This is a genomic window from Pseudomonas sp. IT-P100 (genome assembly GCF_949767185.1).
Taxonomy (GTDB): domain Bacteria; phylum Pseudomonadota; class Gammaproteobacteria; order Pseudomonadales; family Pseudomonadaceae; genus Aquipseudomonas; species Aquipseudomonas fluorescens_B.
In genome coordinates this window covers 1-57,671 of the sequence record NZ_CATKQK010000014.1, presented here as the reverse complement: position 1 = coordinate 57,671, position 57,671 = coordinate 1, and the positions used below count along the sequence as shown (strand labels likewise).

General features: G+C 57.1%; 45 protein-coding genes and 1 pseudogene (1 of these 46 running past the window's edge). 18 read left to right on the top strand and 28 right to left on the bottom strand.

Annotation, left to right across the window (positions count from 1 at the left end):
• Positions 1-573, top strand: the 3' portion of a protein-coding gene (locus ACM6IQ_RS14360; protein ID WP_414879125.1) for an undecaprenyl-diphosphate phosphatase. Its footprint begins 258 nt before the window's first position; the window shows 573 of its 831 coding nt (coding positions 259-831); the start codon falls outside the window, past its left edge; it ends in the stop codon at positions 571-573.
• Entirely contained in the window at positions 570-998 is a 429-nt protein-coding gene (locus ACM6IQ_RS14355; protein WP_017338694.1) for a DUF1294 domain-containing protein, read from the top strand. The genes ACM6IQ_RS14360 and ACM6IQ_RS14355 overlap by 4 nt, the downstream gene beginning before the upstream one ends.
• On the opposite strand, the gene ACM6IQ_RS14350 is transcribed toward ACM6IQ_RS14355, so the two are convergent.
• Complete coding sequence (locus tag ACM6IQ_RS14350) at positions 995-1,354, bottom strand: MmcQ/YjbR family DNA-binding protein (RefSeq protein WP_414879124.1); 360 nt, start codon at positions 1,352-1,354, stop codon at positions 995-997. The two genes, ACM6IQ_RS14355 and ACM6IQ_RS14350, sit on opposite strands and share 4 nt — an antisense overlap.
• Positions 1,351-2,259: a LysR substrate-binding domain-containing protein gene (locus ACM6IQ_RS14345; RefSeq protein WP_414879123.1), complete on the bottom strand. Its 909-nt coding sequence runs from the start codon at positions 2,257-2,259 to the stop codon at positions 1,351-1,353. The genes ACM6IQ_RS14350 and ACM6IQ_RS14345 overlap by 4 nt, the downstream gene beginning before the upstream one ends.
• Before the next feature lie 129 nt (positions 2,260-2,388).
• On the opposite strand from ACM6IQ_RS14345, the gene ACM6IQ_RS14340 reads away from it, so the two are divergent.
• Positions 2,389-3,000 (top strand): FMN-dependent NADH-azoreductase, encoded by a 612-nt coding sequence (locus tag ACM6IQ_RS14340; RefSeq protein WP_017338697.1) that lies wholly within the window; start codon positions 2,389-2,391, stop codon positions 2,998-3,000.
• Between the two features lie 280 nt (positions 3,001-3,280).
• On the top strand, positions 3,281-4,318 hold the full coding sequence (locus ACM6IQ_RS14335; RefSeq protein ID WP_017338698.1) for an alpha/beta hydrolase family protein: 1,038 nt from the start codon (positions 3,281-3,283) through the stop codon (positions 4,316-4,318).
• Positions 4,319-4,463: 145 nt separating this feature from the next.
• Here ACM6IQ_RS14335 and ACM6IQ_RS14330 read toward each other — a convergent pair whose 3' ends face one another.
• Together ACM6IQ_RS14330 and ACM6IQ_RS14325 are read right to left on the bottom strand one after the other, a co-directional pair.
• Complete coding sequence (locus ACM6IQ_RS14330) at positions 4,464-5,651, bottom strand: MFS transporter (RefSeq protein WP_414879122.1); 1,188 nt, start codon at positions 5,649-5,651, stop codon at positions 4,464-4,466.
• A 217-nt stretch (positions 5,652-5,868) separates the two neighbouring features.
• A complete protein-coding gene (locus ACM6IQ_RS14325; protein WP_007949368.1) occupies positions 5,869-7,458 on the bottom strand; it encodes an ABC-F family ATPase in 1,590 nt (529 codons plus the stop codon).
• A gap of 414 nt (positions 7,459-7,872) precedes the next feature.
• Between ACM6IQ_RS14325 and lpxO the strand changes: the two genes are divergently transcribed.
• A complete protein-coding gene (lpxO, locus tag ACM6IQ_RS14320; RefSeq protein ID WP_031318886.1) occupies positions 7,873-8,772 on the top strand; it encodes a lipid A hydroxylase LpxO in 900 nt (299 codons plus the stop codon).
• Between the two features lie 136 nt (positions 8,773-8,908).
• Here the strand turns inward: lpxO and ACM6IQ_RS14315 are convergent, their stop codons facing one another.
• Entirely contained in the window at positions 8,909-9,781 is an 873-nt protein-coding gene (locus tag ACM6IQ_RS14315; RefSeq protein ID WP_017338703.1) for a Ku protein, read from the bottom strand.
• 186 nt (positions 9,782-9,967) lie between these two features.
• Here ACM6IQ_RS14315 and ACM6IQ_RS14310 point away from each other — a divergent pair, with 186 nt between their 5' ends.
• Positions 9,968-10,324: a hypothetical protein gene (locus ACM6IQ_RS14310; protein ID WP_414879121.1), complete on the top strand. Its 357-nt coding sequence runs from the start codon at positions 9,968-9,970 to the stop codon at positions 10,322-10,324.
• Between the two features lie 51 nt (positions 10,325-10,375).
• On the top strand, positions 10,376-11,527 hold the full coding sequence (locus tag ACM6IQ_RS14305) for a PQQ-dependent sugar dehydrogenase (RefSeq protein WP_414879120.1): 1,152 nt from the start codon (positions 10,376-10,378) through the stop codon (positions 11,525-11,527).
• Between the two features lie 113 nt (positions 11,528-11,640).
• On the opposite strand, the gene rimI is transcribed toward ACM6IQ_RS14305, so the two are convergent.
• Positions 11,641-12,738 carry a ribosomal protein S18-alanine N-acetyltransferase gene (gene rimI / locus ACM6IQ_RS14300; protein WP_414879119.1) on the bottom strand — a complete coding sequence of 366 codons (1,098 nt, stop codon included), beginning with the start codon at positions 12,736-12,738 and terminating at the stop codon, positions 11,641-11,643.
• Positions 12,739-12,830: 92 nt separating this feature from the next.
• On the opposite strand from rimI, the gene ACM6IQ_RS14295 reads away from it, so the two are divergent.
• Both ACM6IQ_RS14295 and ACM6IQ_RS14290 read left to right on the top strand, forming a co-directional pair.
• Complete coding sequence (locus tag ACM6IQ_RS14295) at positions 12,831-14,405, top strand: RimK family protein (protein ID WP_017338707.1); 1,575 nt, start codon at positions 12,831-12,833, stop codon at positions 14,403-14,405.
• A gap of 7 nt (positions 14,406-14,412) precedes the next feature.
• Positions 14,413-15,336 (top strand): magnesium transporter CorA family protein, encoded by a 924-nt coding sequence (locus ACM6IQ_RS14290; RefSeq protein ID WP_017338708.1) that lies wholly within the window; start codon positions 14,413-14,415, stop codon positions 15,334-15,336.
• Between the two features lie 129 nt (positions 15,337-15,465).
• Here ACM6IQ_RS14290 and ACM6IQ_RS14285 read toward each other — a convergent pair whose 3' ends face one another.
• Entirely contained in the window at positions 15,466-15,801 is a 336-nt protein-coding gene (locus ACM6IQ_RS14285; RefSeq protein ID WP_017338709.1) for a DUF2834 domain-containing protein, read from the bottom strand.
• Between the two features lie 273 nt (positions 15,802-16,074).
• Here ACM6IQ_RS14285 and ilvA point away from each other — a divergent pair.
• Positions 16,075-17,070 (top strand): annotated as a pseudogene (ilvA, locus tag ACM6IQ_RS14280) (threonine ammonia-lyase, biosynthetic); the annotation flags it as partial.
• A 74-nt stretch (positions 17,071-17,144) separates the two neighbouring features.
• On the opposite strand, the gene eco reads toward ilvA, so the two are convergent.
• Complete coding sequence (gene eco, locus ACM6IQ_RS14275) at positions 17,145-17,627, bottom strand: serine protease inhibitor ecotin (protein WP_017338711.1); 483 nt, start codon at positions 17,625-17,627, stop codon at positions 17,145-17,147.
• 309 nt (positions 17,628-17,936) lie between these two features.
• Here eco and ACM6IQ_RS14270 point away from each other — a divergent pair, with 309 nt between their 5' ends.
• Positions 17,937-18,206 (top strand): DUF1652 domain-containing protein, encoded by a 270-nt coding sequence (locus tag ACM6IQ_RS14270; RefSeq protein WP_414879118.1) that lies wholly within the window; start codon positions 17,937-17,939, stop codon positions 18,204-18,206.
• A gap of 60 nt (positions 18,207-18,266) precedes the next feature.
• Here ACM6IQ_RS14270 and ACM6IQ_RS14265 read toward each other — a convergent pair whose 3' ends face one another.
• The gene (locus ACM6IQ_RS14265; protein WP_414879117.1) at positions 18,267-18,533 is read right to left on the bottom strand and encodes a DUF2790 domain-containing protein; all 267 of its coding nucleotides are present in this window, start codon (positions 18,531-18,533) and stop codon (positions 18,267-18,269) included.
• A gap of 756 nt (positions 18,534-19,289) precedes the next feature.
• On the opposite strand from ACM6IQ_RS14265, the gene ACM6IQ_RS14260 reads away from it, so the two are divergent.
• Positions 19,290-19,586, top strand: coding sequence for a hypothetical protein (locus ACM6IQ_RS14260; protein ID WP_414879116.1), 297 nt, complete (start codon positions 19,290-19,292; stop codon positions 19,584-19,586).
• A gap of 60 nt (positions 19,587-19,646) precedes the next feature.
• Here ACM6IQ_RS14260 and ACM6IQ_RS14255 read toward each other — a convergent pair whose 3' ends face one another.
• The 19 genes from ACM6IQ_RS14255 to ACM6IQ_RS14165 all read right to left on the bottom strand — a co-directional run bounded on the left by ACM6IQ_RS14255 (position 19,647) and on the right by ACM6IQ_RS14165 (position 48,669).
• Positions 19,647-20,156 (bottom strand): YcxB family protein, encoded by a 510-nt coding sequence (locus ACM6IQ_RS14255; RefSeq protein ID WP_414879115.1) that lies wholly within the window; start codon positions 20,154-20,156, stop codon positions 19,647-19,649.
• Between the two features lie 282 nt (positions 20,157-20,438).
• Positions 20,439-21,380 (bottom strand): PoNe immunity protein domain-containing protein, encoded by a 942-nt coding sequence (locus tag ACM6IQ_RS14250; RefSeq protein WP_414879114.1) that lies wholly within the window; start codon positions 21,378-21,380, stop codon positions 20,439-20,441.
• A gap of 203 nt (positions 21,381-21,583) precedes the next feature.
• On the bottom strand, positions 21,584-22,237 hold the full coding sequence (locus tag ACM6IQ_RS14245) for a DUF2931 family protein (protein ID WP_017338719.1): 654 nt from the start codon (positions 22,235-22,237) through the stop codon (positions 21,584-21,586).
• Between the two features lie 427 nt (positions 22,238-22,664).
• The gene (locus ACM6IQ_RS14240; RefSeq protein WP_414879113.1) at positions 22,665-23,606 is read right to left on the bottom strand and encodes a PoNe immunity protein domain-containing protein; all 942 of its coding nucleotides are present in this window, start codon (positions 23,604-23,606) and stop codon (positions 22,665-22,667) included.
• Positions 23,607-23,608: 2 nt separating this feature from the next.
• On the bottom strand, positions 23,609-25,177 hold the full coding sequence (locus tag ACM6IQ_RS14235) for a hypothetical protein (RefSeq protein ID WP_414879112.1): 1,569 nt from the start codon (positions 25,175-25,177) through the stop codon (positions 23,609-23,611).
• Complete coding sequence (gene tssI, locus ACM6IQ_RS14230) at positions 25,174-27,465, bottom strand: type VI secretion system tip protein TssI/VgrG (protein WP_414879111.1); 2,292 nt, start codon at positions 27,463-27,465, stop codon at positions 25,174-25,176. Before tssI ends, ACM6IQ_RS14235 begins: the two co-directional genes overlap by 4 nt.
• A gap of 326 nt (positions 27,466-27,791) precedes the next feature.
• Complete coding sequence (locus ACM6IQ_RS14225; RefSeq protein WP_414879110.1) at positions 27,792-28,736, bottom strand: carbohydrate kinase family protein; 945 nt, start codon at positions 28,734-28,736, stop codon at positions 27,792-27,794.
• Positions 28,737-28,749: 13 nt separating this feature from the next.
• Positions 28,750-30,246: a xylulokinase gene (gene xylB / locus ACM6IQ_RS14220; RefSeq protein ID WP_414879109.1), complete on the bottom strand. Its 1,497-nt coding sequence runs from the start codon at positions 30,244-30,246 to the stop codon at positions 28,750-28,752.
• 88 nt (positions 30,247-30,334) lie between these two features.
• Entirely contained in the window at positions 30,335-31,807 is a 1,473-nt protein-coding gene (locus ACM6IQ_RS14215; RefSeq protein ID WP_414879108.1) for a mannitol dehydrogenase family protein, read from the bottom strand.
• A 16-nt stretch (positions 31,808-31,823) separates the two neighbouring features.
• Complete coding sequence (locus ACM6IQ_RS14210; RefSeq protein WP_414879107.1) at positions 31,824-32,927, bottom strand: ABC transporter ATP-binding protein; 1,104 nt, start codon at positions 32,925-32,927, stop codon at positions 31,824-31,826.
• A gap of 132 nt (positions 32,928-33,059) precedes the next feature.
• Positions 33,060-33,890, bottom strand: a complete 831-nt coding sequence (locus ACM6IQ_RS14205; protein ID WP_007936731.1) for a carbohydrate ABC transporter permease — start codon at positions 33,888-33,890, stop codon at positions 33,060-33,062.
• A gap of 10 nt (positions 33,891-33,900) precedes the next feature.
• On the bottom strand, positions 33,901-34,827 hold the full coding sequence (locus ACM6IQ_RS14200) for a carbohydrate ABC transporter permease (RefSeq protein WP_414879106.1): 927 nt from the start codon (positions 34,825-34,827) through the stop codon (positions 33,901-33,903).
• Positions 34,828-34,970: 143 nt separating this feature from the next.
• Entirely contained in the window at positions 34,971-36,281 is a 1,311-nt protein-coding gene (locus ACM6IQ_RS14195; RefSeq protein ID WP_017338728.1) for an ABC transporter substrate-binding protein, read from the bottom strand.
• 252 nt (positions 36,282-36,533) lie between these two features.
• On the bottom strand, positions 36,534-37,439 hold the full coding sequence (locus tag ACM6IQ_RS14190; protein WP_017338729.1) for an AraC family transcriptional regulator: 906 nt from the start codon (positions 37,437-37,439) through the stop codon (positions 36,534-36,536).
• 83 nt (positions 37,440-37,522) lie between these two features.
• Positions 37,523-38,410 carry a phospholipase gene (locus ACM6IQ_RS14185; protein WP_414879105.1) on the bottom strand — a complete coding sequence of 296 codons (888 nt, stop codon included), beginning with the start codon at positions 38,408-38,410 and terminating at the stop codon, positions 37,523-37,525.
• 110 nt (positions 38,411-38,520) lie between these two features.
• The gene (locus tag ACM6IQ_RS14180) at positions 38,521-39,423 is read right to left on the bottom strand and encodes a phospholipase (RefSeq protein ID WP_017338731.1); all 903 of its coding nucleotides are present in this window, start codon (positions 39,421-39,423) and stop codon (positions 38,521-38,523) included.
• Positions 39,424-39,473: 50 nt separating this feature from the next.
• Positions 39,474-40,775: a glycosyltransferase gene (locus tag ACM6IQ_RS14175; RefSeq protein ID WP_414879104.1), complete on the bottom strand. Its 1,302-nt coding sequence runs from the start codon at positions 40,773-40,775 to the stop codon at positions 39,474-39,476.
• 167 nt (positions 40,776-40,942) lie between these two features.
• On the bottom strand, positions 40,943-48,121 hold the full coding sequence (locus ACM6IQ_RS14170; protein ID WP_414879103.1) for a hypothetical protein: 7,179 nt from the start codon (positions 48,119-48,121) through the stop codon (positions 40,943-40,945).
• Between the two features lie 185 nt (positions 48,122-48,306).
• Complete coding sequence (locus ACM6IQ_RS14165) at positions 48,307-48,669, bottom strand: response regulator (RefSeq protein WP_017338734.1); 363 nt, start codon at positions 48,667-48,669, stop codon at positions 48,307-48,309.
• Between the two features lie 261 nt (positions 48,670-48,930).
• Between ACM6IQ_RS14165 and ACM6IQ_RS14160 the strand changes: the two genes are divergently transcribed.
• From ACM6IQ_RS14160 to ACM6IQ_RS14135, 6 genes are all read left to right on the top strand, one after another.
• Positions 48,931-52,422, top strand: coding sequence for a response regulator (locus ACM6IQ_RS14160; RefSeq protein WP_414879102.1), 3,492 nt, complete (start codon positions 48,931-48,933; stop codon positions 52,420-52,422).
• Positions 52,422-53,255, top strand: a complete 834-nt coding sequence (locus ACM6IQ_RS14155; protein ID WP_017338736.1) for a CheR family methyltransferase — start codon at positions 52,422-52,424, stop codon at positions 53,253-53,255. The genes ACM6IQ_RS14160 and ACM6IQ_RS14155 overlap by 1 nt, the downstream gene beginning before the upstream one ends.
• A complete protein-coding gene (locus tag ACM6IQ_RS14150; protein WP_017338737.1) occupies positions 53,252-53,845 on the top strand; it encodes a chemotaxis protein CheB in 594 nt (197 codons plus the stop codon). Before ACM6IQ_RS14155 ends, ACM6IQ_RS14150 begins: the two co-directional genes overlap by 4 nt.
• A complete protein-coding gene (locus ACM6IQ_RS14145) occupies positions 53,839-55,020 on the top strand; it encodes an ATP-binding protein (RefSeq protein ID WP_414879101.1) in 1,182 nt (393 codons plus the stop codon). Before ACM6IQ_RS14150 ends, ACM6IQ_RS14145 begins: the two co-directional genes overlap by 7 nt.
• Positions 55,021-55,097: 77 nt before the next feature.
• Positions 55,098-55,475, top strand: a complete 378-nt coding sequence (locus ACM6IQ_RS14140; RefSeq protein ID WP_017338739.1) for a response regulator — start codon at positions 55,098-55,100, stop codon at positions 55,473-55,475.
• Positions 55,476-55,592: 117 nt separating this feature from the next.
• Positions 55,593-57,671: RHS repeat-associated core domain-containing protein (locus ACM6IQ_RS14135; protein WP_414879100.1), on the top strand; the 2,079-nt coding region annotated here is incomplete at its 3' end.

The following is a 57,671-nucleotide window of genomic DNA, read 5'->3' as shown; positions in this document are numbered from 1 at the left end:
CTGCTGATTGCCTTCCTGCCGGCGGTGGTATTGGGGGTGATCTTTGCCGACCTGATCCACCATTACCTGTTCAACCCGATCACCGTGGCCACGGCATTGGTCGTGGGCGGCATCGTGATGTTGTGGGCCGAGCAGCGTCAGCACGAAGTACACGCCGAAACCGTCGATGAGATCACCTGGAAAGATGCTTTGAAAGTTGGCTTCGCCCAGTGCCTGGCGATGATTCCGGGCACCTCGCGTTCAGGCTCGACGATCATTGGTGGTTTGCTGTTCGGGCTGTCGCGCAAGACCGCCACCGAGTTTTCGTTTTTCCTCGCGATGCCGACCATGGTCGGCGCGGCGGTCTACTCGGGCTACAAGTATCGCGACCTGTTCGTGCCGGCTGATTTTCCGGTGTTCGCCATCGGTTTCATCACCGCGTTCATCTTCGCGATGATTGCCGTCAGAGGCTTGCTCAAGTTCATCGCCAGCCACAGCTACGCGGCGTTCGCCTGGTATCGCATTGCGTTTGGTCTGGTGATCCTGGCCACCTGGCAGTTCGGCTGGGTCGACTGGACTGCGGTCAAGCCATGAATGATGCCGGCAGGAGCAGCAGCCCCGGACGCAATTCCGGAGGGCAGATCCAGAACCCCAGGCTGAAACTGCTGGTGTTCGCGGCCGTGTGCGCGCTGCCGTTGGTGGGCTCGTTGTCGTTCTGGCTGCGCGGGATTTCGCTGATTCCCCTGGCGGCCTACGGCATCGTCAGCGTGTTGGCGTTCTTCCTTTATTGGAGCGACAAGCGCAAGGCCCGCACCGACACCTGGCGTACGCCGGAGAACGTGCTGCATGCAGTTGAACTCGCCGGCGGCTGGCCGGGCGCCTTGGTCGCCCAGCAGGTGTTCCGGCACAAGACGCGCAAAGTGTCGTTTCAACTGCTGTTCTGGATGATCGTGTTGCTGCATCAAGTGTTCTGGATTGATCAGCTGTTCCTGGGGGCAAACCTGTTGGCGCTGTTCTAAAGCAGCAGTCCGACCTGCGTGCGCTTGGGCAGCTTGCTTACCACCAGTTGATGGGAACGTTGCAACAGGCTTTGCAGTTCTTCGGCGCCCAGCGGGTAGGGCGTTTGCATGATGATCCATTGGGCCCGCGCCAGGTACGGCGCCGGGTGAACGCCCGGGCGGTCGCAATGCCCCAGAAACAGGTCCTTGTCGACCTTGAAGGCGAGGGATTCGCCCCGCAGGTTCTGCAGGGCGAACATCTTGTTCCCGGCAATCGAAAACACCCGCACGCCACCCCACTTGTAGTCTTCCCGCGCCCCCGGCAGCGCCAGGCAGAACTGCGCGACATCGTCTTCGCTCATGCGTCCAGCCTTCATATCAATCGGTCCCCACAGGCATTGAATGATTCGATCAAATGGTCGAGCCAGGCGCGCACCGCCGGCATGACCCCGCGTCGGTGAGGGTAGACCGCTTGCAGCCAGCCGCCAGGCAACGACCAGTCAGGGAGCAATTGCACCAGCGCGCCGCTTTCCAGTTCCTGCTCGCAATACATCATCGGCAGCATGGTAAAGCCCTGGCCGGCGAGTGTGCAGGCCTTGCGCACGATGAAGTCGTCGATGCCCAGTCGGGCTTCGAGCGCAAGTTCATGGCTTTTACCCTGTTGATCGAGCATGCGGATATGCACCATGCGGTCGGCTTCGAGGGCGCCGAGCACGGGCAGGCCCTTGAGCTCCTCGGGATGATTGATCGCTCGCCCATGGAGAAAGTCCGGACTGGCCACCATCAGCATCTGCGCCTGACGCAGGCGTCGGGTGACCAGCAACGGGTCTTCATCTCCCAATTCACGCACCCGTAGCGCGACGTCGACGCCCTCGGTCACCAGGTCGACCCGGCGGTTGAGCAGCATCACTTCCAGTTGAACCTGCGGGAATTTTTCGAGAAACCGACTGATCACCGTCGGCAGCATTTCGTGAGCCAGCCCGACGGGGCAGGACACCCGCAAGCGTCCGCGGGGTTCGCTGGACATGCTGGCCACGGCTTCATCGGCCATCTCGGCTTCCAGCAGCATGGCCTGGCAGTGCCGCAAATAACGTTCGCCCACGGCGGTCAACTTCAGTTGCCGGGTGGTGCGTTGCAACAGGCGCGCGCCAAGGCGCTCTTCCAGCTGGGCGATCCGCCGCGACAAGCGCGACTTGGGAATCCCCAGCACACGCCCGGCTGCAGCGAAACCGCCGGCTTCGACCACCTTGGCGAAGTAGTAGAGGTCATTGAGGTCTTGCATGGTGTTAACCCGATTGTTCTATCAGTGAGACGAACTATCGCATTGTTGCAGTCTAATCAGCTATTGGTTTCGTCTGTAGGATTGTCTCCATCAGATCGCCCCGTGGCGATCCTCACCTGGAGATCCCACATGAAACTGCTGCATATCGATTCGAGCATTCTTGGTGACAACTCGGCTTCCCGTCAGCTGAGCAGTGAAGTCGTCAAAGCCTGGCAAGCCGCCGAGCCGAGCGCCGTGGTGACTTACCGCGACCTGGCCAGCGATGCCATCAGCCATTTCTCCGCCACGACCCTGGTCGCCGCCGGCACCGCCGCCGAACTGCGCAATGCCGCCCAGCAGCACGAAGCCGAACTGAGCGCCTCGACGCTGGCCGAATTCCTCGCCGCCGATGCCGTAGTCATTGCCGCGCCGATGTACAACTTCACCATCCCGACCCAACTCAAGGCCTGGATCGACCGCATCGCCGTTGCCGGTCAGACCTTCCGCTACACCGAAGCCGGCCCTGAAGGCCTGTGCGGTGGCAAGAAAGTCGTGATCGTGTCGACTTCCGGCGGCTTGCATGCCGGTCAGGCGACTGGCGTGGCTCACGAAGAGTATTTGAAAGTGCTGTTCGGCTTCATCGGCATCACCGACATCGAATTCGTCCGTGCTCACGGCCTGGCTTACGGTGACGAAGTGCGCACCAAAGCCATGAACGACGCTCACACGCAAATCAGCGAGCAACTGTTCGCTGCCGCGTAAGGCTTGCGTAAAGGTGTAAATCAGCTCGAGCAACACCCCAAAAAACTCTGTATTCTGAACACGCAAGTGCCAGATGCGGAGTTTTTTGTTTCTGACTATTTCTACTGGCTTTTTCTAGTTGTGTCTTCAATCGTTCAAGTTGTGGCCCAGGTTATGCAGTCGAGGGTTGATGTCCCCGTTCTGTCACGACCAGGGTGGCCGCCATGCTGGTACAAGGCCGCTTCCTCGGTAGTCGATGGAGAACGGGCTTTCCGGTCAAGTAACAAAGGTGGGGCATCCCATGGTGCGTCTTTGTGCAACGTTACTGATTTGCCTGCTCAGCAGCCTGAATTCAGTGCACGCCGCGCCTGCGCCACATCCTCACTGGAGCGTCGGCTTCCATGAGATGAGTTTTCTCGACCCGCTGGACCTGCAACCGATGCGCGCCATCGCGTTCTACCCCTCCAGCGACCGGGAACACACCAGCCAACTCGAGGGCTACACGGTCGAAGCGGGCGAAGACACCCGCGTCGCCATCGGCCGTTTCCCGATGCTGATGCTGTCCCACGGCAACACCGGCACGCCGCTGGCCCTGCATGACCTCGCCACGTCGCTGGCGCGCAAGGGTTTCGTGGTGGTGGCGGTGATTCATCCCGGCGACAACTCCAAAGACCACAGCCGCCTCGGCACCTTGAGCAACCTGTACGGTCGGCCGATCCAGATTTCCGAAGCCATAACCGCCACCCTGGGCGACCGCATGCTCGCGCCGTTCGTCAATGCCGACCAGGTCGGGGTGATCGGTTACTCGGCGGGCGGGGAGACGGCGCTGATTCTGTCCGGAGCGACGCCTGATCTGGACCGGTTACGGCGCTACTGCCAGGAACGCCCGGACGACCGCGATGCCTGCAACACCCAAGGCGAGTTGATCGTCGACCGCGATGACCTGCAACCGGTGGCGGACCCTCGGGTTCACGCGCTGCTGCTGATGGCGCCGCTGAGCCTGAAGTTCGGCCGTCACACCCTGGCCGACGTGCATGTGCCGGTGCTGCTTTACAGCGGCGACGGCGACAAACTGGTGGCCTTCGACAAAAACGCCGCGGCGCTGGCGCGCAAACTGCCGATCGCGCCTGACTTCAAGTTATTGGCCGGGGCAGGGCACTTCGTGTTCATGGCGCCGTGCAACGAAGAACAGATCGCCGCCATGCCGGCGCTGTGCACCGATGCCGACGGCGTTGACCGCGAAGACATTCACCGAAACATGATTTCCGAAGCGGGACGGTTCTTCTCCCATGCGCTGGGCGTGCCGACCCGTGCGGGGATGCAAACCGCTGATCAATGATCTACCCAGTGGGAACCAGTCCTTGTGGCGAGGAAGCTTGCTCCCGCTGGGTCGCGAAGCGGCCCCAAAAGCGTTGCGACTGCTTCGCAGCCGAGCGGGAGCAAGCTCCCTCGCCACAGGGGCTGTTCCACACTGATTACGGGTGTCAGGCCATTGCCCGACGTTTCAGCAACAGGGTCAAACCCAGGCCAGTGATCGACAGCAACGCCGCACTGAAGAAAATCCACGAATACCCCAGATTCAACGCCACCGCGCCCATCACCGGTCCGGCAATCGCCAACGCCAGGTCGAAAAACACCGCGTAAGCACTCAACCCCGCACCGCGACTGGAATTGGGCACCTGTTTGATCGCCTCTACCCCGAGCGCCGGATACACCAGCGACAAACCGAACCCGGCCAGGCCGGCACCGACCAGGGCAAAACCGGTCGAAGGCGCGAGCCACAGCAGCACCAGCCCTGCCGTTTCAATGCTCATGCAGGCAATCGCCGAGGTGAATCCACCGAAGCGGCTGATGGCCGAAATAAACAGCAACCGCGCCAGGATGAAGCAGATCCCAAACACCGTCAGGCAGTACGCGGCGCCAGTCCAGCCACGGCTGAGGTAGTACAGGGTAATGAAGGTGGTCAAGGTGCCGTAACCGATAGACGCCAGGCTCAGGCTCGCGCCGAAGGGCGCAATGCGCCCGAACACCGCCCAGAACGGCAGGCGTTCACCGCGTACCACCGGCACCGACGGTTTGTTGCGGATGAGCACCAGCGCCAACGCTGCCAGCAAGGACAACGCGATCCCCAGGCTGGCAAAACCATATTCCGCAACCATCACCACGCCCAGCGGCGCGCCAATGGCGATGGCGCCGTAGGACGCGATGCCGTTCCAGGAAATCGAGCGTGCGGTGTGTTCAGCGCCCACTTGGCCCATGCACCAACTGATGGTGCCGACGCCGATCAAGCCCTGTGCGATACCCAACAACAAGCGGCCGGCGATCAGGATCAACAGACTCGTCAGCGGAAAGCTTTGCAACAGCGTCGACACCAACGTCAACACGCCGCTCAACACAATCCCCGACAACCCGTAAACAATCGCTCGCTTGGTGCCGATGTTGTCCGACATGCGCCCGGCCATCGGGCGGCTGAGCAGGGTGGCGAGGTATTGGGAGCCGATGGTCAGCCCGGCCACGACCGCACTGAAACCGAGCTGCTCATGGACATAACCCGGCAACACCGCAATCGGCAGGCCGATGCAGAGGAAGGCAATAAAGGTATAGAAAACGATGGAGACGATCTGCAGGGTGATCGCCATGGAGCTTTGCGGTGGCAGTGGCTGCGCAGACATGAGGGCTCGTTCGCGGGCGGCGGTGGGAGTACAGCATCATGGCGCGGGCTGCGAATAAAAGGAAGCAGGCTAACGATAACATCAAAAGATCGCAGCCTTCGGCAGCTCCTGCATTGGAATACGTCCCCTGCAGGAGCTGCCGAAGGCTGCGATCTTTGATCTTCAGGCAATAAAAAGCCCCGTCACCAGGACAGGGCTTTCCATTGTCAGCCGGTGTTTAGAACACTACACCTTGGCTGCGCAGGTAATCATCATAAGTACCGCTGAAGTCGATCACGCCGCTGGCGCTCAACTCGATGATGCGGGTCGCCAGCGACGACACGAACTCACGGTCGTGGCTGACGAAGATCAATGTGCCCGGATAGTTTTCCAGCGCCAGGTTCAGCGCCTCGATGGATTCCATGTCCAGGTGGTTGGTCGGTTCGTCCATGATCAGCACGTTCGGCTTTTGCAGGATCAGCTTGCCGAACAGCATGCGACCTTGCTCACCACCGGAGATGACCTTGACCGACTTGAGGATCTCGTCGTTGGAGAACAGCATCCGGCCGAGGGTGCCGCGAACGATTTGCTCGCCGCCCTGAGTCCATTGGCCCATCCAGTCGAACAGGTTGCAGTCGTCTTCGAAGTCGTGCGCGTGGTCCTGGGCGTAGTAGCCCAGTTCCGCGGCGTCGGTCCACTTCACGGTGCCGGCGTCCGGGGTCAGTTCGTTGACCAGGGTGCGCAGCAGGGTGGTTTTACCGATACCGTTCGGGCCGATGATCGCCACGCGTTCGCCCGCTTCAACCTGGAAACTGAAGTCCTTGAACAGTGTCTTGCCGTCGAAGCCTTTGGCCATGCGCTCGACGATGACCGCCTGGCGGTGCAGCTTCTTGGTCTGTTCGAAACGGATGAACGGGCTCACGCGGCTGGAAGGCTTGACCTCGGCCAGCTGGATCTTGTCGATCGCCTTGGCGCGGGAAGTGGCCTGCTTGGCTTTCGAGGCGTTGGCCGAGAAGCGGCTGACGAACGATTGCAGTTCCGAAATCTGTGCCTTCTTCTTGGCGTTGTCCGACAGCAGTTGCTCGCGGGACTGGGTCGCCACGGTCATGTACTCGTCGTAGTTGCCCGGGAACAGGCGCAGCTCGCCGTAATCCAGGTCAGCCATGTGGGTGCACACGCTGTTCAGGAAGTGACGGTCGTGGGAGATGATGATCATCAGGCTGGAGCGCTGGGTCAGAATGTTTTCCAGCCAGCGGATGGTGTTGATGTCCAGGTGGTTGGTCGGTTCGTCGAGCAACAGCACTTCAGGATCGGAGAACAGTGCCTGAGCCAGCAAGACACGCAGCTTCCAGCCTGGGGAAACCTCGCTCATCGGGCCAAAGTGTTGCTCGATGCCGATACCCAGGCCCAGCAACAGCTCGCCAGCGCGGGATTCGGCGGTGTAGCCGTCCATTTCGGCGAACTCGGTTTCCAGCTCGGCCACGGCCATGCCGTCTTCTTCGGTCATTTCCGGCAGCGAGTAGATACGGTCGCGCTCGGCCTTGACCTTCCACAGCTCTTCGTGACCCATGATCACGGTATCGATCACGGTGAATTCTTCGTAGGCGAACTGGTCCTGGCGCAATTTACCCAGGCGCACGTTCGGCTCGAGCATGACCTGGCCGCCGGACGGCTCGAGGTCGCCACCGAGGATTTTCATGAAGGTCGATTTGCCGCAGCCGTTGGCGCCGATCAGGCCATAGCGGTTGCCCGCACCGAATTTGACCGAAACGTTTTCGAATAGCGGCTTGGCGCCGAACTGCATCGTGATGTTAGCTGTAGAGATCAAAGGTTTTTCCTGCGAAGCATTCAGAGTAGCTAGGGTTGCGGCAGTACCGATTCAGTACCCGTTTCCGGTTTTCGAACCACAGGAAATGCATCCCGGTCAGAAGCGGAAGGTCCATCTGGCAATAAGTGGACAGCAGCATGTGGAGCGCTTGGCCCGAGTCGAAGTGCGCTGAGACGGGGTTCATTCCCGTCATCAACCAAGGGGGGCGCGTAATGTTTGGCGGCGATTGTACTGGTCTGGCTCTTTAAACGATAGGGCATTGAGGCCGCACGGGTGCTTTGGCGGTACCAGCGGACAGATTTTCACATCTGAACGTTAACTATTGGTTACAAATCGTGGCTAAAATGCCATCTTTCGAACTGATGCCGACAGGCACGGACGCAGTTTGTTCACTTCTGACGTGTGACGATTTCCGTGAAACTCATCATTGCCGCTGTTTATGCTGTATCGATTGCGTACGTGCACCTGCGCGGTCGGGTGCGCCACAAGTTGGGCCGCCAACTGAGCGATCACTCGACGTTTCTGGCGCCGATCAATTGCTTCCTTTATCTGTTCTCGAAAATTCCCAACAAGCCTTACCTCGATCCAGCCGACTTCCCTGACCTGAGCCCGTTGCAGACGCATTGGGAAGAAATCCGCGCCGAAGGCCAGAACCTGCTCCGGGCGGGTGAAATCAAGCGTTCGAACCAGTACGACGACGTCGGCTTCAACTCGTTCTTCAAGACCGGCTGGAAACGCTTTTACCTCAAATGGTATGGCGACAGTCATCCTTCGGCGATGAAACTCTGCCCGCGCACCACAGAGCTGGTGCAGAGCATCGGCTCGATCAAGGCCGCGATGTTCGCCGAGTTGCCACCGGGTTCGAAACTGGTGCGTCACCGCGATCCGTATGCCGGTTCCTACCGTTATCACCTGGGCCTGGAAACGCCGAACGACGCGGGCTGCTACATCAACGTCGATGGCGAGAATTATCACTGGCGCGATGGTGAAGCGGTGATATTCGATGAAACCTTCATCCATTACGCTGAAAACACCACGCAGCAGAACCGCATCATTCTGTTCTGCGACATCGAGCGACCGATGAAGTACCGCTGGGCGGCGGCGTTCAACGGCTGGTTCAGCCGTCACGTGATGTCGGCGGCGGGCGCACCGAACGATGTGGGTGACAAGACCGGCGGGATCAATCGCCTGTTCGCCAGAATCTACAAGATTCGCCTGCGCGGCAAAGCGTTGAAGAAGCGTAACCGCAAGCTGTATTACCTGGAGAAGTGGGCGATTTTTGCCGGGTTGCTGGCGGTTTTTGTCTGGATTTGAATTCAGCGTTGCCGCTCATTACGCCATCGCCGGCAGGCTGGCTCCCACAATGAAATGCGTTCCAACTGTGGGAGCCAGCCTGCTGGCGATGAGGCCGGTAGATTCTCCGAAAAACGCTCAGGCACCCTGTCATCGATCAACCACTTGACCGTTTCGTAGCTTTTTTCGCCGCCGCCGGTTTTTCCGCTGACTTCGATTTGGCAGCCGCTTTTCCACCAGCCTTGCCCCCCAAACTGCGCTTGAGCAACTCGGTCAAATCGATAACATCCGCCGTCTTGCGCTCTTCCTCGCCGGTCGCCGTCTCGACATCCTCGATCTTTCCTTCATTCGCCTTCTTCTCGACCAGCGCCATGATCTTGTCTTCGAAACTGTCGCGATAATCGTCCGGGCTCCAGTCGCCGCTCATGTCCTGCACCAACCGTTTGGCCATGTCCAGCTCACCCTTGGCCAATTCCGGTTTGGTCACCTCACTGCCCAGTTCAAGCGTATCGAGGCTGCGTACTTCCGCTGGCCAGCGCAGCATCACCAACACCATCGCCGAGTCCAGCGGCATCAGCGCGGCCAGGTGCTGACGGGTATGCAGAACGACATGGGCGAGGGCGACCTTGTTGGTTTTGCTCAGGGTTTCGCGCAGCAACGCATAGACTTTGCCACCGCGTTTGTCCGGCGCAAGGTAGTAGGGCGTGTCGATGTTTTGCAGGGGAATCTGGTCGGCGTCGACAAAGGAAAAGATATCAATGGTTTGCGTGGATAGCGGATGCGCCGACTTGATCTCTTCCTCACTGAGCACCACATAGCGACCCTTTTCGTACTGCACACCCTTTACGATGTTTTCCTTGGTCACTTCCTTGCCGGTGACCTTGTTCACCCGTTTGTAGCCCACCGGCTCCATGCTGCGGCTGTCGAGCCAGTCGAAATCCACCCCTTGCGAAGACGTCGCCGAGACCAGCGCTACAGGGATATGCACCAGCCCGAAACTGATTGCGCCTTTCCAGATTGCACGTGCCATGGTCGTCTACTCGCAAGTGATGATCAGGTGACCCGTGGCCCGGCTCAAAAGTTTCAGCGGCGAGTGGCCCAGCCCCGCCGGGGAATCAACTTCGTGTTACATCTTGTCGGGGAGGTTTTGGTTAACAAATCCGAACCCTGGGCGTAGCGTGCTATCGAAAGCGCTATCCACGTAGAGAGGCTGCCCATGAACCGATTAGTGCCTGGCATCATCGCGATGGCTTTGAGTGCCGTACTGAGCAACGTGGCCCTGGCTGAGGGTCCGTCGCCTGCATTCCCTTTGCTGTTGGCCGAGAGCCCGACGGGCGCCGCCAGCAATCCTTACAACAGCCCGATCCGCCGGGCCAACCCCAACAGCATGCAAGGCACGCAACCCAGCGCTCCGGTCATTCGCGGGCCCAACACCGTGCCGGTTCCGCGGCCGCCGACTTTGGACAACGGTGGCATCGGCAACCGCTATCCCCAGGATCGCTCGGCGCCTGTCAGCCCACCGAAGTTCATCCCCAATCCGCCGCACCGAGACGCAGACACCAGCAACCGTTGAGCGGCAGGACGTTAATCCTGCCAGCCATCCAGACGACAAAAGGAATCGTGCATGTTGCGAACATCCCTCCTGGCCACAATCTGTGCCAGCGCATTGATCACCGTCGCGGCGCCTGTTTTTGCCGCGTCCGTACAGGAGCTGAAAAGCGAGCAGGGCACCCTTGAGGTGACGACGATCGTCAAGGGGCTGGACCATCCGTGGGCCTTGGCTTTTCTGCCTGACAGACAAGGGATGCTGGTCACCGAACGGCCCGGCAACCTGCGCGTGGTCAGTGCCGATGGCAAACTCTCCGGGCCGCTCAGCGGCGTACCGACCGTCTGGGCCAAGGGCCAGGGCGGTCTGCTGGATGTGGTGCTGTCGCCGGACTTCAAGCAGGACCGCACCGTTTACCTGTCCTATGCCGAAGGCGGGGGTGAGGGCGGCAAGGCCGGTACGGCGGTCGGTCGCGGGCAATTGTCGGAAGACCTGACCGCCCTGAGGAATTTCAAAGTGATCTTCCGTCAGGAGCCGAAACTTTCGGTCGGCAATCACTTCGGCTCGCGCCTAGTGTTCGACCGCGATGGCTATCTGTTCATCACCCTCGGCGAGAACAACGACCGGCCTACGGCCCAGGATCTGGACAAGCTGCAGGGCAAGGTGGTGCGGATCTACCCGGACGGCAAGGTACCCGACGACAACCCCTTTGTCGGGCAATCCGGCGTACGCCCGGAAATCTGGTCCTACGGCCAGCGCAATCCGCAAGGTGCGGCGCTCAATCCCTGGACCGGCGTGCTCTGGGAAAACGAGCACGGGCCGCGAGGGGGCGACGAGGTGAATGTCATCGAGCGCGGCAAGAACTATGGCTGGCCGCTGGCGACCCATGGCATCAACTACTCCGGCCAACCGATTCCGGAAGCCGAGGGCAAGACTGCCGAAGGCACTGTCGCGCCACGGCACGTCTGGGAAAAATCCCCTGGCCTGAGCGGTATGGCGTTTTATGACGCTGACCGCTTCAAACCCTGGCAGCACAACGTGTTTATCGGTGCACTGGTGACACAGGAGCTGATTCGCCTGCAGTTCGACGGCGACAGAGTGGTTCACGAAGAGCGCTTGATGGGCGAGCTCAACAAACGCATTCGTGATGTGCGGCAGGGGCCGGACGGGTATTTGTACGTGCTCACCGATGAGGACGACGGCGTGTTGTACAAAGTCGGATTGAAATAACACACACAACCCCTGTGGCGAGGGAGCTTGCTCCCGCTCGGCTGCGCAGCAGACGCCTGCAAAAGAAAGGGGCGCTTCGCACCCCGGCGGGAGCAAGCTCCCTCACCACAAGGTTACTCTCGGCGATACAGAATCACCGCCGCCCGAAGTTTTCCCCGCCCGAAACTGCTCATCTTCTCGAACTCCCCATGGCTGACCGGCAGATGCTGGCAGTCCATGGGCTGACGATGCTGGCTATGGTCGACATCCGGGTCATGCAGGTAGACAAACTCTTCATCACAATCGGTGACGACCACCCAGTGCGGCGATTTGGAGCGGGTCAGCCGATAACTGCTGATCAGCACCAGCGGCTGCCCGCCATCGGCCAATAATCGCGGCAGGTCCAGCGTCCCGCCGAGCACCTGTTCGACGTCAGTGGCGTCCAACTGTGCCGCGAACTCATCGTGCACCAGGCGCATGACGTCTTTTTTATGCTCATCGCGCACGCCATCGAGAAACAGCGGCCCCGCCATACTCACTTGCAAACGCACGCGAAACCCGCGCCGCGCTGCCGCCAGTGCCAGACCTTGAGGGCTGCAACCGCCGTGGCCCGAGGTCATGAACACGGTGGTCGCCTCGCGCCAGATCTGCAGTTCTTCACGGCGCTCCAGCCCGCGATCGGCGTGCAGGGCGCCCATGGCCATCAGCAGGCACGCCGGGCCGCAGGTGAAGTCGGTGGTCTGCGCATACCACGGCACCTTGATGCTGCGGGCATCGCGATGCTGAAGAATGCGTTTCTCCAGGCGCAACGCATCGGCGTGGTCCTGATAATAGTCGTGGATCAGTGCGAAACGTCGATAACCGTTGCGCTCATACAGGGTAATCGCCGAGGGGTTGTCGATGCGCACTTCCAGTCGCAAGTAAGCGCAATCATGCTCAAGGGCGCACGCCTCGATGCGCTCAAGCAATTGCTTGCCCAGCCCGTTACCGCGAGCCTGTTCAGCAATGGCAATCGAGTAGAGCCGCGCCAGTGACGTGCCTCGGTGAAACAGCACCACCGCGTAACCCAACAGTTGCCCGTCGCGTTCAGCCACCAGCAGCTGTCCGTGAGCCCGCGTGATCATCCACTGAAAACTGCGGCTGGTGAGCTGGTCCGTGGTGAAGCATTGCTGTTCGAGTGCCAGCAATGCAGGTAAGTCTTCAACTACCGCCAAGCGAAAGACAGGGTTCATATGACCGCCGTAAAAGTTGCGTAACGAAACGGGACTTTCGAAAAAGTTCGTGCTTAATAGGAAAGGTCTTGTTCTCCAACGGATCAATCACTATGTCAGCGGTACAGGGTCATTGGCGCGAAGTATCCGAGCAAACTTTGCCGGCGGCAACTTATTTAAATGACACGGTTAGAACTTCCAGCCAGTTGATTATCATCGTCGAACGCAAGGAAGACTGGGCGTCCTACTTTCCCAGCGAAGACATCGTCACGGCTCAGGAATACCTCGAACAGACCCGCGACAGCGAGCAGGGAAAACGGGTCCAGGTGATCAACCTGTGCCGCAGCTACAAGTACCTGGGGCACGGCTATTACTGCTCGCTGCTGGCCGAGGCGCGGGGGCACAAGGTCATTCCGTCGGTGCGGACCATCAGCGAACTGACCAAGAAATCCCTCTACGGCCTGGCCCTCGATGATCTGGACAAACCGCTGGAAAAAGCCCTGAGCAATCATCTTTACAGCGATACCGAAGGCTTCACGCTGACACTTTACTTTGGCCGAACCAATATCGAACCGTTACAGGATCTGGCGCGGCAGTTATTTGAAGTATTTCCGTGCCCGATATTATTGGTGGAGTTCCGTCGAACTAATGGCTGGCACATTGAAGGCGTCAAATCAGGTGCACTGCACAAGTTGCGCGAAGATCAGGAAGATCAGTTTGCCAACTCGCTGGACAGTTTCAGTCGCAAGATCTGGCGCATGCCCCGTTCGCGACGCTTGGCCCGCTATGACCTGGCAATTTTGCACGATCCGCAGGAAGCTCTGCCGCCGTCCAACCCCAAGGCGCTGGACAATTTCGTACGCGTCGGCAAGACATTGGGCATCGACGTTGAGCTGATCGAGCGCAAGGACTACGCGCGCATTGCCGAATACGACGGCCTGCTGATCCGCGAGACGACCAGCGTCGACAACCACACCTACCGCTTCGCCAAGAAAGCCGAGAGCGAAGGGCTGGTGGTCATGGATGATCCCGCGTCGATCCTGCGCTGCACCAACAAGGTCTACCTGACTGACCTGCTCAAAAGCCATCAGCTGGGCATGCCCGCCACCGAAATCCTCTACAAGGAGCGACCGGAAGACTTCGAACGGGTCGGTGAGCGGCTGGGGTTTCCGCTGGTGTTGAAGATTCCCGACGGTTGTTTCTCTCGCGGCGTGATCAAGGTTGAAAGCCAGCAAGCCTTGCTCGAGGCGACAGCCGAGCTGTTCGAACATTCGGTGTTGTTGCTGGCTCAGGAATTTTTCTACACCGAGTACGACTGGCGCATCGGCGTACTCAACCGCAAACCGATCTTTGCCTGCCAGTACTTCATGTCCAAGGGGCATTGGCAGATTTACAACCACAAGGCCAAGGGGCAGGACATCAACGGCGAATGCCGCACCCTGGCAGTCCATGAAGCGCCGCGCGCCGTTGTGGAGCTGGCGGTGAAAACCGCCAACCTCATCGGCGACGGCCTCTACGGCGTCGACCTCAAGCAGTCCGGCGACAAGGTGGTGGTGATCGAGGTCAACGACAACCCGAACATGGACGCCGGCATCGAAGACGCCTACTTGCAGGACGATTTGTACTCGCTGGTACTGGAAGAGTTCGTCCGACGCCTGGAACTGAAACGTCGCGGTCAGGCCTGGTGACCGGCCGATGATCAAGAGCTTTCAACTGACCCACGGTGCGCTGCAGGCGGTCGAACGCCTGGACGCCGAAGTGATGCTGTTCAGCAACCCCGACGCGGCCGAGCGCGACTTGCTGCACAGCCATTTCAAGCTCGATGAACACGCGCTGGCCTCGGCGCTGGACCCGGACGAGGTGTCGCGGATCGAGTTTCACCCCGACAATTTGTTCCTGATCTGGAAGCGTCCGGAAAACTATTCCGGCGCAGGCAGCCTGGCGTTCGAAGTGTCGTCCTGCGGTTTGCTGTTTTGTGACCAGCGTTTGCTGGTGATCGCCACCGACGATTCGCCGCTGCACGGGCTCGGCACCCGGCAGAAGTTGAACACGCCACTGGATGTATTGCTCGACCTGCTGTTCAACAACATCCATCACTACCTGGGCCACCTCAAGGTGATCAAACTGGTCGCGCGGGAGTTGCAGCAAAAATTCAACGCGTCGATGCAAAACCAGCACCTGATCCAGATGTTCAACCTCAGCGAAAGCCTGATCTATTACATCAACGCGATCCACAGCAACGGCGCGGTCCTGACCCGGCTACGCAACCACGCGGAAAAACAGCGTTTCAGCGCCGAAGCCATCGGCCTGATCGACGACCTGATCATCGAAAACAACCAGTGCTACAAACAGGCGGAAATCTACTCCACGGTGTTCTCCGGGCTGATCGATGCCCGGGGCAACCTGATGAACAACAGCATGAACAACCTGCTGCGCAAACTGACACTGATCAACGTGGTGTTCCTGCCGCTGAACCTGATTGCGAGCATCGGCGGCATGTCCGAGTTCAGCATGATGACGGCGGGCACGCCGTGGTGGGTGTCGTACCCGTTGTTTCTGACGGCGATGATGCTGGGGGCGGGGGTGATGGTGTTGGGGCTCCGGCGGTTGGCGAAATGAACTTGGCGTCAGGGATGCCGCCTTCGCCGGCAAGCCGGTCTCCCACAGTCGTCGGGGTGATAAACACAGATCCCCTGTGGGAGCGAGCCTGCTCGCGATAGCTATTTCATTAACCCCACGAATCCCGAATCAGGCCACTTGTTCGGCGTCGACAGACTTTTTTCTGTCCTGCAACCCACGAACCACGAGATACAACAACGGCCCAACCGACACAAAAACCGCAGTAAGCAAAAGATAGGGAATGACGGACAATGCCGACCGCCCGCGTTTACGCGCATCCGTGTACATCCAAACCCCGGCCAGCGTCGCCAGCAGGTACAGATCAACCACCACCTGCGCCGTATCAGGCCGCGACATCAGGCTGATGCCAAACTCGATCAACGACTGTTCGGCCTGGAGCATCACCGAAACGGTGTAGCCGGCGAAAGCGAGCAGGGCAATCAGGGGCAGGGCGACAGCCTTCATGGTTTCCTTCCTTGGACAATGAGCAGAATCACGAGCCTACAGAAGCCGCAGGAAATTGACCATTGACTTGCCCTCGGCGCCCGGCTAATTTCCAGACATGACTTCCACCGTATTGCGCTGCCAGCCAAGCATTATTACCGCCATTCCTCATTTGGCGGGCTAGCTCACGACTGCAGCACCCAACCCGCCCTAGAGGCGGGTTTTTACTTTCTGTCTCCAGGGTTTTAAACCAACACACGGCGTAGGAGCTGCCGTGTCCAACAGGAGACGACCATGGATAGCACACCCGCCCAGCAAACCCTGCTGGAGCACTACGTCAAAAAGATCCTTGCTGCGCCCGTGTACGAACTGGCGGTGCGCACGCCATTGCAAGCGGCGCCGGCATTGTCGGAAGCCTTGGGCAACCAGATCCTGTTGAAACGCGAGGATCTGCAGCCAACCTTTTCCTTCAAGATCCGTGGCGCCTACAACAAACTGGTGCAACTGAGCGACGCGCAAAAGGCCCGTGGCGTGATCACCGCGTCTGCCGGCAATCATGCACAAGGCGTGGCGCTGGCAGCGCGTGAGTTAGGGATTGCCGCGACCATCGTCATGCCCGCCACAACGCCGGAATTGAAGGTGGTCGGGGTCCGCAGCCGGGGCGCCGATGCCGTGCTGCACGGGGAGAGTTTTCCGTTTGCCTTGGCTTACGCCTTGAACCTGGCAGAGCAGACGGGCCGCACCTTCGTCTCGCCCTTCGACGACCCGGACGTGATCGCGGGGCAGGGCACCGTCGCCATGGAAATCCTTCGTCAGCACCAAGGGCCGCTTGACGCGATCTTCGTGCCGGTGGGCGGTGGCGGTCTGATCGCGGGCATCGCCGCGTATGTCAAATACCTGCGCCCAGAAGTCCGCATCATCGGCGTCGAGTCGGAACATTCCGCGAGTCTGTTGGCCGCCCTAAAGGCCGGCGAGCGTATCGTCCTGCCGAACGTAGGCACATTCGCCGATGGCGTCGCCGTGGCGCAGATCGGCGCTCATGGTTTCGAAGTCTGCCGGTTTTGCGTCGACGAGGTGCTGACCGTCAGCAACGACGAACTCTGTGCCGCGATCAAGAACATCTACGACGATACCCGCTCGATCACCGAACCTTCCGGCGCGTTGGCCGTGGCGGGCATTAAAAAGTACGTGGCGCAGACGGGCGTGCGTGGTCAAACGTTGGTGGCCATTGATTCCGGCGCCAACATCAACTTCGACAGCTTGCGCCATGTCGCCGAACGCGCCGCATTGAGCGGCGCCCCGGCGTGAGCGGGCGCAGGAGGCCAAGCAATCACCCAATCTCCCACAGGTTTTGCATTTGATGGTTATTCCTGAACAGCCTTTTCGACCTTGCTGGACGCCGACCAGACCCGATAACGGACCTCAACGTCCTTGGGCACGTAAAGCACGATCGGCAGCTTACTGTTGTAGCGCAACATGAAGCCGTCGCCGACCACCGGGACGAAGTCCTGTTTGCTTTTGCCATCGGGACAGGCCATCAGCGTACTCATCGGGCCGATCACTTTTTCCAGGCGGTAGAACGGGTAGCCCCATCCCTCGAGGTTCTTCTCATCGAGCATGCCGCCCAGGCGCTGACGATTGCAGTCCACGGTCAAGGTCTTGCCGGCAAGAATCTCGACCTGGTAGTTGCCTTCCTGCTCCTGTGGCGCCAGGTGAATGACTTGCCGTGTAAAGCCGCTTTCGGGCTTGGGGAAGGGGGCAACGTCTTCAAGTTTCGCCGCGTGAGCGACGGTCGAGAGTCCGGCAACTATCAGCCCAACGGTAGTGATGCAGGTCAATGAACCCATGATGCCTCCTTGCGTGTGAGTAGGGTCAGCGGATACTGGATAAAACGGCCGCATTTTTACTGTCGTGCGTCGTCAATGCAAACCGGTCCTCGCCAAAATTGCAATTTGCATCGCCCGAAACCGGCTTTCTTGCATATTGCATGAGGCTGTTTGCAGGCGAGTTGGCTAAACCATTGATTTGCCGATGAGCTGCAGGGCGAAATACCAGGCATGTTTTATGCTGTAGCTGTTCCTTAAAGCTGACCGGTTTTTTTACAGAGTCAGTGTTCGCTGTTTGATGGGCTGTCTCACACTCAGGAGAGGGTCGCCATGTTTCTTTCTGCCTTGGAACTCCGCAACATCGTAGAATGCAGTTTTCTGCCGAAACGTTGTCAATGCACGCTCTCGCCGGACCTGAAAATGACCGTCAAGGTGTATTCGGACGGTGAAACCGATCAATTGGAACTACTGAAAACAGGCATCGATGCCAATTCGCTCAATGGATGTCGGGAAATAAAAGACCTGATCAATGAATTGCGCTCCGACATGGAGCATCAGGCCAACACCCAGACGCTGCACCCCGACAGGCAAGCGCTTTAACTCGCCGTCGTCACATTCCGGGTCTGGCAATAACGCCAGACCCGCGCTCGTTGTTTCTGATCAATTCTGATAACTGCACGCATCGGACAGTTTGCGATACGTGATCTCTGCGGGTTTGCCTGCCGCATCGATGTACTTCATGTCCGCCGTGATGACTTTGCATTCCAGGGTAGAAGGTTCGGTCAGCGCAACCACCTTGGTGACGTGCAGCGGCATGCCGTATTCATAGGGCACCGCTTGCGAAGAAGCGGTGGTGTTGGCCTGGGCCAGCCCGGCAAACCCGGTGCAGGCGAGGGCGGCGGTAACCAGCAAAGTGCGCATGTTCATGAGCGATCTCCAGTGCAGACGGAAAGTCAGCTCGACGTAACGGGCGTCGAGCCTGCCGCACTGGGCGTCAGAAGAACCTGAGGGCGTGCGGTCCAGTAAAGTTTTGGACCGCAGCGTTAAGCGATGGTTAACCGGGCTGAAGGCCGTCTGTCGTGTGTAATGCTTTCACTTAAGAAAATTTTCAGGCAGACAAGAAACAGAAAATCTTCAGGCAGGCAAGAAACCTGTGGCGAGGGGATTCAGCGAAACGTCGCACCGCCCCGTTGGGTCGCGAAGCGGCCCCAGCATTCCGGCCAAAAGACTGGATTGTTCGGATTGGCGACTGCTTCGCAGCCGAACGGGGATGAATCCCCTCGCCACAAATGTGGGTACCCGCGCTTGAGTGAACATCTTTACCCGTTCTGTGGGGATACCCTGTCAGGCGATTCGTTGGGGTAAGAATCGTTGATAGCTTCGGCTTCGTCCTACAAGGATGGATGCTTTGTCGACTTCCGGCAGATGGGGCGTTGCGATTACTGTTTGGGCTCGCTGCAAAATCAGCGAACAGGTTTGGTCACCTGATAACACTTGTGCATAGATGTGCGATCATTCGCGCCGCGGACTTTTGAGTCTTGCAGTGCGTTGCAATGGTGGCTGTGTGCAGGACGCCTTCGGGCGAGCCGTTTGAGTGTTACCGGTTGACCAAGCCTGTACACAGCCGCCTCCATCGTTTGGTCACGGTGCTGGCGATTACTAACTAATACTCGAGTAATTACTATGCCAACGATAAATCCTTTCCCCGATCGCTACCGTCCAATCAAAAGCAGCGTCACCGCCTCATCCCCCTTGATCATCGACACAGAAGCCAACCCCCAAGACATCCTCGAAGCCGCCCTCCAGCGCATCCGCGCCTCCAGTGATTTACTGGAAACGCTCCATATCCAGTGTTTCAAAGACGGTGACGTGCAAGACATTCCGCACATCACCCACGCGCTTTATCTGCTGACGCAGGACGGTTGCGATTTGCTGAAGGTTGCTCAGCAACGGATGTTGAGTTGGAAGGCGCCAATCTGAAGCTGTAGCTGCAAACATTAGCCTGCCTCCTGTGGGCAGGCTTTGAAGCCTCGCCAACCTTCATTCGGCGGGGGCGGGCACTCTGCTTAAAAACAGTTTCAAGCCTTGTTGATACTGTTCCGCGTCCATCGCATCGCTGTGTTTGGGGATGAGGTATGCCTTCCCCGTACGATCCAGTTCGGCACAAGCAACCAGATAGAAATCGTGCTTCTCCCTCACTCGCACAATTTGTCCCCACGCTAAACCGCTCTTGATGCCCTTGGGCCTGATCACGGTGAAACCTTGGTCATCGAGTTGAAGGCGATAAGCTCCTTCAGCAGCTTTAAGGTTTGTGCGCAACCTGGCTTCGATAAGGTGCTGGTTCAGTCCGCGAAAAGTTGTACGCGACTTGGTACGGTTGACGGCAATTCGATCACGCAAATAGCGCAGAAGACGACTAGCGCCGAACCACCAGAGTGGGACCAAAATCACCCCGAACAGAGCTACGGAAATGACCTTCTCGGTTGTGAGCCGGCGATCAGGCAAATAGATTGTAAGCGCGCCGGCAAGAAGGCACAGGACAAACAGCAAAGGCGAGAGCAGGCGGTCCTGCCAACGTTCGTTTGCCTATCTGCTGATCATGCTTGAGCATTTCGCGCTCCAGCAGTTCAGCCAATCGGGACTGGGTAAGTGCGGGGGGTATGGTGAAATGAAGTTCCATGAGTTGAGTTCGACGTCCGTTTCTGAAAAAGGCACTGGCTTAAATATTTGTGATTTTATGGATGACCGTTTCCGACGGGCCATAGTCGCAATCTGCCGCAACGCTTCTTCGCTCAGGGTCACGAATGAACACTGAGCGGAGTTATACAGGGTCTATTCTTCGCCCGACCAATACCAAAGTGTATCTCCCCACTTCGAGTCACTGATGCTCGGCATAGTTTCACCTTGCTGGAAGTGGCGTCTTGAGTTTGCTTGAGCCGGTGTGAACCAATAGCCCGTTTTACTGCAGGGGTCACCGGCAACAACTCGATTAGTCTGTGAGCCCAATGCACCCTTATAGTTTCTAGCATATTCGACCAAAGCTTTCGGATAAACCATATGGTCTATTTTGCTGTCGTCTATGCCGTACAGAAATGCAATAGCTCCCGCCTCTATTGCCCAGTATCCGACGTAATTTCCATTTTCTCCTTGTAGATGCAAGTCGTGCCATGGTGCTTGTTTAAATGCGGGATACCATTGGCTGCAATATTTTTTAAGAAACTTGGCTGCCTCCTCTTTGCTGTCTGCATAGATTGCCTGAACTAAAGGCGAGTAGAGATCGTGAAACCACTGATCAACATCGTGCCTGTTGGGCAGCAACTTGGTAAGTAGATCTTCATATAGAGTGTCATCACCAGCATATCCCGCGTTGTCTATTAACGTTACAAAGCGTTTAAGTAGGTCTGTGCGGTGTAGTAATATACAAAAACCTATGACCTGCACGCATTCTTCATATTGGTAAGGCCAGTCGTCAATTGCTAGTGGGGATATATCAGGAAGGTTTTCGTGCTCCTGTAACTTGGTCTGTCTTATTTCGTATTTTTCAATAAGATCGTCAAGCAGAGGTATTAAATAAACTATTTCTTCCCCTGCCGTGTAAGCAGCAAAAAGTCTGTCCAGTGCAAGCCTTTGCAAATGCCTTGAACGAAGTGCTGCTTCTTCCTCGGGAGAGTCGGATTCAAAAGTGTTTGTCTTCAAAAATTCGAGTACTTCGCCATGCTCTTTTTGGAAGTTTTTGTAGTGGGTTTCACTAAAAAATTTTTGTCGTTTTTTCATTTTCGGTCACGCGTCAATTTTCAGAGAACCTAATACGCCGTATTTTTTGGCTAAGGATTTTTTCCGCTTTTTTCGGGTGGCTTGATCCGGAGGAGGCTGCAGAACTATTACGCTGCATCCCTTTCCATTTAACCAACCGCTTCTCAACAATTCGGACGAGGTTCCCCCTTCGCATACAGGGTACTTAAAGGGCCAGCTCTGACCTACTTCCAAGAGTCGTACGGCACACCAAACTTCTCGACATAGGCTTTGGAAGCCGCTGAAAGGGGCCGGTGGTGACCACCAGACTTACCTTCATACGGGCCACGCGGATCAATCACGGCTTTTACCGTAGTCACCTCGATCGGTGTCATGCAAGGGCCGCCTACCCAGACTCTGGCGATACCTCCTGGGACCAGCCTTATGCCGATTGAATCACGATAACCTGTGATCCATTTCCCATCGGCCGCGCAGAACACTTTCTCCCCCTTGCGCATGATCTCTCGAGTGGCTTCGGGGATTTTTATCACCATCAGGTAGGTTTGCGGTTCGACCAGCGATTGCCAGCGGACATAGATCTGTTGGGGCAAGTCCGCCCCTGTCACACGTTTTCCGCCTCCGGCAGGCCCTCTTTTCGGCCAACCACGTGGATTGCCGGCGTTATTGGGAGGTGCTTGCATTGACGCGATGCCACTCGCCGCACGTTGAAACACATGGTCCTGAATGTCGACGACATCGGCTGTTTCGATCCAGACCTCCATGTAATCAGGAGCCGAGAACCCCAGAGTCCATGCTTTGTAAGGCATTGAGCTACTGCTAGCAAATGTGCAGCCACTGAGCAGAAAAACGACAAGAGCGATACGGATAGAATTACTCATTAGGATGCACCGTGCGCACAGAGTTTTCGTCTGGTCGATTAATGAAGACGATATTCAGATCGCTATTATTTCGACTTTTAGCGGCGTTCCAGTTATCGGAGATATGAACATAACGCTGGAACAGCACTTCCTCCTCTTGCGAGGTTAGCCCAGCTGTTTTGCTTTTCCCCTGAGCGTAGGCGTAGATCTTCCAGATCTGGCGCGGATGCGATGGAAGCGGCACCAGCCAATCGGGACTGGGTAAGTGCGGGGGTTATGGTGGAATGAAGTTCCATGAGTTGAGTTCGACGTCCGTTTCTGAAAAATGCACTGGCTTAAATATTTGTGATTTTATGGATGACCGTTTCCGACGGGCCATAGTCGCGATCTGCCGCAACGCTTCTTCGCTCAGGGTCACGAATGAACACTGAGCGGAGTTATACAGGGTCTATTCTTCTCCCGACCAATACCAAATAGTATCGCCCCATTTCGAGTCGCGGATGGTCGGCATGATTTCGCTCTGCTCGAAGTAGCGACGAGAGTTGGCCTGTGCTGGTGTAAACCAGTAACCCGCTTTAGGGCAAACCTTGCCCGCGTCTACGCGCGCAACTTGGGATGGATCTGTGGCTCGGTAGTTCCTCGCATATTCGACTAGGTCCTTTGGGTAGACCATGTGATCGATTTTGCTGTCGTCTATGCCATATAGGAACGCAATGGCTCCTGCTTCGATAGCCCAATAACCTACATAGTTTCCTTCCTCACCCTGATGGTGAGTGTCATGCCAAGGAGCTTGTTTGAAAGCTGGGTACCATTGGCTGCAATACTTTTTTAGATACTTGGTCGCCTCTTCTTTCGTTTTAGCATAAATCGCTTGGACTAAAGGCGAATAAACATCGTGATACCACTGATCTATATCATGCCTGCCAGGCAGGACTTTGCAGAGTAAGTCTTCGTATAGCGTATCGTCGCCTGCATATCCCGCGCCGTCTATTAATTTCACGAACCGCTTAAGCAGATCTGTGCGATGTAGCAGGATACAAAAGCCGATTACTTGTACGCACTCTTCATATTCGTGTGGCCAGTCGTCTATCGAGAGTGGCGATATATCCGTAGAATGTTCCGATTGCGCTAGTTTTGCCTGTCTGATTTCGTACTTGTCAACGAGATCTTCCAGCAGGGGCACGAGAGAGGCTATTTCCTCTCCTGCAGTGTATGCAGCGGTCAGCTTACGGAGTGCTAAGCGCTGGAAAAATCTTGAGCGCAGTGTTGCTTCGCCTTCGGGCGCGTCTGATTTAAATGTATTTGTTTTGAAGAATTCTGTTACTTCGTCATGTTCTCTCAAGAAATTTTTGTAATGGTTTTCGCTATAAAATTTCTGTCTTCTGATCATTTTTATGCCTCCAGCTTAAGCGAATCTAACGCACCATGTTTTTTGATTAGCGATTTTTTACGCTTGTTAACGAAGGCTTTAACTTCCTGTTCAGCATAGTGAAAGGCTTTGTGGTTTTGATGAGCGGATTCTTCGGTGTTATTAAGTCGGGCGCTGGCATGTTCTTTCGGGCTTAGGCTTTCATGATATAGAGGTGTGTAAAATAAATGGCGACTGTAGGAGTTAATTACTTGGCCATACAAAAAAATACCAGAAACGGCTTTCTCCAAATTATCTTCAATCCATTGGTCGCTCATTTGTACCACTACTCTTTTGTCTTTCTTAGGCGCGTGAGTTTCACCTTTAGTTGTCTTGGGGTTATTTTTCCCAGTGCTTATTTTGTTTTTCTTTCCCTTGGTAGTATCAGCTCCATCACTGTCAATAGGTTCTAATAGTTCGCTCGGGTCAGTCAAGCCAGACACCCCTAGTCTCGAACCAATTCCAGGTTTACGCGTATTGTTCGGCTTACGCATAAATTTCGGCGCATCTTCATCTTTACTCGCCTTCGCCTCAACAATGGCAAATTTTTCGCCGCCATTATTGGCCGGGTTCGCTCGCCAAACCGCATCTATCCCCGTTCCGTTAGCGCCATCAGACAGTTTGTAGAGAACGTGCTTCGCCTTAGGACTCCCACCCGCAGAAAGCTTCCCCGATTTACTCGCACTCGGCACACCCTCAAGCCACTTCCCATCCGCCCCCTTATCATGCCCATCCCAATCCTTGCCCCAGCCAAACTCCACCGCGCAGATGTAGTCGGCGATGTGCTCCCCACTAACCCCCAGCCCTTCATTCAAAATACTGGCAGGCGCCTGAAGGCCAACTTTGGAGGCTTCAACCTGGTTGGAATGGGTGCCGCTCGCACCCTCGGTGCCATTTGCCGCAACAGCCGAGTCTTTGCTGGCAGGCTTTTCCGCTTTTTTCGGGTGGCTTGATCCGGAGGAGGCTGCAGAACTATTACGCTGCATCCCTTTCCATTTAACCAACCGCTTCTCAACAATCCCCACCATGGCCGGCATGTTGTCGCGGGAGGCGGCGAGGACGGTGACGACGGATGTTTTCGCCCAGTTAGGAAGGCTCTGGAATGTAGAGGAGCCTTTCACGCCGGTAATGATCTCGTCGAGTTCAGCACGCAGTTTTCCTGCATCGAATATCTGTTTGAGCAGTTCTTCCGGGCTGGTTTTAACTCCGCACTCTTGCAGTACGAAGCGAAGCAGGTCGAACAACACCGGGGCGTAGCGTTGCGGGTCTTTGTTGACGATTCGCAAGCTCTTCTTCAGGCCGTCACCCGGGCCGGGCACCCAGCCGATGACGGCCATCAACAGGTCAAATTGTGCGTCTTCCTTGCCATCCGTCGACTCTGCGTTGTAGAGGACGATGGAGGATTCGATCGTGTCGTAGGCGTCGATGGCTTGACCTAGAAATGGCACGGCGCCGAGCGCGATGCCTTTGGCCAGTTCAACCGCGGCCTCTTGATAGGCGGCGCTACGGTCTTCGCCTCCGTCGTTTGCGCTCTCAGCTACTGCCTCGCTCATGTCAGCCTCCCTGCGGCTTTCTCCACCAATGCTTGTAAATCAACCAGGTCCGGGTCCAGACCGAGCTTGCGTAAATCTTCGTTAACCTTTTCGTCCGAGTTCTGCACCACCGTTACGCTTTCACGGTTGAACGGCCTTGGATCCTCGCCGTAGTAAACCTTGGCCGGTCCTTTCGGGACGTCCTCCAACCGGGCGAAGCCGTCGTCATCCAGCACGCCTTCACGCGTGGACCCGTCTGCAAAGTCAACGCGATACGACGCACCCGGCACCGGCTCAAGGTTGTCGTAATGCAGGTTCAATTCCAGCCAGGTCGGATTGGCCTTGGCTTGTTTCATCAGCTGCCCGGCGATATCGGCAGCGGCGAGGCCCGGAATAAGCGGAGCAAGGATTCCAATCCCTGTTCCCACACCCGGCGCACCCCCCGAGTTGGCTTTCACCTCAGCACCACTAATGGTCACGCCACCCGCATCGACCTTGACGAAACTCCCCCCAGCCTTGGCCGTCAGTTCCATTCCGCCTTCAACCACGACCTTGTTGCCGGCGTTATAGTGAATCTCCTGCCCAGCTTCTACGAACTGCGCCGTCCCCACCTTCACATGCTGAGTCACGCCCACAGTCAGGTGATCGTCCGCCCGCGCTTCAGTCTTGCGATCCAGATGCGTGATCCGGTGCTCTTCAACCTTGAACTCACTGAAAACCTTGGCCTCAACCGTGTCATGCCGCTCGTTGCCGATGCGGATTTTCTGGTCGTGCTCGATGTTCTCATCCCAGTCGCGCTGGGCGTGCAGGTAGATCTGTTCCGCGCCTTTTTTGTCTTCGATGCGAAATTCGTTGTAGCCCTTGCCGCCCGGGGAGCTGAGGGTCTTGAAGGTGCTGCGGGTTTTGTTCGCCGGCAGGTCGTAGGGGACGACGTTTTCCTTGTGGTACAGGCAGCCGGTGATCAGCGGTTGGTCGGGGTCGCCTTCGAGGAAGGTGACGAGCACTTCCATGCCTACGCGGGGGATGGCAATGCCGCCGTAGGCGCTGCCGGCCCAGCCGGTGGCGACGCGCAGCCAGCAGCTGGTCTTGTCGTTGGCCTGGCCGTCGCGGTCCCAGTGGAATTGCACTTTGACGCGGCCGTACTCGTCGCAGTGAATCTCTTCGCCGGGCGGGCCGGTAACGATGGCGGTCTGGCTGCCGAGGACTTGCGGTTTCGGGTGTTCGAGGGCAGGGCGGTAGTGCGCGTCCCACGGCGTGGCGAGGAAGCGGTTGCGGTAGCCCTGATGGAAATCGTCTTTGTTCTGGGTGACGTCGCTGGTGACGTTTTCGCCCAGCACTTGCGGTTGTTTGCCTTCGTGGACCACTTCCAGCAGCAGCCAGAGGTCGTTCCATTCGGCGCGCGGGTGTTCGCTCAGGGCCATGAAGTGGCCGCTGACCAGTGTCGGTTGATCGCCTTTGCCTTCCGCGAGTTTGTAGTCGCTACGGTGGCGCTCAAGGGCGCGGGTTGCCAATTGCTTGCCGCGGGCACGGTCGGTGAAACGGCCGGGGTAGTCGTAGTCTTCCAGGTCCGGGGAGAATGCGCTGGAAGCTGCGCCTTCCGGGAGGATGCGGGGTTTTTCGAAATCGTAATCGCGACGACTGACGCGGGTGGTGCGGGTTTCCAGGCGCAGGTTGAAGCGCTTGATCACCGGTTTCTCGGCGGCCATGCCCGAGTCTTGCTGATAGGCCACGGGCGCCAGTTTGCGGAACACCGTCTGGTCGTCGCCGAATACCAGTTTGTGGCCGCTGCTGCTGTGCTGGAAATGGAAGTGGATGCCTTCTTCTTCGCACAGGCGCTGGATGAAATGCAGGTCGGATTCGTCGTACTGCACGCAGTAGACGCGCTCCGGGTAGATCGCGCCGAGCTGGAAGCTGTAGGCGTCGGCGAGGATGCCACGGGCTTCGAGCACCTGGGCGATGATCTTCGGCACCGTCAAGTGCTGGAAGATCTGCTGGTCATGGTTATGCCGCAGGTACGCCAGTTGCGGCACCAGGCTGATGCTGTAGCGGGTCAGGCTTTTGCCGGAGTCGCCTTGCTCGATGCGATAGACCAGCCCGTGAATGATGCCTTTGCCGGTGGCGCCGAAGGTCAGGCAGCCGCGCTTGTGCAGCAACTCTTCGAGCTTCAGGTCGGGGCTTGCGCTGACCAGTTCGATGTCAAAACAGAAGGGCTGATTGAGGGCTTCGCGACCGACGAAACTGAGTACCTGAAGGTCAACGGAAACGCCTTCCAGCGTGAGGGAAATATGGGTTGCGTTTGCGTCCAGCATGCCTTGAATTCCGTCCTTTGGATAAGCAGATGCGGATGGTGCAGGATTAAACCTGCTGGTTCAAGGCGCAAATGCCGTAGGCGGTGAGGCAGGGCAGCATCGGGGAAACCCTTAATGGCGCAGTTCAGGCCAATGGAAACGGGCGTTTTCGTTGGCCGGGCGGGCGAACGCTTCTTTGCCGGTGCACGCATTCGTTTTCAGCGCCTGACAGAAAGCCATCGCTAGCAGGCTAGCGCCCACAGTAGATCTTCGGTGAACACAGATTTTGTATTCGGTATCGATTCAATGTGGGAGCAGCTAACCTGCTAGCGATGAGGCCCTCACATTCAGCGCAAATTCAACTGCTGCCGATATGGCAAATCCGGCCCGGTCTTGCTGCACGTCAGCGCCGCCGCCTGCACCGCGAACTTCAACATCTCGTCGATCTGCTCGCGCGCAAGCGATTGCACACCTTCCACCGAATCCAGATGATGCTCGGTCAACCACGTAATCAACGCCGCCTGGAACGTATCGCCAGCCCCCACGGTGTCGGCAATCTTCACCGAACAGGCCGGCACCGACCACGAGCCATGGTGGCGGCTGAACACCGTCGCACCCTCGCCACCACGGGTCAGGAATACCAACTGACAGCGATGCTGCAACCAGCCTTCAATCACTCGCTGCGGATCCTGCTCGGGATATAACAGGCTCAAGTCCTCATCGCTGACTTTGATCAGGTCGGCCAGCACGACCAGCGTGGCCACGCGCGTACGCCAGAGATCGATGTTCGGTTCAGGATTGAGTCGCACGTTGGGATCGAGACTGATCAGACGCTTGCCACTCTCGCGCTGGACCAAGGCCAGCAACGTGTCGGCAATCGGCTGCACCACCAGCGAGAACGAGCCGATGTGCAAGCCGCGCACTTCCGCGCCCAGTTGCGGCAGATGTTCCGGTTTCAACTGTCGGTCCGCGCAGCCTTCGCCACGAAAACTATAATGCGGCGAGCCATTGGCGCCGACCGCGACCATCGCAAGGGTGGTCGGTGCCGCGAAATCCACCAGGTAATCCGCACGCACACCTTCATTTCGCAACACTTGCTGCAAACGCCGGCCAAGGTAGTCGGTCGATAACCCGGCAAACAGCGCCGCATCCACACCGAGCCGGCGCAAACCGACCGCGACGTTGAACGGCGAGCCACCGGCAATCGCCTTGAAATTCACTGTTGAAGCCAGGCCGCTGGCGTCGTCTTCACTGAAGAAATCGAACAGCGCTTCGCCACACACCAGGTACATAGTTGTTCACTCTCTAAAGGGTTGCGACATGCTGTTGATAGCGTTCATAGGCCTGCTGACAGGCTGCCACGTTTGCTGCGATCGGCAAGGTTTCGCTGGCGAGGTCGAGCTTCACGCAACGCTCGCACAGGTCCGCCAGGCTGTCTTCGTGGCCGTTTGCCCAGGATTTGCACCACGCGGCCTGAATCGCCGCGCCGAGGGCGGCGGCTTCGCTTTGTTCGGTGCAGATCACCGGAGTGTTCATGATGTCGGCGACGATCTGCCGCCATACCGGACTTTTCGAGCCGCCGCCGATCAGGCAGATGCGCAGGCTTTGTAAGCCATTCTGGCGCAGCAGGTCCAGCCCGTAACGCAAACCGAACGTCGTGCCTTCGACCACGGCGCGACACAGGTTGGCTTGCGTCAGGTTCGTCATGGTCAAGCCGAGCAAACTGCCGGTGGCATGGGGCAGGGCGGGGACGCGTTCGCCGTTGAGAAACGGCAGCATGCACACGCCTTCGGCGCCGATCGGCGCTTGCGCAACGAGGTGGTTGAATTGCTCGATATCCAGCGCGAACAAATCTCGAATCATCCCGGTGGCGTTGGTCAGGTTCATGGTGCAGATCAGCGGCAACCAGCCACCGCTGGAGGCACAGAACGTCGCGACCGAGGCGTCCGGGCTGACTTTGGGTTGATCAGCATAGGCATACACCGTGCCTGAGGAACCGAGGCTCATGGTGATCGCGCCGGGTCGGATGTTACCGGTGCCGATGGCGCCCATCATGTTGTCGCCACCGCCGCTGGACACCAGCGCCTCGGGGTTGATGCCCAAGTGTTCGGCGATGTCCGGCAGGAGCGTGCCGACCGCTTGATGGGCGTCGATCAGCTCCGGCAGCGCGGCTTGCAAACGCCCGCTGGGGTCGATGTCGCGCAACAGTTGCAAGTCCCACTGGCGAGTGCGCACGTTGAAATAACCGGTGCCCGAGGCGTCGCCGTACTCGCTGCAACTGCGGCCCGTGAGCCAATGGTTGAGGTAGTCGTGGGGTAACAGGATGCGGGCGATCCGGGAAAAAACCTCCGGGTACTGTTCTTTGGTCCAAAGCAGTTTTGACACCGTGTAACCTGGTGCGATGAGCACGCCGAGGCGTTCCAGCGAGCCTTTTTCGCCGCCGAGATGAGCGAGCAGGCGGTCGTTTTCCGCGGTAGTTTCTGTGTCGCACCAGAGTTTGGCGGGGCGTAGCACTTGGCCTTGATCGTCGAGCAGGACCAGACCGTGTTGCTGGCCGGAGACGCCAATGCCGAGGATCTGCTGGCCGTCGACGTTGGCAGCAAGCAAGGCTCGGCGAGTCGCTGAAGTGAACGCTTCAAGCCATTGCGATGTGTCCTGCTCGCGGCGGCCATTGGTGCCGCTGATCAACGTATGCGCGGCGGCGCCCTGGCCGAGGACCCGACCGCTGACCGCATCGAGGACGATGGCTTTGGTGCCTTGGGTGCCGCAGTCGATGCCGAGGAATAATTGTTGGTTTGCCATGGGCGGTCCTTGCTGTGTCAGTTCGATATCAGCGTATTCAACCTGTCGGGAGGCTGTCAGGCAGCCATCGAGGGCAGTAGTTTCACCATTAAGCCAGCACCCGCTCCAGCGTCCGCGTCACACCCACCTCTCGCAAGCTATTGCAGCACCATTCAAACGCCGCCACAAACTCGGCTGAATGCGGAATCGCCGAGCCAAAAATTTCCTCCACCGCCAGTAACCGCTGGGTAATCAACGCATTATCCGCCACCAGCGCCTGGCAAAACGCGGCGCGTGGATCGGGAATCGAGTAGGTATCACCATTCTCATCCACCCCCTTCAAATACAACGCCCAGGCCGCCACGACCAACGCCGCACGTTTGGTCTCCCGGCCATCGGCAATCAGTCGGTTGATCGTCGGAATGGTGAACTTCGGAAACTTCGACGAACCGTCCGAACACACTCGCTCCAGCTGATCGGCAATCGCCTGATTGGAGAAACGCTCGACCAGTGTGTTCTTGTACTCGGTCAGGTCGATCCCGGGAACGGACGACAGCTGCGGTGTCACGTCCAGGTCCATGTAGGCGCGCATGTAGCGCACAAACAGGGGGTCGTTCATGGTCTCGTGAACAAAGCGATATCCCTTCAGGAACCCGAGATACGTCAGTGCCAGGTGACTGCCGTTGAGCAGTTTGATTTTCATCTCTTCGTACGGCGTCACATCATCGGTGAATTGCACGCCGACCTTCTCCCAGGCCGGACGCCCGTTGACGAACCTGTCTTCCAGCACCCACTGCACAAACGGCTCGCAGACCACCGGCCAGGCATCGTCGACGGCATGCTTGTCGTGCAATTGCAGCTTGTGTTCGGTGCTGGTCATTGGCGTGATGCGGTCCACCATGGCATTCGGAAAGCTCACGTGCCCGGCGATCCAGTCGCGCAAGTCCGTATCGCGTAAAGCGGCGAAGGCCAGCAGGGCTTTGCGAGTGACTGCGCCGTTGTGCGGCAGGTTATCGCAGGACATCAAGGTGAACGCCGGGATGCTGGCTGCGCGGCGTTTGGCCAACGCGGCACAGAGGAAACCGAACACCGTTTTCGGCGAGTCCGGGTGCGCCAGATCGTGCTGGATCTGCGGCAGGTGGGCCATGAATTCGCCGTTGCTGTCGTCGATGCAGTAACCGCCTTCGGTGATGGTCAGCGAGACGATACGGATCTCGGGACTGGCGAGTTTGTCGATCAGCGCTTGCGCGCCGTCCTCGGCCAGCAGCATGTCGCGGATCGCGCCGATGACCCGGACTTCGGTGTCGTCGGTGTCACCGAGTTCAAACAGGGTGAACAGGTAATCCTGCTCCTTCAGATCATCCCGGGCGCGGCGATCTTCAGCGCGCAGGCCGACGCCGCAAATCGCCCAGTCCAGGCCTTCGCCCGTGTTCATCAAGGCGTCGGTGTAATACGCCTGATGGGCGCGGTGAAAACCGCCGACGCCGATGTGCGCGATGCCTTGGCGGGTGTCGCTCAGGGCGTAGGCGGGCAGGACCACTTCGGGTGCGAGGTGCTGCAGGTTCTGTTTATTGAGTTTCATCACAGGCTCTCTGAAGTCAGGCCGCAGCGCGCAACGGACGGGTCAACGCCACGCCGTCGGCATCGAATAAATGGCAGTGCTCGGCGTCCAGGTGCAGGCTCAGGGTTTCGCCGTAGCGGCTGGCGAGGTCGCCGCGAACGCGCATGGTTAGCGCTTCACCGGACGCGGTCAGCACGTGGCAGAAGGTGTCGCTGCCCAGGCGCTCGCTGACGTCGGCGGTGACTTGCAAGGTACAGTCGCCGGTTTGCGCCAGTTCCAGATGTTCCGGGCGAATGCCCAGGGTCACCGCGCCGCCGACGCTCAGGTTGGCGCCGCTCAATGGCAAGGTGATGCGGGTGCCGGCATCGAGCGCCACTTCGCAGCTTTGGCTGTCGACACGGGTGACTTTGGCCTTGAGGAAGCCCATTTTCGGCGTGCCGAGAAAGCCTGCGACAAAAAGGTTGGCCGGCTGGTGATACAGATCCAGTGGCGAACCGACCTGTTCGATCTTGCCGCCATTCAACACCACCACTTTGTCGGCCATGGTCATGGCTTCCACCTGGTCGTGAGTCACGTAGATCATCGTGGCTTGCAGCTCCTTGTGCAGGCGCAGCAGTTCCAGACGCATCTGCACGCGCAGGGCAGCATCAAGGTTGGACAGCGGTTCGTCGAACAGGAAGATTTTCGGGTTGCGCACGATGGCGCGGCCGATGGCCACGCGTTGACGCTGGCCGCCCGACAGCTGTTTCGGTTTGCGCTCCAGCATCGGCCCGAGCTCGAGGATACGCGCCGCTTCGCCGACTTTTTTCTCGACTTCGGCTTTGGGTACGCCCGCCAGATCGAGGGCGAACGACATGTTTTTGCGCACGCTCATGTGCGGGTACAGGGCGTAGGTCTGGAACACCATCGCCAGGTCTCGCTTGGCCGGGCTGACTTCGGTGATGTCGCGGCCATCGAGTTCGATGGTGCCGCCGCTGACTTCTTCCAGGCCGGCGATCAACCGCAGCAGCGTGGATTTACCGCAGCCTGACGGGCCGACGAAGACCACGAATTCCTTGTCGTTCACTTCCAGGTCGATGCCTTTGATGATGGAAAAGCCTTCAAAGCCTTTTTGCAGATTCTTGATTTTCAGGTTAGCCATGGTGGTGGGCCTCCGCTTGTTATTTTTAAGATCAAAAGATCGCAGCCTGCGGCAGCTCCTACAGGAGATTTATGCCGATACGACGTCCCGCGCAGGAGCTGCCGAAGGCTGCGATCTTTTGCTTTTCAATGTTCATTTCACTGCACCAAACGACAGGCCGCGGACCAGTTGTTTCTGGCTGATCCAGCCGAAGATCAGGATCGGCGCGCAGGCCAGCGTGGACACCGCCGACAACTTGGCCCAGAACAGGCCTTCGGGACTTGAGTACGAAGCGATCAGCGCGGTCAGTGGCGCGGCTTTCGACGAGGTCAGGTTCAACGACCAGAACGCCTCGTTCCAGCACAGGATCAACGACAGCAGCACTGTGGAAGCCAGACCGCCCTTGGCGATCGGCAACAGCACCCGGACCATTTCCTGCCACAGCGTGGCGCCGTCGAGGCGTGCGGCTTCGAGGATGTCTTTGGGGATGTCCTTGAAGTAGGTGTAAATCATCCAGACCACGATCGGCAGGTTGATCAGCGTGTAGATCACGATCAGCGCGATCCGCGTGTCGAGCAGGCCAAAGCTCTTGGCCAGCAAGTAGATCGGCATCAGCACGCCCACCGGCGGCAGCATCTTGGTGGAGAGCATCCACAGCAGTGTGCCTTTGGTGCGCTGGGTTTCGTAGAACGCCATCGAGTAGGCTGCAGGCACCGCGATCAGCAGGCACAGGGCCGTGGCGCTGAAGGAGATCACCACCGAGTTCCAGGCAAAACTGAAGTAATCGCTGCGCTCGTTGATGTGCAGGTAGTTCTCCAGCGTCGGCGTGAAGATGAACTGCGGCGGCGTGGCGAACGCGTCGATCTCGGTTTTGAAGCTGGTCAGCACCATCCAGAAAATCGGGAAGAAGATCAGGATCGCGATGGCCCAGGCCAGGGTGCCAAGCAGCAGGCTTTGCAGGCGACGGGATTGTTGAAGGGTCATGGCGCAGGCCTCAGGCTTTGTCTGTCAGGTTTTTGCCGATCATCCGCACCAGCACGATGGCCGCGATGTTGGCGATCACCACCGCAATCAAACCGCCGGCGGACGCCATGCCGACGTCGAACTGCACCAGCGCCTGGTTGTAGATCAGGTAGGCGAGGTTGGTCGAGGCATAGCCGGGGCCTCCGTTGGTGGTGGTGAAGATTTCGGCGAACACCGAGAGCAGGAAGATGGTTTCGATCATCACCACCACGGCGATGGGACGCGCCAGGTGTGGCAGGGTCAGGTGCCAGAAGATCGCGATGGGCCCGGCGCCATCGAGGCGCGCGGCTTCTTTCTGTTCCTGGTCGAGAGACTGCATGGCGGTCATCAGAATCAGGATCGCGAAGGGCAGCCATTGCCACGAGACAATGATGATGATCGACAGCAGCGGGTAATGCGCCAGCCAGTCCACCGGTTGTGCACCGAAGAGTTTCCAGACATAGGCGAGAATCCCCGACACCGGGTGGAAAATCAGGTTTTTCCAGATCAGCGCACCGACGGTGGGCATGATGAAGAACGGCGAGATCAACATCACCCGCACGATGCCGCGACCGAGAAACTCACTGGCCTCCAGCAACGCGCTGATCAATACCCCGAACACCACGCTGATCAACAGCACGCTACCTACCAGCAACAAGGTGTTGGTGGCACCGGGCATGAAACCGGAGTCCGTCAGGAAGTAGGTGAAGTTCTCCAGTCCCACGAACTCGTTTTCACCAGGATTGAGCAGGTTGTAGCGGATCATCGAAAAATACAGCGTCATGCCGAGCGGCACGATCATCCACAGCAGCAACAACGCCACCGAGGGGCTGACCAGAAACCAGCCGGGATTGGCCAACCGGCTTTTACGCACCGGCTGGGGAAAGTCCATGTGAGCTTTGGCAGTTGAAGTATTCATGGCGTTAAAACCGATTGGGAACAGACGATGAAGATCAACTGTGGGAGCGAGCCTGCTCGCGATAGCGATTTATCAGCCAACACTGATGTTGAATGTCATGGCCTCATCGCGAGCAGGCTCGCTCCCACATTGAAATGGTGGGGTTACTTGGGATAACCCGCGCGCTTCATCTCACGTTCGGTGGTTTGCTGGGCGGCGGTCAGGGCCTGATCGACCGTGGTCTGGCCGATCAGCGCGGCCGAGAACGACTTGCCAACCTGGGTGCCAATGCCCTGGAACTCAGGAATGGTCACCAGTTGAATGCCGATGTACGGCACGGGCTTTAGCGTCGGTTTGCTCGGGTCCGCCGCTTTCAGCGATTCCAGGGTTACCTTGGCGAACGGTGCGGCGCTCATGTAGGCGTCGCTGTAGGTCGAGGCCCGAGTGCCTGGTGGCACGTTGGCGATGCCGTCCTTTGCTGCAACCAGTGCGCCGTATTCCTTGGAAGTCGCCCAGGCGCTGAAGGTTTTTGCCGCGTCCTTGGCCTTGGAGCTGGTCGGAATTGCCAGCGCCCAGGAATAGAGCCAGGCCGAGCCTTTATCGGTGGTCTGGTGCGGCGCGTAGGTGAATCCCACGTGTTCGCTGACTTTGCTCTGGGTCTTGTCGGTGACGAACGAGCCGGCCACGCTGGCATCGACCCAGATCGCGCACTTGCCACTGTTGAACAGCGCCAGGTTTTCGTTGAAGCCGTTGCTCGACGCGCCCGGCGGGCCGGAATTCTTCATGGTGTCGACGTAGAAGTTCAGCGCGTTTTTCCACTCGGGGCCGGTGAATTCAGGCTGCCATTTCTCATCGAACCAGCGTGCGCCATAGGCGTTGGCGATAGTGGTGATCAGCGCCATGTTCTCGCCCCAGCCGGCCTTGCCGCGCAGGCAGATGCCGTACTGCTCTTTGTCTTTATGGGTGAGTTTGCCGGCGAATTCGCCGATCTGTTCCCAGGTCGGGCGCTCGGGCATGGTCAGCCCGGCTTCCTTGAACAGGTCGGTGCGGTAATAAGTGATGGAGCTTTCGGCGTAGAACGGCAGGGCATACAGCGAACCCTTGACCGACAAACCTTCACGTACCGACGGGAAAACGTCGTCGAGATCGTAAGTGGCGGGCAAATCCTTCATCGGTTCCAGCCAACCCTTGGCGCCCCAGAGTGCCGCTTCGTACATGCCGATGGTCAGCACATCGAACTGCCCGCCCTGAGTGGCGATGTCGGTAGTCAGGCGTTGGCGCAGGACGTTTTCTTCGAGCACCACCCAATTGAGCTTGATGTCCGGGTGCTCGGCTTCGAAGGTCTTCGAGAGCTTTTGCATGCGGATCATGTCGCTGTTGTTGACGGTGGCGATGGTCAGGGTTTGCGCGCCGAGGCTGACGCTGCTGAGGGTCATGCAGGTGAGGGCTAGCAGAGCTTTTACCGAAGGTTGCATCGTGCACTCCTTTTCTGCACCCGGTGGGGACAGAAGGACAGTTATTGTTTTTGTGTCTTCCGAGGCAGGAAGAATGTGCGCTGATTACAGCCTTCAATTGAGGATGAGACAAATCATTCATCGCACTTGAATCGATACTATTTTGCACTGGCGTTTGCAGAAGCAAACGAAGGGAAGGGCTTTTCAGCGGTCTGGCGCTATCGAATACGTACAGGTTCTGGCTTCCACGCCGCACCCACAGGGTTGCATGTGCTAGCCCAGATTCTGCTCGGTCAACCGCTGCACCGCCAACCGCCGATAGTGCGAGGGCGTCATGCCTTTCAATTGCTGAAAGCGTCGGTTGAAATTGGAAATGTTGTTGAAGCCCGACTCGAAACACACATCGGTCACCGGTTTATCGCCATCGGCCAGCAGCTCGCAGGACTTGCTGATGCGCAGGCGGTTGACGAACTCGATGAAGCAGCGCCCGGTGGCCTGTTTGAACACGCGGCTGAAGTACGTCGGCTTCATGCCCAGGTGCTCGGCGACTTCCTCCAGCGGCAGTTCACGGGCGTAGTGGGCAAAGATGTAATCCACCGCCCGGTTAGTGCGATCGATGTTGTGTTCGTCCGCCAGTTGCGGGGTTGTCGCACCGGACAGCAGTTGGTAATCGTCGGAAGCGGCGAGCAACTCCAGCAAAATGAAAAAGTGCCCGAGCCGGGTGACGCCCTGGGTGTCGGCAATGCGCTGCATCAAGGTCATGGCCTGGCGGATGGTGCGTTTGCAGCGAAACTCGATGCCGTATTGGGCACGCTCCAGCAAGGGCGCAAGCGACTTGAGCTCGGTAAACACCTGATGGCCACTCTCGAACAACTCGTCGGTGAAATTGACCAGCATGTCGCGCTTGGGCACCACTTCGTCCTCGGCCACCTGGCTGATCCAGTTGTGGGGCAGGTTGGGGCCAGTGAGAAAGAGTGTTTCCGGGTAGAAATTGCCAATGTAGTCGCCAATGAACACCTTGCCGGAACTGGCGACGATCAGGTGCAGTTCGTATTCCTTGTGAAAATGCCAGCGCACCAAGGGGCAGGGGAAGCCGTGCTGGCGATAGATGATCGACAATCCGTTGTGGTCGTCCATCAGTTCGTAGGAAGGATCGGTGACTCTGGCAGTCCGGGTCATATCAGGGCGCTTTTTTTGTTATTGCGCCCTGATCATGCCTCTTTAGGGGCCGACATTACCAGCTTGCGGCATGTTGACCCGTGTCATGCCCCCACGGGCTCATGCAAGGCGCTGCCATAAACCGCCTTCATGCTGGTGGCGCTCCAGCAATAACGCACGATATCTGACTCGTCGAAAAAGTCGGTGCTGATGAGGCTGCAACGCGTCACCCAGTCCCGGGTCGGGTTGAACCAGTCATTGATGTGGTTCTTGATGTCCTGAGGCCCGCCCAGAAAACCGTAACTGGTGGCCGACAACGACCAAAGAAAGGTCTCGAAAGGCGCGTCATGCAGGGTGCTGGAAATGTGGCGTTGCAGTTCCGTTGTGTCAGTGAAGCGATCGCCGCTCCATTTGTGCGGAATGCGCGGCCAGAAGTAATCATCGTCCAGCCCCGTCACTACGTGCGCTGCCAGTACCAGTCTGCGGCGGGTACTGATGCGTTTGAGTTCTCCCACCGTTTTCCTGGCGTCGGAGGGCGGTATGACTCGCTGACGGAGCCGATTCACCAACAGATCATTCAGTTTCCTATGGTCAAAGCGCTTTGTGCCGTCGCCCATTTGGTGAAAGTCGAAGACGATGAACTCATCCGGATTTTGATCAAGGAACGTCAATGTCGCGTCGATCAGCTCATCGAGAACGCGATGGGACTGATAGCCATTGTGATGAAAGTAGAAGATCGATTGATCGTGCCCTTCGGTGTAACCGAGACGGATATCAAATGCCCGTGCCCCGTTGGCCAGCTGCCATGCAAATGAATCGTTTTGACACGTGGTCCAGTTGCCAATCAGAACATCATAGTTGGGGGCTTTTTTGTCCATGCCGCTGTTATGAGTACAGGGCCAGATTAAGTCGGTCAACTTCAGACGGTCAATGTCGAGAACGTTGCTCATCCATTTCTTTTTGTCGAGAATGCCTTGTAAAACTTGGGTCATTGTCTTTCCTGATAGTAACTTCAGCCCGTCCGTGGGATGAAGTGGATATATGTAATTTCAAGCATAGAAGTGCGGTCCGACATTGCCAGTGACGGAAACATTTGCACAAGTTAATGGCTGTAGGCGTTTGCCTTGATCAGGTTGGCCGTCCGGCAATGGCCTACCAGATTCGACGTTTCAAAAAAATCCGCATTGATAATACTGCTCTTCAGAACCCAATCCCTCGCCGCAGGGTCGAACCATTGATCAAGCTGCTCGCGGATGTTCACCGGACCGCCCGCTGCATGGTAACTGGTCGCGGAGAGTGACCACGGCAGATTGCCGGATGGCGGGTATTTCATCACCCGAGTGATATGCGCGTTGAGCTCACTGATGCTGGTCGTCCCGATCCCGCTCCATTCGTGCTGGATGGACCGACTGAACAAGGTTGCATCGAATGCCGGGTGATATTCGGCCGCAACCAGCACACGCTGGGCGTGACTGGCCCGTTTCAATTGACCGAGGGTCAGGCTCGCATTTCTGTAAGGAATTATCCGATCACCCAGATGTGTCATCAGCAGGCGGTTGAACTCCTGATAGCCAAGGCGCTGGTCGCCTGTATTCAGCTGATGAAAATCGAGAACGATGAATTCTTCGGGATTTTCCTGCAGAAACCGGATCACGCTCGTGATCAGGTTTTCCAGAGAGCGGGAAGAGCGAAAACCGTTGTGCTGAAACCAGAATGTTCCGACACCATTGCTGCCGATTTCATACTCAAGCCGCAAGTCGAGCGCACGTGCGCCGTGGGTCAATTGATAATAAAACGAATGGGTCTGACAAGCGGCCCAGTGACTGATGCCCGGCGCCGCATAGGAAGCCTTTTTATCCACGCCGGCATTATGGGCGCCGGGCAAAACCAGTTCCGCAAGCGAAAGTGCATCAATAACGGGAAGTTGGGTCATCCAGTTGTGGGCTGTGAAATATTGAGTGTCATAGGGAAAGGCGGGCAGAAGTCGATTCATATCGTTATTCATAGTGCGTCCTTGCACAGTGGGTTAATCGTCAGATGAGACGATTCTAACGATCAAGTGTCTTCTTTAGTTCGATTTTTCGCTTCAATCCATTGCGCCATGTATTGAGTGCTTTTGTGTTGATGGTGACGCAACATGCTGCCGGTAAAGTTGTCCCGTCTAAGTTGCGCCAAATGCTGTTGGCAATACTCGAGTCGTGCAATCAACGCCGGACCGTGAGTGTGTACCTGGTAACGGTCGGCGAGCAGTTCCAGGCCAACAGTCTGGGCGTTCGACCATTGCGCCTGGTCTTTATAGAGTTGCACCGCACAATCCGCGAACTCGCGCGCCGTACGGGTCACCGCGCCCGGCCAAGGGCCGTTGCCATGCATGGCTTCGGCGCCGATCGGTGTGGTGACATTTGGCGTACCGCAGATCATTGCATCGACGATCTTGCCTTTGATACCCGCACCGAAACGCAAAGGTGCCAGGCATACCCGCGCCGCCGACATCACTTGCAACGCATCTTCCGCCCAGTTCATGACATGGAAACCCTGGGCCGCATTATGCAGGGCCGTCGCTTTGGGCGGCGTATAGGCCCCGTAGATGTGCAATTGCGCAGTGGGCAACTGCTCGCGAATCAGCGGCCAGATCGTGGTTTTCAGCCAGAGCACCGCATCCCAGTTGGGCGCATGGCGAAAGTTGCCGATATGGATAAAGTGCCCGCGATCTTCGAACGGTGCGGGCGGGCTGTCGGGTACATCGACCATCAGCGGGCACCAGTGCAACAGGTTGCGTGGCACGTTGAACTGCTCGACCAACAGCTCGATTTCCACTTCGGAAATCATCAGGTTCAGGTCGCAGCGATACAGCGCCGCAATCTCCCGTTTGGCCAGGTCGGTATCGGCCATCAGCTCGAATTCTTCACGCAAGGCCGGCGCGAACAGTTCACTGAAGTCAGTGTCATTGTCACTGGCTTTCAACCGGTCCTTGAGTCGTTGATGCCGCGCATGGCGCAGGCTCTGCAAATCCTGCGTGCCGAGCACACGCAAGGCATCAGGGCAGTGCTTCTCGACACGCCAGCCGAACTGTTCTTCCATCATGAATTGTTCGAACAGCACGATATTCGGTGCCAGTTCGCGGACAAATGTGTCGAAACTGCTGTTGTTCAGTTCGATAGGCACTTCACGAATGCCCAGCGCCGTCAGATCCTCCTGATGCTCGCCAGAACCGGCCGGGCTGCTGAATGTCACGTCCCAGCCTTGTTGCAGGAAAACTCCGAGCAGTTGCATCACATACCCGCCGGCGGCTGAAGAGCGAGGCTCGGGCCAGACGTAGCCGATAACCAGGACTTTGGTGGCGCGGGGGGGAGTCATGAGGGGTGTTCCTTGAGGCAGGTAGAGAGCAAGGTGTACGAGGGGCAGTAATTAAACCATAGGCCATGTGGTTTCGGTGTTTGAAGCGTACTGAATGGGTGGACGCTCCCGAGCAGGAGCGTCGTGCTGGACAATATTGGCAGGACGTTAATTAGCCGTCTTTACGATTACGCGGTTTTCAGCCCGTTGATGGCAGCAGTCCATAGTGGACCCGTTGGGTCCGCCCATCCTGTGTTGGGGGGCGTCACACTGTTGTCGGTAGTGATGATCATCTTACCTTCGTTTGCCCAGGTCGCCATTTGGGCTTTGAGTTGCGTTGTGTAATCACGTGCACGACAACTGATTCCTGCCCATGAATCGGTGATATACGCGTTGTCGAACTCAGGCTCGGTAAAGTGGCGCGTTACAGGAGTAGGCCCCGACGGTCCGCCTACCATTGTGAAGGCATGGCCGTTCATGTGCCAAACTCTGGCGGCCCCGCCATTCCTCTGAATGATCTCCATGGACACTTTGGCCATATGGTCACAGTTTCCGGCACCGGTTTTGAGTAACACCTCAACAGTATCGGGTTTACCCCACCTGGAGTACTCCCATAAAACGACCGGCTGGGTGAGCTCCACCCGCTGTACATCAATGGGATCGCCGGAGTTGCGCTGATTAAACGGTCCAAGCCCGGTCGCCTCAACTTGTTTGAGCACCTGCTCTTTTGCGTAATCCGCGTATAAACGGTTTTTACTGGCTTGCGCTAACATGTTAAAGGCAGGAGGCTTGGGCATCGTTTCGATTTTTATCGCTGGAATGACAATCTCGACATTGAAGTTTCCGATATTATTTTTCAAGGCCGTCACGACAAGGTCGCGCTTTTGTTCATCTGTTAATCGTAACATTTTTCTTTTGAAATCTGCCAGATCTGCAGGGCTTAGTCTGTTGGTTGCCTCCAGGTCGCGATACAATGAATCTATAGTTGGCAATAGGATGAAATCGTTTTTAGGCAGGAGTTGGCCATTAGGCAGGAGCTTGGCTGCGGCCTCAATAAAAGGGTCCTTGAGTTGGTGATAGTCCGTAATAAGGGCCTTTCCAAGGCCCGTATCTGAGTGGCTGATACGTGTAAATACGACGTTGTTGGTTATCCTTCCGTCATATTTGCAAAAGTAAAATAGCCCAGTGTCTACTTCTGCCACTAAGTAGGTGTTCTGGCCGCGTACAAAAAACGCTCTTACTTCACGAGCATCAGAAAGTCCATGAATAATATCGTTAATTTTGACGACGCGGGTCGCAGCGTTAACGTCGTTATCGATATATGTGCCTGCAAATCCGAAGTGGTCATTTTTAATGATGCTGCCTGTAGTGGTCGCTTTGAATTGTAGAGGCACTGTCAATTCTTCTGGTCTGCAGTTCGTGTAATCGTAATTACACTTGTATATACGTCGCTCATGAACTACCCGGGGATCGACGCCTTGTTCTGCCGGTCGCGGATACAGACGCTTATGTTCAAGCGCTTGTGCTCTTTTTCCCGCGACGGAGCGGACGCTGGAAATCATTTTTGAGAAACAGTTACTTGTTGCTCGCTTGGATCTACCCCCACTGCAAATCGCCTCGAATCCCTCAAGGTCCTTGAAATAAGCCGGTGATGCTATGTCGTTCAGGGCTTCGGGATGTTTCGGGTCAAACCGATAAACCTTATCGCCCACCACAACATCAACCCCCGTTGTACGCTGTATGACGTGCGATTCGGTGTCGAAAAGTCTTGAAGGTGTGAGAGGGTTTGTCCCGTCGCTGAATGTTGTACGTTGCAACGGGATGGAGCTGTCGGGCATGAAGTTTTCCAGCGGTGGACCGTAGGGCCGGCTGCGGGTCGTATCAAACGCGTACCATTTGCCGTCTTTAAATAGCGCCGTGATGGGGGCGGCCTGACTTCCGGATGCTGCGGCTTTGAAGGTTCCGCTGGTAATGTCCGCGCGTTTTGACAGGTCAGCCGAGTTTATGGCCTTTGAAATGCCGAAGAGTTTTCTGCTCTGACCTATTCCTATTCTGGCTGCGCGATAAGCGTCCACACCCAATTGACACACCGAGTTTATTGCGGTTCTTGCGAGTTTCCCTAGACCATCGAACGGATTCGCCGAGGAGACCAGGGTGCTGCTGGCAATCCAGGTGGTCTTCAGGGCTTTAGGAATGAAATTTGCGCCGGACTTTACAACTTTAGCGATTTTTCCAGTGGCGCCAACGCCTGGAATAACGAAGCCTAATACGTCTAGCTCGCAGTCCAGCACTGCGCCTCTAACGTTACCTTGCATTGCATTCTCGATGCATGATTTGAACGGTACCAAGCCTAAAAGGAACTCGTTGATCACGCGGTCCGTTTCAGCAATTTGCTCTGTGTCGGTGATGCCTCTGGCAAGTGAATACAGCTCTTCGCGCCCGGGCATGAAGTGTTCTTCAACCAATGTAGAAGCCATAAAGCGCACGTTAGTGTCAGAAGCATGCATGTTCGCTACGGTAGTCACGTCAAAGCTGCCCGGTTTGAACCACACGCGCTTTTCCTTGGGAATGAGTTCCTCTATTATGACGGCTGAGCTGACCCCACTCTGTGGGGGGGTGCCGTCTTTATAAGCGCTCCAGTCGAAATTTTGCGATGTTGCAACTTGCGCTTTTACAATTCTGGGGTTATTGGTGGCGTGTACGTTCTGTATCTTTCCATCCAGAGGCAAGTTATTAGGAAGGTCTGTTCGTTTACGGATCTGCCCCGCGGAGGGGAAAATTTCGTAGTAACAGATTTTTTGTCCGAGTTTGGCCTGAACCAATATTCCCTTGTGGGCTACCAGGGGTTTTATTATCTCTTCTGTTTGTTGGTTTAAAGGTACCGTCGCTGCGCTCCTCAACGTAAAGTAACGCTGTTTACCATATTGTAGGATCTTCCGGTCTTCCGACGGCAAATTGGAAAATAACTCCATAATTGCCGTTTTTGAGCCAGTGCGAGCATTGGTAAAGTAGTCAGTAAATTGTTTTTCAAATATTGGCCCAACCGGCTTCAGCAGGCTCAGCCTGGATCGGAATTGAGCGAACGGTAAATCGTCACTGGTGGAGTAATACTCAAAGGACGTCAGCTTTCCAGTGATGTAAAGGTCCAGCATTGAATAATAAATTTCTGTTTCGGATCCCGGCCGATCGGCTTTTAAAAGCACTTTTTCTTCGAATGGATAGTCCTTGCCGAAAACCCGAATCAGTTCTGCCCGTGCGATCTCTGTTCTTGAGGGCATGGACGCTGTCAGGTATTCCTGAGCCTTGGCGAGTTGGTCTGTATTTGTCTGAAATTTTTCACGAGCAATTTCAAGTTGCTCTTTTGAATAGATATCAGTCGGGCTTTGCTGGATAACTCCTTGGGATATCGCCCAATCAATAAGCGGATCCACAGACAACATTTGCGCTGCGATTTCCTCACCTACGTTAATCGGCTCGGTTGCGCCATACGCCATGACTTGTGCAAAGGTCATTTCGGGCACAGTGCCGGGGCTGATCTGTTCAATTCTGGCTGCCGCCATCCGCAGCGTTGCCCAGGTGTGGGACCCGCAGACCAGGTTGTCAGGCATGCTCCTGACAAGAAATTCTGGTGCGTTGGCCAATAACAAGTGGTGCGCGGCGACGGGGGCCATTCTCGAGGTGACTTTGCCGCTGGCTGCAAGATGATTTGCAAGGCGGGTGACAACTGTCGACGGCTTTGTGCCCCAGTTGGCTTCCTGAGTCAGGTTGTATCCACCCACATGGTTACGCGGCTCGCCTGGCGTGGCATCCAGTTCAAGTAACAACGCTGTCATCACCCATTCTTTTTCGCTGGAGGGTGTCGTAATTGCCCCAAGTTTCGCCCCCAGCGCACGGCCCCACCTATCGGCGCTCTCGCTGTTCAGTAGCTGGTTCAATACGTGTGCAGGGTCGTTGACTGGCAGGCCTAGCCATAGATGGTCATACAAGCTGCCGACCAAGCCTGGCTTGAGCTGACTGGCCGTTTCGCTGATGAGTTGTCGTTGTGCAGGCGATGGAGGGACAGGGTTGTTCAGCGCGCCGCGGAAGTTACCATTCTCTGGGCCGGCAGGGAGGTTGAAGGTCACCACTTCAATCAGGTTGCGGACCTCCGCCACGGTTGTAGGCAGTTTCCATGGTATGTCGCTGATGAACCGGCGCACGCTGATCGCGCGTCGGGCTTCTGCCGGGTATTCATTGGCGAATGATGAATCTGGATGCACGGACATGGAACAATCGTTGAGGTCAAGGATTGTCCAATCAGTTTTGTCTTTAATAAGGGCAGCCAAGCTCCCCACCAGATAACTATGGGTGTACAGATCACCCAATTGTTGCTTCATGCGTTTAGATGATACTTCCGATCTGGGGTCGTCAGCGTTTACGGGCGAAAACGCCTGGGCGGCATTCAGTTCACTGATGCGCAGTCGTGCGTCAGTGACGGTCGGAGGCTGAGTTTCGCCATGAAAATCTCTGATAAGCGACAAGGGTGCTTGTGAAGATAATGGACTAAACATCCGTTCATTTTTTGGGTTAACGACTTTGATCGCCCTGAGTATTGGCCCGGCAACATCAGCCCATCCGGAGTGGTCAGTCAGCGAACACCCGTAAGCCGTGCCTTTTGCGACACCGGTCAGGGTACCGTCCATGGGGTTTACTCTGACTGTACTAACGTCCAGACCGACCTGAGTGATCCACTCTAAAAAAAACGGGTTTTGGAAAGCCCCGACAACATTCGACCAACACCGACCAAAGCTTGAATGACTCGGCACCGAAACGTGTGGGGCGAGAGTCGGCTCCTCAACAGAACGCAGCAACGCCTCGGTGTAGCGGGGAATCAGCTCCCTGTCGCCCGCGGCCCGCGAAGAGTCCATCCAGGTCACATTGCGTTTTCTGCGCAGCAAACCGATCACTTGCGTTGCAGCGTCAATCGGCGAATCCGCCGGACTGTTATCGACGGCTTCGTACGCATCGATATCCGGGTTTTTTGGTTCTTCCATCTTTTGAAGGTATTCAGTCAGACGCGCGACTTGAGTCGAATCGTTTTCTTCGAGGTCAAGAGTCGGTTCAACGTCATCGCCTTGAAGGTCGGCTGACACGAGCACCGTTTCTGCGTCGCGCTTGACTCTTTTAGAGCCCGACGGGGAATCTGCTTGAACAGGCGCCTCGTGATCATGGGTGGCTATCTGCGCGTCATGAATCAACTCGAAATAGGTTTTCTCGGGCGCCTGCGAGCTTGGCTGTTGTAACAACAGCGCAACCTGATTGATCAGTTGATCGTCATTGAGCAGGTTCTGCTCCGGGGATTCGTACATCAGCTCGAGGATGGCGTCTGACAGGGAGGGCTGCCCGTTGGCGACGGGGGCTTCCAGAATCCTTTCTACTTCATCCTCCAGCAACTCCTGATGCAAGGCTGGACTTTCAATATCGAGGGTGATTTCGCCAGGAGAATGGTCGGGGAACAGCTGACAGTACTGGTTATAAACAGCCGAGGCGGCCATAAAGGCGGCAGTGACGCTTGTCCCCGGATTATCCCTGGCAAGTTGAGTGGCTGCCGCTCCAGCCCCGAGGGCATGAGTGGCAAATTGAGTTGCTGCAGCACCAGCCAATGGCGCATTACTGGTAATGAACTCAGAGACTCTTGAGAGTGCTTCGTAGAGGTATGGGCCGAGTTTTTCCCACAAGGAGGGGACAGACTCAACGGTTCGTCCATAGACGGCTTGTTGTCCCAAACTGGACAGCATCGCGCTCTGTTCTTCGGATAAGGTAATGACCGAATCTGCGGCCGCGGCTGACGGAAACACGAGGGGGTCTTTGATTGTCGCCAAGAGATCGCGAACCGTTTGAGTCAACTGCTCCAGCGTGCCCATCTCTGGCGCTGCGGAGGGCGCCGCCGGGGATGCATCAGGCGTGGGCGATGACGCAGAATCCGTCTCGACAGGGTTGCGGTCGTCTGAGCGGGAGGCGGTTTGGAGGTTCGAGGATGCGAAAAAGTCATTCACCTCAGTTGCGGCTTTTTCTGAGGTGGCAGGCAAGGGGGGGATGGATACAGGCTGAACGTCTGTCGGGATGATATCGCTGGGGGCGGTCGGCATTACCGGATCCGCGACCCGATTGAGCGCATAAGACAAACCTGCTCGAAGGGCTGTGTCTCCCCCAAGTCCATTAACTGCATTTAATGTATACACGAGTGCTTGCGCGAGACTTCCGTCATGGCTCAGCGGTGTGGTGCCTACGTCGTGATGAAAACGAGACTTCGTTTCGACTTCCTGCATGTCCAGGAGTAGCCGGGATTGCCGTGGCGCTACTTCGGAGCCTGGCTCAGACTCAACACCAAAGAGCATGTCACGAGCGGCCAGTAACCCGGAATTTGCGATGTTTACACCGAGTTTTCCGAGCTCGACAGTATTCTCAAGCCAACTCCGCTGAGGCTGGTTGTCGATAATTTCAATCGCCATTAACTGCTTGTGCAGCTTGTGTACTGCGCCCGGAAAGCTTTCCGACCAAACATGGCGCATGCCCGGGGTGGGTTCCTCTATTTCTTTGACAAACTCGGAAACGAATTTAGCCATCAACATTTTGACTTGCTGTGTCGAGGGGCGAGCCTCATTGAACTCCTCGAATGCCTCGCTCAGGACCTTCAACTTCCCCTCATGAAGGGACGAGACCGCTTCTTTCGTGAACGTTCGCAATGCCTTCCAAGTGTCATTGTCGAGCAATTCGCCGTCGGCGATTTTCTGATTTCGCTGCGACCGGGTTAATTCCAGTTGCGTCTGGATAAATCCATGAACACTTTTGCCTTTGGTGTCATGGGGAAAATTGAAGTTTTCTCCGAGCGAACCGGCCCATTTTTCAGGGGGCAGGCAGCAGATGGTTTCTGCGAAGTCTTCTCGAGAGAGCCCGGCCGCCGGGATGATCCAATCCATGACGGCCGGTACGAGCAATGGCACCAGCGATTTACCCGTGTCAGTTTGCAGAATGCCGGATCGGAGTATTTGTATAAATTCTTTCTCAGAGACAGGTTGGTTTCGCAATTGACTCTGGATCGATGACCATTTCCTTTCAAGAGAAGACTGGTCAAATATTGAGCATTGTTTCAAACCCTCTGCGGTGCTGTTGGTGCCTGAGTACACCGGAGGTGGGATCGGAGCGTCCGGATCAATGGGGGGAGTACTCCCTGACCTGACTTGATCAAACGGTACTTCGAATGCTTTTACTGTCGGGCTGGACCGCGTTTTCGCTTCGGAGAATCTGTTGCGGGGCAGGGGAGGTGCTGTTTCAAACGGGGTCGCAGAAGTGGAGCGAGCTGTAGCGGTTGCATTGGCCGTGTGCATGAGGACTCTATCTATACGCGGAATGAGAAAAACCTGGACTGCCCTCGGTAACAGGCAGTCAAGGCATCGGGCCGCGAAAGATAGGCGATCTGTCTATTTGAAAAATGATGAGACTATTTGTGAATCATCGGGTTTTATCCATACGTGTTCTTCGCAATGAACACCGCAACGCATGGCTCAGCTCTTCATTTGCCGAGAATGCCTTTGACCTTGTCCCGCAACTGGTCAATGGAAAACGGCTTCCCGATCACATGCATCCCTTGAGGTACTTCTATGCTTTCGGCATAACCGCTGGCAAACAGGATCGGCAACTCGGGGCGAACCATGCGTGCCTGTGTGGCCAGTTCACGACCATCCATCACCGGCAACCCGACGTCGGTCATCATCAGGTCGATGTGCTGATCTTCATCGTTGAGAAACTCCAGCGCCTGTTCGCACCCGTCAGCCTCGAGCACCTTGAATTCCAGTTCATCGAGGACATCGACTATCAGCATGCGCACGATGGCGTCGTCTTCGACGACCAGGATTATGGATTTATCGGCGGACATAAGGGGGCTCTCAACAGTTGAATTCGCGGTGGCCGGTCGATCAAAAACACCGGGCTCTAGCATGAGTAAGTGAAGGAACCCGACAAGTTCCCGGCCACGCCATAAAAAGAATAGCCGCATACGGGCCGGCAAGGATAACCGCTCCCATGTGCTGGAGCAGCTGAATGTAGGATTTTGCGCGAAAACACGTCAGAAAAATGGATCAAACCGGCGGATTTGGGGCAAACTCCTTGGTTTTCAACAGTTCGACAAGGCCTCCCCATGACCACCGCGTCCTCGGTTGACGAGCAACGATTCCGTAAACTCCTGAGCCGCAACGTCAGCCTGCCATTGGGCGTCGGCGTACTCAGTGCGGTGTTCTTTGTTTCGCTGATCACTTATTTGCTGTCGGTGATCCAATGGGTCGAGCACACCGACCGGGTGATCAATAACGCCAATGAAGCGGTGAAGCTGACCGTTGATCTTGAAACCGGCATGCGTGGCTTCCTCCTCACGGGCGACGAGAAGTTCCTCGAACCCTACGAAACCGCCCGGCCGAGAGTCGCGGTGGCGGTCAAGACCTTGCTTGAACTCACTGCGGACAACTCGGTACAAACGGATCGGCTGCAAAGGCTCCAGGCCTTGCAGAATGAGTGGGCTACGTATGCGCAAAACATGATCGACCTGCAGCGCGCCGGCGGTGATTACCGCAGCGCCGTTCAGGCCGGGCGCGGCAAACGCCTGACCGACGAGATCCGCAAGCAATTCGAAGATGTGATCGACATGGAGCAGCAGTTGCGCACCGCGCGCAACGAAGAAGTGCGCCGCACCACGATCTGGAGCATTAGCCTATACCTGGTGTTCATCCTCGGTATCAGCGCGTTGCTGGCTTATATCGGCCGACGGGATTTGCTCAACCTGTCGCAAAGTTATAGCGCCACGCTGGCCGCGCAACAAGCCAGTGCTCAGCGCCTGGAACAGCAGGCATGGCTGCGTAACGGTCAGACCGAGCTGGCCGAGCAGGTGCTGGGGCAATTGTCCCTGAATATGCTGGGTCGCAATATTCTGCAGTTTTGTGCGCAATACCTGGGCACGGCCGTCGCGGCTATTTATGTGCGTGAAGAACACGGCGGCCTCAAGCGGGTGGCTTCCTACGGCTTTTCCCGGGAGCAGGAAGAACGCAATCAGCAGATTTACAGCGATGAAGGGATTGTTGGCCAGGTGGCGCAACAGGCGCGCCTGATCCGGCTTGACCACGTTCCGAGCGACTATTTCAAAGTCACCTCCGGTCTCGGTGAAGGCCTGCCGCACAGTGTGCTGGTCGTGCCTACCAGCGATGACGATCGGGTCAACGGTGTCATTGAACTGGGCTTTTTGCGTCCGTTGAACGACCGCGACGTCGAACTCCTCGAGCTGATCGCCGGCAATATCGGCACTTCGATCGAGGCAGCACGCTATCGCCAGCGCCTGCAGGAGGTGCTGGCCGAAACCCAGCAGCTCAATGAAGAGCTGCAAGTCCAGCAGGAAGAGCTCAAGACGGCCAACGAAGAGCTGGAAGAGCAATCACGGATTCTCAAGGAATCCCAGGCGCATCTGGAAACCCAGCAGGTCGAGCTGGAACAGACCAACGAACAGCTCGCCGACCAGGCGCAGATCCTCGCCGAGCAGCGCGATGCCATGGACCTGAAAAACACCGAGCTCAATCAGGCCCAGACTCAGCTTGAAGAACGCGCCGAAGAGTTGCAGCGCTCGAGCAAATACAAATCCGAGTTCCTTGCCAACATGTCCCACGAACTGCGCACACCGCTGAACAGTTCGTTGATCCTGGCCAAGCTGCTGGCGGAAAACCCTCAGGAAAACCTCACCGCCGAGCAGGTCAAGTTCGCCGAGTCGATCTATTCGGCCGGTAACGATCTGCTGAACCTGATCAACGACATCCTCGACATTTCCAAGGTCGAGGCCGGCAAGCTTGAGGTGCGTCCGGAGAACACCAGCGTCGCCCGTCTGGTCGACGGTTTGCGCGGAATGTTCCAGCCGATGGCCACGGACAAGAAGCTGGATTTCCAGGTTGATCTGCAACCCGGCGCGCCGACGATGATCTTCACTGACCGTCAGCGTCTGGAGCAGGTGATCAAGAATTTGCTGTCCAACGCGGTGAAGTTCACCGAGCAAGGTTCGGTCAGCCTGACAGTGGCCAGTCAGCCAAACGAAGGCGTGGCGTTTATCGTCCGCGACTCGGGGATTGGCATTGCCGCGGATCAGCAGGAAAGTATCTTCGAAGCGTTCCGCCAGGCCGATGGCACCACCAATCGTCGTTATGGCGGCACGGGGCTGGGCCTGTCGATTTCTCGTGACCTGGCGGCCTTGCTTGGCGGTTCCATCAGCGTCACCAGCGAACCGGGGCAGGGCAGTGTGTTTACCCTGGTCTTGCCGCAGCAGTATGTTGAACCGGGCGACACGCCGATCGAGCCGATGAAGGCTTCACCGGTGGTCATGACGCCGAAAATCGCACCCGCTGCGCTGGCGCCGCTGATTGCCGAAGTCGACATCCCGCGCTTCAACGATGACCGCACGAATGCGCCGTTCACGACGCGCTGCATTCTGGTGGTCGAGGACGAGCCGAACTTCGCGCGCATTCTCTACGACCTGGCGCACGAACTGGGTTACCAGTGCCTGGTGGCCCATGGCGCCGACGAAGGCTACGACTTGGCCAGGGAATACATTCCCGACGCGATCCTGCTGGACATGCGCCTGCCGGATCACTCAGGTTTGACCGTGCTGCAACGTCTCAAGGAACACGCGGATACCCGACACATCCCGGTGCACGTGATCTCGGTCGAAGATCGCGTCGAAGCCGCCATGCACATGGGCGCGATCGGTTACGCGGTCAAGCCGACCACCCGCGAGGAGCTCAAGGACGTGTTCGCCCGCCTCGAAGCCAAGCTGACCCAGAAGGTCAAGCGCGTGCTGCTGGTGGAAGACGACGATTTGCAGCGCGACAGCATTGCCCGGTTGATCGGCGACGAGGACATCGAAATCACCGCCGTCGGCCTGGCGCAGGATGCGCTGGACCTGCTGCGCACGACGATTTTCGACTGCATGATCATCGACCTGAAACTGCCGGACATGCTCGGCAACGATCTGCTCAAGCGCATGTCGACCGAGGATATCTGTTCGTTCCCGCCGGTGATCGTCTACACCGGGCGCAACCTGACCCGCGACGAAGAGGCCGAGCTGCGCAAGTATTCGCGCTCGATCATCATCAAGGGTGCGCGCTCGCCTGAGCGTTTGCTGGATGAAGTCACACTCTTTCTGCACAAAGTCGAATCCCGGTTGTCCCATGAACGGCAGACGATGCTCAAGACCGCGCGCAGTCGTGACAAGGTCTTCGAGGGTCGCAAAGTGCTGCTGGTGGACGACGATGTTCGCAACATCTTCGCCCTCACCAGCGCGCTGGAGCATAAGGGTGCAATCGTGGTCATTGGCCGGAATGGCCGGGAAGCGATTGAGAAATTGAATGAAGTAGAGGACATCGATCTGGTGTTGATGGACGTGATGATGCCGGAGATGGACGGTTTTGAGGCGACGACCTTGATTCGTCAGGACCCACGCTGGCGCAAGCTGCCGATCATTGCGGTGACGGCCAAGGCCATGAAGGACGATCAGGAGCGCTGCCTGCAGGCCGGTTCCAACGATTACCTGGCCAAGCCTATCGACCTGGATCGCCTGTTCTCGCTGATTCGCGTGTGGCTACCGAAGATGGAACGCATTTAGTGGAACGCATTAGTTCAGTGGAGCGAAACAGCGAAATCGAATTGCGGTTGTTGATCGAGGCGATCTACCTCAAATACAGCTATGACTTTCGCGATTATTCTGGCGCGTCGATCAAGCGTCGCGTCCACCACGCGTTGAGCCAGTTCGAGTGCGCCACCATTTCGGCGCTGCAAGAGAAAGTGCTGCACGATCCAATGGCATTCATGCAGCTGCTGCAATTGCTGACGATCCCGGTCAGCGAGATGTTCCGCGATCCTTCGCACTTCCTCGCCATTCGCAGGGAAGTGGTGCCGCTGCTCAAGACTTATCCCTCGATCAAGATCTGGATCGCCGGTTGCAGCACCGGTGAAGAGGTCTATTCGATGGCGATCCTGCTGCGCGAAGAAGGTTTGCTCGATCGCACCATTATCTACGCCACCGACATCAATCCGCGTTCGCTGGACAAGGCCAAGCAGGGGATTTTCTCCATGGAGAATGTCCGCGCCTACACTCACAACTACCAGCAGGCAGGTGGCCAGCGTTCGTTCGCCGACTACTACACGGCGGCGTACGGCTACGCGATTTTCGACAAGAGCCTGTGTGAGAACGTGACCTTCGCTGACCACAGCCTGGCGACCGACAGTGTCTTTTCAGAAACTCAGTTAATTTCGTGTCGTAACGTATTGATTTACTTTAATAAAAAGCTTCAGGATAGGGCGTTCGGGTTGTTCCACGAATCCCTTTGTCATCGTGGTTTTCTGGTGCTGGGCAGCAAGGAAACCCCGGAATTTTCGGCCTTCGGCAACCAGTTCGAGCCTTTGGTCAAACAAGAACGGATCTACCGTAAATCATGAACAACGCAGCGCAGTTGTCTTCTGTGGAGGCTATCGTGATCGGTGCATCAGCCGGCGGCGTCGAGGCGTTGCTGAGTATCCTCAGCCCGCTGCGTGAAGGCTTCGTGCTGCCGATCATTGTGGTGCTGCACCTGCCCGACGAGCGTCGCAGTCACCTGGCCGACGTGTTTGCCCGACGCGTGGCCATGCGTGTTCAGGAAGCCCGTGACAAAACGTCGATCGAAGCCGGGACGCTGTATTTCGCCATGCCCGGCTATCACTTGTCGGTGGAGCAGGACCGCACCTTTTCCCTGAGCCTGGAAGACCGCGTGCATTATTCGCGGCCTGCGATCGATTACCTGTTCGAGTCAGCTGCCGATGCCTACGGCCCGGCGCTGGCCGCCGTCCTGTTGACCGGCGCCAACCGCGATGGCGCAAGCGGCATGGCCAGGGTCAAGCGTCGTGGCGGCCTGACCATCGTGCAGGACCCGGATGAAGCCCAAGTCGCGACCATGCCCTTGGCGGCGCTGGATACCCATCAGCCAGACCATGTTCTCCCCTTACGCGGCATTGGCCGTCTGCTTGTCGAGCTGGAACGAATAGCATGCTAAGTAACATCCAAGCCAAACTGCTGATCGTCGACGATCTGCCGGAGAACCTTTTGGCGCTCGAAGCGCTGATCAAGCGTGAAGACCGCATGGTCTACAAGGCCTTGTCCGCCGACGAAGCCTTGTCGCTGCTGCTGCAGCACGAATTCGCGATGGCTATTCTTGACGTGCAGATGCCTGGCATGAACGGCTTCGAACTCGCCGAATTGATGCGCGGCACGGAAAAAACCAAGAACATTCCGATTGTGTTCGTCAGTGCCGCCGGCCGTGAACTGAACTATGCGTTCAAAGGTTATGAAAGCGGCGCCGTCGACTTCCTGCACAAGCCGCTGGATATCCACGCGGTCAAGAGCAAGGTCAACGTGTTCGTCGACCTGTATCGCCAGAGCAAGGCCATGAAGCAACAGGTCGAAGCGCTGGAGCAGAGCCGCCGCGAACAACAAGCGCTGCTTGAACAGTTGCAGAGTACCCAGCAGGAACTGCAGCAGGCCGTCCGCATGCGCGATGATTTCATGTCGATCGTCGCCCACGAAGTGCGCACGCCGCTCAACGGTCTGATCCTCGAAACCCAGTTGCGCAAGATGCACCTGGCCCGGGACAACGCCGCGGCGTTCACCCTGGACAAGATGCACGCGATGGTCGACCGCGACGAACGGCAAATCAAAAGCCTGATCCGCCTGATCGAGGACATGCTGGATGTGTCGCGCATTCGCACCGGCAAGCTGTCGATCCGCCCGACACGCTTCGACCTGTCGGCATTGGTGCGCAACTTGCTGCAAAATTTCGCCCCGCAGATCGATGCCGCCGAATCCTCGGTCACGCTGGACGCCGAGCAACCGGTGCAGGGCAACTGGGATGAATTTCGCATTGAACAGGTGATTTCCAACCTGCTGACCAATGCGTTGCGTTACGGCGCCAAGAGCCCGATCAGCGTGAAGGTGTACAGTGAGAGCGATCAGGCGCTGGTGGAAGTGCGCGATCAGGGGATCGGCATCGATCAGGAAAACCAGAAGCGTATTTTCCAGCAGTTCGAGCGCGTGACGGCCAGGCATGCCGTGGCCGGGCTGGGCCTGGGGTTGTTTATTTCAGAACAGATTGTGACCGCCCATGGCGGTTCCATCACCGTCGAGAGCCGGATTGGCGAAGGCGCCTTGTTTCGCGTTTGTCTGCCGCTGTAGGAAAACAGCCGGATAAACGCAACCTCTGATCGACCCCGGGGTCGTATCAGCAGCTATTGACCGAACAAAGGCTTCCCATGAGTGAAGATGCACAAGACGTCGTACTGATCGTCGAAGATGACCCCTCGATTCTGATGGTGCTGTCGGCCTATCTGTCGGGTGAGGGCTACCGGGTGTTGCAGGCGGAAAACGGCGAGCAGGCCTTCGAGATCCTGGCGAGCAAGCCGCACCTGGACATGATGATCACCGACTTTCGCCTGCCGGGCGGGATCTCTGGCGTACAGATCGCCGAACCCGCCGTGAAGCTGCGACCGGAACTCAAGGTGATTTTCATCAGCGGCTACCCGCAGGAAATCCGCGAGACCGACAGCCCGATCACACGCAAGGCGCCGATTCTGGCGAAGCCGTTTGATCTGGATGTGTTGCAGGAGATGATGCAGGAGATGCTGTCGTAGTCGTCTGTTGTATGCGTACCTGTAATTTCTGACAGTTGACGATAGCCCTGCAGAGGCGAATAAATGTTTCGGCAAACTATGGCGTGTGTCTGCATGCCAACGCCGGGACGAGCCGTCATGCACCGACAAACGCCGATAGTCACAGTCACTGACCCTCTTCGCGTTGTTGTACGCGATATTGCCTATCATCGACGGTCTGACAAAGACGCCCCTCAGGCACGCATTACCCACCAGATCCACGACACCCTCAACCGGGTTAGCTTCAGCCGCGATCCGCGGCTATTTGCGCTCTTTGAAAGCGGTGCATCCCAATCAGCCAACCAAACCACTGTCTCCAGTCTGACTGGAAGGACATTGCTCTCCATCAACACGGATGCGGGCTGGCGGCTAACCCTGTCAGGTGCTGCCGGTCAAAGACTGGAAGACTGGGACCAGAAACTCAACCATCTGCGTACTGCCTACGATTCATTAATGCGCCCCGAGAGCGGTTTCGTATTGTCGGCGGGTGAAGAGCGGCGCACGGCGTGTTTTGCCTATGCTGACGCTTCTCTCGAATCCGCCCGACACAATCGCTGCGGCCAATTGATCCGCCACGACGACAGTGCTGGAACACGGCGCTTCTGTGAATACAGCCTCCTTGGCGCCCATCGTGAACAGTCCAGAAGTTTTCTTGAACACCTAGGGATGCCCGATTGGCCGGAAGACGAAGCAGAGCGCGACAAATTGCTTGAGCCTCAAAGAGCAACCACCCGAATGAACTACAACAGCGTCGGCGAACTGGTACGCCATGTAGACGCCTTGGGCAATGAGCAATTCCAGCGCCAGACAGTGGCCGGAAACCTGTACGAAACACGTATGACGTTGGCCGGTGTCGATGAAGATATCACTCTGGTCGGTGACATCCGCTACAACGCCTTCGGGCAGATAGAGCAGCAAACAGCCGGCAACGGTGTTGTTACCCGCACCACTTTCCATCCTGAGAATGGATGGCTGAAAACGCTGCGTGCGCAAGTTGCGAATGAGCCGCCGTTCCAGAATCTGGCATATGACTACGACCCGGTGGGCAATCCGGTGCGCATCAGTGACGCTGCACAGCCGGTCCGCTATTTCCGTAATCAACGCGTCGCCGCCATCAATACCTACCAGTACGACACGCTTGGCCAGCTCATTGGAGCCAGTGGTCGGCAGCGGGTCCAGGCGCCGGGAGGTCCTCATTTGCCAGCGTTCATCTCGCCGCCGGACTCGAGACAGCTGGAAAATTATCTTCAGACGTTTGATTACGACGCTGGCGGCAATCTGGAAGTGCTGCACCATCATGCAGAGAGTGGCAACCGGACAGAGCGAACGGCCGTTGCAACCTTGAGCAACCGAAGCCTGCCGTGGGGTGAGGGTAGTGAACGACCAGGAGACGATGAGATCGATGCCGCTTATGACGTCAACGGCAATCTCAAGACTCTTCAGCGAGGGCAGACGCTGCAATGGGATACATGTAACTGCTTGCGTCAGGTTGATCGGGTGATTCGGGAAGAAGAACCCGACGATGTGGAAAGCTATATCTACGATGGAGACGGTCAGCGGGTGCGAAAAGTCCGCATAGCCTACACCGGAACATTGAATCGTACCCACGAAACTCGCTACCTGCCCGGCGTGGAGATTCGTACAACTCCCGATGAAACCCTGCATGTCATCAGTGTTCAGGCTGGCCGATGCACCGTTCAAATCCTGCGTTGGGAAGAGCGCCTGGCTCGGGGTATTCCCCCGAATCAGCTGCGCTACTGTCTATCCGATCACCTAGGCTCCAGCTCGCTGGAACTGGACAAAGGTGCTGCACTCATCAGCCAGGAAACGTACTACCCCTACGGCGCCACAGCCTGGTGGGCGGGAAGGGAAAACGTTGAGGCCCGTTACAAGACGATCCGTTATTCCGGGCATGAGCGAGACGCGACAGGGCTGTATTACTACGGTTTTCGGTATTACATGCCTTGGCGGCAGCGCTGGTTGAACGCGGATCCGTGCGGGATAGCGGATGGATTGAATCTGTATCGCATGGTGGGGAACAACCCCGTCCGCTTTGTAGATGCGCAAGGACTGGCGGGTGACGATTTATCGCTGATGGAGCAGGGTGGCCCGGCTGGACAGAGAACATCCACTGTCAAATGGGCAGGAGCTCATATTGCGGATATGGCCCGCGGGGGA

Bases quoted from the DNA above. Each gene is read 5' to 3' on its own strand.
- ACM6IQ_RS14355 (WP_017338694.1), top strand. From the start codon at position 570: ATGAATGATGCCGGCAGGAGCAGCAGCCCCGGACGCAATTCCGGAGGG.
- ACM6IQ_RS14350 (WP_414879124.1), bottom strand. From the start codon at position 1,354: ATGAAGGCTGGACGCATGAGCGAAGACGATGTCGCGCAGTTCTGCCTG.
- ACM6IQ_RS14345 (WP_414879123.1), bottom strand. From the start codon at position 2,259: ATGCAAGACCTCAATGACCTCTACTACTTCGCCAAGGTGGTCGAAGCC.
- ACM6IQ_RS14340 (WP_017338697.1), top strand. From the start codon at position 2,389: ATGAAACTGCTGCATATCGATTCGAGCATTCTTGGTGACAACTCGGCT.
- ACM6IQ_RS14335 (WP_017338698.1), top strand. From the start codon at position 3,281: ATGGTGCGTCTTTGTGCAACGTTACTGATTTGCCTGCTCAGCAGCCTG.
- ACM6IQ_RS14330 (WP_414879122.1), bottom strand. From the start codon at position 5,651: ATGTCTGCGCAGCCACTGCCACCGCAAAGCTCCATGGCGATCACCCTG.
- ACM6IQ_RS14315 (WP_017338703.1), bottom strand. From the start codon at position 9,781: ATGGCACGTGCAATCTGGAAAGGCGCAATCAGTTTCGGGCTGGTGCAT.
- ACM6IQ_RS14310 (WP_414879121.1), top strand. From the start codon at position 9,968: ATGAACCGATTAGTGCCTGGCATCATCGCGATGGCTTTGAGTGCCGTA.
- ACM6IQ_RS14305 (WP_414879120.1), top strand. From the start codon at position 10,376: ATGTTGCGAACATCCCTCCTGGCCACAATCTGTGCCAGCGCATTGATC.
- rimI (WP_414879119.1), bottom strand. From the start codon at position 12,738: ATGAACCCTGTCTTTCGCTTGGCGGTAGTTGAAGACTTACCTGCATTG.
- ACM6IQ_RS14295 (WP_017338707.1), top strand. From the start codon at position 12,831: ATGTCAGCGGTACAGGGTCATTGGCGCGAAGTATCCGAGCAAACTTTG.
- ACM6IQ_RS14290 (WP_017338708.1), top strand. From the start codon at position 14,413: ATGATCAAGAGCTTTCAACTGACCCACGGTGCGCTGCAGGCGGTCGAA.
- ACM6IQ_RS14285 (WP_017338709.1), bottom strand. From the start codon at position 15,801: ATGAAGGCTGTCGCCCTGCCCCTGATTGCCCTGCTCGCTTTCGCCGGC.
- eco (WP_017338711.1), bottom strand. From the start codon at position 17,627: ATGGGTTCATTGACCTGCATCACTACCGTTGGGCTGATAGTTGCCGGA.
- ACM6IQ_RS14270 (WP_414879118.1), top strand. From the start codon at position 17,937: ATGTTTCTTTCTGCCTTGGAACTCCGCAACATCGTAGAATGCAGTTTT.
- ACM6IQ_RS14265 (WP_414879117.1), bottom strand. From the start codon at position 18,533: ATGAACATGCGCACTTTGCTGGTTACCGCCGCCCTCGCCTGCACCGGG.
- ACM6IQ_RS14260 (WP_414879116.1), top strand. From the start codon at position 19,290: ATGCCAACGATAAATCCTTTCCCCGATCGCTACCGTCCAATCAAAAGC.
- ACM6IQ_RS14250 (WP_414879114.1), bottom strand. From the start codon at position 21,380: ATGAAAAAACGACAAAAATTTTTTAGTGAAACCCACTACAAAAACTTC.
- ACM6IQ_RS14245 (WP_017338719.1), bottom strand. From the start codon at position 22,237: ATGAGTAATTCTATCCGTATCGCTCTTGTCGTTTTTCTGCTCAGTGGC.
- ACM6IQ_RS14240 (WP_414879113.1), bottom strand. From the start codon at position 23,606: ATGATCAGAAGACAGAAATTTTATAGCGAAAACCATTACAAAAATTTC.
- ACM6IQ_RS14235 (WP_414879112.1), bottom strand. From the start codon at position 25,177: ATGAGCGAGGCAGTAGCTGAGAGCGCAAACGACGGAGGCGAAGACCGT.
- tssI (WP_414879111.1), bottom strand. From the start codon at position 27,465: ATGCTGGACGCAAACGCAACCCATATTTCCCTCACGCTGGAAGGCGTT.
- ACM6IQ_RS14225 (WP_414879110.1), bottom strand. From the start codon at position 28,736: ATGTACCTGGTGTGTGGCGAAGCGCTGTTCGATTTCTTCAGTGAAGAC.
- xylB (WP_414879109.1), bottom strand. From the start codon at position 30,246: ATGGCAAACCAACAATTATTCCTCGGCATCGACTGCGGCACCCAAGGC.
- ACM6IQ_RS14215 (WP_414879108.1), bottom strand. From the start codon at position 31,807: ATGAAACTCAATAAACAGAACCTGCAGCACCTCGCACCCGAAGTGGTC.
- ACM6IQ_RS14210 (WP_414879107.1), bottom strand. From the start codon at position 32,927: ATGGCTAACCTGAAAATCAAGAATCTGCAAAAAGGCTTTGAAGGCTTT.
- ACM6IQ_RS14205 (WP_007936731.1), bottom strand. From the start codon at position 33,890: ATGACCCTTCAACAATCCCGTCGCCTGCAAAGCCTGCTGCTTGGCACC.
- ACM6IQ_RS14200 (WP_414879106.1), bottom strand. From the start codon at position 34,827: ATGAATACTTCAACTGCCAAAGCTCACATGGACTTTCCCCAGCCGGTG.
- ACM6IQ_RS14195 (WP_017338728.1), bottom strand. From the start codon at position 36,281: ATGCAACCTTCGGTAAAAGCTCTGCTAGCCCTCACCTGCATGACCCTC.
- ACM6IQ_RS14190 (WP_017338729.1), bottom strand. From the start codon at position 37,439: ATGACCCGGACTGCCAGAGTCACCGATCCTTCCTACGAACTGATGGAC.
- ACM6IQ_RS14185 (WP_414879105.1), bottom strand. From the start codon at position 38,410: ATGACCCAAGTTTTACAAGGCATTCTCGACAAAAAGAAATGGATGAGC.
- ACM6IQ_RS14180 (WP_017338731.1), bottom strand. From the start codon at position 39,423: ATGAATAACGATATGAATCGACTTCTGCCCGCCTTTCCCTATGACACT.
- ACM6IQ_RS14175 (WP_414879104.1), bottom strand. From the start codon at position 40,775: ATGACTCCCCCCCGCGCCACCAAAGTCCTGGTTATCGGCTACGTCTGG.
- ACM6IQ_RS14170 (WP_414879103.1), bottom strand. From the start codon at position 48,121: ATGCACACGGCCAATGCAACCGCTACAGCTCGCTCCACTTCTGCGACC.
- ACM6IQ_RS14165 (WP_017338734.1), bottom strand. From the start codon at position 48,669: ATGTCCGCCGATAAATCCATAATCCTGGTCGTCGAAGACGACGCCATC.
- ACM6IQ_RS14160 (WP_414879102.1), top strand. From the start codon at position 48,931: ATGACCACCGCGTCCTCGGTTGACGAGCAACGATTCCGTAAACTCCTG.
- ACM6IQ_RS14150 (WP_017338737.1), top strand. From the start codon at position 53,252: ATGAACAACGCAGCGCAGTTGTCTTCTGTGGAGGCTATCGTGATCGGT.
- ACM6IQ_RS14145 (WP_414879101.1), top strand. From the start codon at position 53,839: ATGCTAAGTAACATCCAAGCCAAACTGCTGATCGTCGACGATCTGCCG.
- ACM6IQ_RS14140 (WP_017338739.1), top strand. From the start codon at position 55,098: ATGAGTGAAGATGCACAAGACGTCGTACTGATCGTCGAAGATGACCCC.